The sequence below is a fragment of the Streptomyces sp. NPDC058665 genome (assembly GCF_042714995.1).
Lineage (GTDB): Bacteria > Actinomycetota > Actinomycetes > Streptomycetales > Streptomycetaceae > Streptomyces.
Genome location: NZ_JBHXRX010000047.1, coordinates 1 through 56,768, shown reverse-complemented (window position 1 = coordinate 56,768; position 56,768 = coordinate 1). Strand labels below are relative to the sequence as shown.

Here is a 56,768-nt window from a genome sequence, read left to right as displayed (position 1 = left end):
CGCGCCGGGGCGTCACCGAGAAGTCGGTGTGGCCGAGCAGCCTGTCGAACTCGTCGGCGTACAGCCCCGCCGCGTTGACCAGCCACTTGGTGCGCAACGGCCCCCGCCCGGTGGTGAGGAGACGCGGTGAGCGGGCGGCGGACTCGCCCACATCGGTCACCCGGCAGTTGAGATGCAGGTCGACCCCGCTCCGTACCGCCTGGGTCGCGTACGCGAGCGTCGTCGTCCACGGGCAGATGATGCTCTCGCCGGGAACTTCGAGCGCGCCCGACGCGCCGCCGCCCAGATGAGGCTCGCGGCTGCGGAGTTCGTCGGCGGCGACCGTGCGGGTACGCCGGTATCCGTTGCGCGCTGCCTTGCGGGCGAGCGCCGGCAGGGCCGCGAGCTGTTCCTCGTCCCAGGCCACGAGCAGCGCGCCGATCGGCTCGACGGGGATTCCGCACTCCTCGGCGTACGAGGCGAGCCGGTCCCTGCCCTCACGCACGAGCCGGGCTTCGAGCGACCCCGGCACCGCGTCGAAACCGGTGTGCAGGATGGCCGTGTTGGCCTTCGACGTACCGTCGCCGACATCCCCGGACGCCTCGACCAGGGCCGTACGCGGCCGGTACCGGGCCAGCTCGCGGGCGATAGCCGCGCCGACGACCCCCGCGCCCACGACCACCACGTCGTACACCTCGTCCGGCAGCGGCCCGGACACGGTGACGGTCATGACGTGACCGTACCGGCGCCGGTGTTCGCCAGTGAGGCGGCCGTCTGTCCGGCGGATGGCGTACGGGCGACGATCGCCGCCACCTCCGTACGGAAGACGCCCAGCCGCTCGGCGGCCTCGGCGGCGCCGATGCTCGGCTCGAAGACCTCCTTGGGCCGCCACCGGGGCGCGGCCCGCTCCACGCTCATGCCGGGGTCGAGCCCGATGCGGGCGACGGCACCCACCCCCAGCGCGGTCGCGTCGGGCAACGGGGAGACCTCGACGGGCAGTTGAAGCAGATCCGCCTGTGTCTGCATCAGCAGCTTCGACCCGGTCAGCCCGCCGTCGACCCGCAGCGAAGTGAGCGGGGTGCCCGTGTCCTCGGCCACCGCGTCCGCCAGGCCCACGACCTGCGCCGCGATGCCCTCGCACAGCGCACGTACCAGATGCCCGGGGCCGGTCTCCAGACTGAGCCCGGTCATCGAGCCCTTCGCGTCGCCGCGCCACCACGGCGCGGCGAGTCCGGCGAGTGACGGTACGAAGGTCACGCCCCCGCTGTCCGCGACGGACGAGCCCACCCGGTCGAGGTCTTCGGCGCCGGAGATCACGCCGAGATCGCTCAGCCACCGCACGGCAGATGCCGCCGTGTAGACCTGACCGTCGAGGCAGTAGCTCGTCCGGCCGCCGAGCCGCCAGGCCACACAGCCGACCAGACCGGTGCGGCTGCGCAGCGGGCGGGCGCCGGTCTGCGCGAGGAGGAACGCCCCTGTGCCGTAGGTGCACTTGGCCGTTCCCGGCTCGGTCACCGACTGGGCCAGCAGCGCGGCCTGCTGGTCGACCAGCAGGCCCGTCAGCGCAATCGGGTCCCCGAAGGCCGTCGTGACACCGAACTGACCGGCCGCGTCCACGACATGGGGCAGCCGCTCGTCGCTCATCCCGAAGACGCCGAGTGCGGCGGGGGACCACTCGGCGGTGTCGAGGTCGAGCAGCTGGGTACGTCCCGCGGTCGCCGCGTCGGTGACGAACTCCCCGGTCAGCCGGTGGACGAGCCAGGAGTCGGAGGTCGTGACGACACCGTCGCGGGTCAGGTTCCGGCGGATCCACGCCATCTTCGGCGCCGCGAAGTACGGCTCCAGCGGCAGCCCCGTCAGCCCTCTCAACAGGTCTGCGTGCGGGGCGAGTTCGGTACAGACGGAGGCGGCGCGCCGGTCCTGCCACACGATCGCGTCGGTGAGGGGCACGCCGGTGTCCGGGTCCCAGGCGAGTACGGTCTCCCCCTGGTTGGCCAGTCCGACGGCCGCGACGGGTTCGCCGGCCTCGGCGAGCGCCCGGCGCCCCGCTTCGACGACCGAGGAGAGCAGCAGCGCGGGATCGGCCTCGACCACTCCGCCGGAGGCGTAGCGCGGAGGCGCCGGCGCCGTACCGCTGCCGATCACCCCGCGCTCCGGGCAGATCACCAGGGCCTTGGTGGAGGAGGTGCCCTGGTCGACGGCGAGAACCGGCCGTGAGGCCGGGTCCACGGCAGTGCTGCCGGGGGAGTGCTGAGCAGGCGGCATGTCACGTTCTTCGGTCGGAGTACGGTGATCGTCCGATCACTGAGCGAAAGGGTGCTGCAGCCCGTCTTGCACGTCAAGGTCACGACATGCACTCAGGGTTGCTTAAGATCAGCAAAGTGTTCCTGGGGCCCTTGCGTTGGCCCCTACACTGATCGCCGAATAACAGCGGAGTAATTATCACTGAGTAGGGTGATTCTCAAGTGCCTTGATAGGTACGGGGATTCGAACTACTCCGGAAAGAGGCGGAGTTGCGGGAGTATCGGGCGGAGGGTACGTGAGCGATCGCTTTCGTCCGCTCTACCACCCGGCGGGCCACGACAGTGAACTCCGGGAGGCCGTACAGGAATTGCGAACCGGCCGCTGGCTGTCGATGCGTGAGCTGCTCGCCGGCACGCGTGGCTGGGCCTTGTGGACCCAGCGTACGCAGGTGCTCGCCACCGTCGCCGCGGGCTCGGACACCGTGCACACCTGGCTGGCCGAGGAGCCCGACAACACGGACGCCGTCATCATGCGGACGCGCGTGGCCGTGGAGCGCGCCCTGCGTGCGCACCGCGAGGGCCACGCGCGCACGACCGATCTGTGGCGCCAGGCGTGGGAGGCGTGCGACAGCGCCGCGCGGCTCGTACCCGCCGACCCCGTCCCATGGGTCTGTCTGCTCGCGCTCGCCCAACTCGACGGCAAGCAGCGGATGGAGGAGAACCGGCTGGCACCGCCGGGGCCGATGCTCTTCCCCGGCCCGTGGGCCCTGCTCGCCGAGGCGGACAAGCGCGACCCGTGCAACCGTGAGGCGTACCACCGGATGCTTCAGTTCGTGTACGCCCGCAGGGCCGACGGCTCGCTGTCCGAGGCGGTCAACTTCGTCCAGTGGGCGGCCTCGTCCGCACCCGAGGGCTCGGCACTCCAGGCCCTCCCGCTCTTCGTACGGGTCGAGCGGTACCGCAGGGAGCGCGGCAACGAGAAGGCGCTGGACCTGCACTGGGTCACCGAGGACGCCACCCGGGACGCGCTGCGGGCCCTGCACATCTGGTTCGACAGGTCGGTGCCCACCGAGAACTCGCTGCTGGACCTCAACCATCTGGCGCACGCCCTGTGGGGTTCGCTCCAACTGTCCGAGGCGGCCCGGGTGTTCAAGGCCCTGGGGCCGTACTACACCCCCGTGCCCTGGGCCTACCGGGCCCGGGGGCCCGACGACACCGCACAGGCCGAGGAGGTGTTCACCCGCGCCCGCGCCCGCTGCTTCGCCGCCGACCGTGAACGGAAATCGGATTCCTAGTTTCGCTCTTCGCATCGGTCCCCGCTCAGGCCCCGCCAGACCCCCACCGCACATCGCCCACTCACCTTGATTCTCCGTACCGGGAGGTACTGCCATGTCCGTCTCCCCACCGGCCTGGTCGAAGTCGGATCCGGTTCCGCGGCAAGACGAGGAAGAACGGCTGAGGGAACTCGGCTATCAGCCCGTACTCGCCCGCAGGATGGGCGGTTTCGGGAACTTCGCCATCAGCTTCTCGGTGATCTCGATCCTGTCGGGATGCATGACCCTGTACGGCTTCGGGCTCATCACGGGCGGCCCCGCCGTGATGCTGTGGGGCTGGATCGGTGTCGGTCTCTTCGTGCTCTGCATAGGCATGGCGCTGGCGGAGGTGACCAGCGCCTATCCCACATCGGGCGCGCTCTACTACATGGCCGACCGGCTCGGCGGACGTAAGTGGGGCTGGTACACAGGCTGGTTGAACCTGCTCGGACTCCTCGGCGCGATCGCCGGAATCGACTACGGCGCGGCCCTGTTCACCGGCGCCTTCCTCAACCTCCAGTGGGGATTCGAGGCGACGCCCGGCTGGACCATGATCATATTCATGTGCATCCTGCTGCTGCACGCGACACTGAATCTCTTCGGTGTCCGGCTGGTCAGCGTTCTCAACTCGATCAGCGTCTGGTGGCACCTCGGCGGTGTGGCGCTGATCGTCGGTATCCTCGCGATCGTCCCCAAGAACCACCAGTCGCCCGAATTCGTGTTCACGGAATTCGTCAACGAGACCGGCTGGCAGAACCCGATCTATGTCGCCGCGATCGGTCTGTTGCTCGCCCAGTACACCTTTTGCGGCTACGACGCGTCGGCCCATCTCTCCGAGGAGACGTCCAACGCCTCCGTCTCCGCCGCGCGCGGCATCGTGCGTGCCATCTGGGTCTCCTGGATCGCCGGCTTCGCCCTCCTCGCCGGTCTGACCTTCGCCATCCAGGACTACGCGGACACGAGCGGCGCCGCCGTGCCACCCGCGCAGATCTTCATCGACGTCCTCGGCACCAACGGCGCCAGTGCGCTCCTGCTGGTCGTGATCATGGCGCAGCTCTTCTGCGGCAACGCGGAAGTCGCCGCCGCCAGCCGTATGGTGTTCGCCTTCAGCCGTGACAACGCCCTGCCCGGATCGGCGCTCTGGCGGCGCGTCAGCAGCCGCACGCAGACCCCGGTGCCCGCGGTGTGGCTGTCGGTCGGCTTCGCCTGTGTGCTCGCCCTGCCCTCGCTGTACTCGCCGACCGCGTACGGCGCCGTGACCGCGATCAATGTCATCGGCATCACACCCGCCTACGCGATCCCGATCTATCTCAAGCTGCGCGCCGGCGACCGCTTCCAGCCGGGCCCCTGGACTCTCGGCCGCTGGAGCAAGCCGATCGGCTGGATCGCCGTCGCCTGGGTCGTGATCGTGACCGTGATCTTCTGTCTGCCCCAGAAGAACCCGGTGACCACCGACACCATGAACTACGCGGTGGTCGCGCTCGCGGTCGTGCTGGCGCTGGCCACTGCCTGGTGGTACGCGGCGCGGGGCTCGTACAGCACCCCGCAGTCGTACGGCAGCGCGCGCGAGCAGTCGGAGATCTCCGAGGGCATCGTCTAGGGCGGCCAGCGACCTGCGACTTGCGACCCGCGACACGTGAAGGATCACGTCCTCGGTACGGAGACGGCGCCGACTTCGCCTCCGTACCGAGGACGTTCGTGCCGGGGGACGTTCCGTCAGTTCTCCTGAAGGAACTTCCTGGCCAGTTCGCCGCCCAGCTCCACCGCCGACGACCGGCTCTCGATCGGCGTGACCTTGGAGTCCTTGAACAGGATGTACGTCACCCCCGACGCGACGCCGCCGCGCGAGGGATCGGGGTCGACCCCGAGCGAGTGCGCGGCGGCGTACGACGCCTCCCCGATGATCCCGGCAGGTCCGGTGTCGCCCACCACCGCGTACTCCACCCGGTCCTTGTGCACGAGCGCGGCGACACCGCCGCCCCGGATGCCGGACGCGGTGTAGTCCCAGATGCCGCTGGGCGCTGGCACCACGACATACGGCAGCTTCTCCGCGTTCAGCGGCTTGCCGTCGGACTGGTGGAAGGCGGTGTCCCCGTGGAACCAGGGGTCGGTCTTCCTGTTGCAGCGGGCCGTGACCTGGCCGTCGCAGTCGATGTCCAGATCGGCCTGCCAGAAGACGGCGCCCTTCTTGCCGCACACGGGGACACTGGCGGGCTTGTCCTGGTCGGTCCGGTACCGGCCCTTCGAGACGGGCGCGCAGTCCTGGAGCTTCGCCCGCAGAGCGTCGGCCGTGACCGGACTCTCCGGCCGGATGGAGCTCTTGGCGGCCGGCGGGCCGGGCGCCCCGGCCCGTGGTGCGGCAGGCGGCGGCAGATGCGAGGTGTCGAGCGCGGCGGCGGGGTGAGCGGTGGCGGGCAGGGCCGATGCCATGAGCAGTACCGCGCCGACGGCGGCGTACACGTGCGATCTGTGGTGCATGGGGGCGTATCCCTTTCCGGACGGATTTCTCTCGGCTGCCGGACGCCCGGTGCTCCGGACGCCCGGCTACTCGGACCGCCGGATCTTCGCGCGGCCGGGCCACTTCTCCCAAGCACCTGGGGCGTGTCCCGTGGATCGGGCGCGTCGTCCGGGACCGTGTCCCGCGGATCAGGCCTCGTCGTCCGCGCGGTCCGCTATGTGCACGGCCAGCCGGCCGAGGAAGATCCGCTGTCCCGACACCAGCAACTCCACGGCCTCGTCCAGCGGGAACCAGGCGAGCCGGTCCAGCTCCGGGAACTCCCGCTCCTCGCCCGAGCCCCGTGGCCACTCCATGGTGAACGTGCCGGACACGGCGACGGCGGGGTCGAAGTCCGCCTCGATCGCCCATACGGTGACCGTCTTGCCGCCCGACTGGCGGGTCTCGCCCAGCGGTACCCGGGGCCCGTCGGGCGCCGGATGCCCCACCTCTTCCTCGAACTCCCGGGCCGCCGCGTGCTCCGGTGTCTCGTCGGGGCCGTACTCGCCCTTGGGGATCGACCACGCGGCCCGCGTGCGGCCCGCCCAGAACGGGCCGCCCATGTGCCCGATGAGCACTTCGGTGCCGCCGGACTCCGTGATCCGGTAGAGCAGGAGTCCGGCGCTTCGCTTCCCTGACATCACGTCAGTCTGGGCGGGGTCGGGCCTGGGCGCCATCGGAGGGCGGCATATCGGGGAGCGGACGGCGGGCCGGGCGCGCCGCCCCAAAGGTAAAGAGAAGGTAATGGGAACGTAATGGGGGTCTCCGTGCGTTGCAGGGGGTAGACGTAGCCCGAGGCCCCGCGACGGGGCCGTCGGTGTCATCGAAAGCGCAGGAGACGGCATGCCCGGAATCATCGACCGCATCAAGGCCCTCACCCGTAGCCCGCAGGGGCGGCGCGTGATAGGTCAGGCGCGCGCGGCCTCGTCGGACCCGAGGAAGCGCGAGCAGGCCCGCCGCCTGTTCGGCAAGCTGCGTGGCGGCAGGCACTGACCCGGCACGGACCGCCGTGGTCCCGGCACATGACAGTGCCCGGCCTCTCAGGAGGCCGGGCACTGCCCGGGGACGCCGTCGGTCCGGCGCCTCAGGACGGCCGTCGGGTCAGGGGAACTGGACCACGACCGAGGGGACGGTCGACGTCCCCGACGTGGGTTCGCCGATGTCGTTGATCACCCGCTCGTACTGGCCCTGCCCGCCGAGCGAGACCACCAGCAGATGGTGGAACTTCACGCCCGGTTTGACCGGAGCCGCGAATCCGTTGTGCTGCTGGATCGTCGGATCGACGTTGTAGTAGCAGTAGCTGCCCATGCCCCAGCCCTCGTGCTGTTCGACCGAGTCGTCGACCCTGTAGGCGGCGTAGCCCTTGGTGTCGCCGTTCTGGATCGCCGCCTGGTTGGGCGCGTCGTACGCCTTCTCGTTCTGGAAGAAGATCGTCCGGCCGCGCTCGCCGTACCACTCGACGTCGTACTTGTTGAAGTGTTCGACGAACAGCCCGGTGGCCAGGACGTCGTCGCCGTTCACCCGTACGCCGAAGTCGGCCCTGTTGGTCTCCCAGCCGACCCCGTCACCATGGTCCGCCCGCCACACCCAGGTGTGGTCGATGATGGTGTCGTCGCTGTTGATCACCATGCTGGTGGTCGCCTTGCCGGGACCGGCTCCTCCGATGCGGATGAAGACGTCCTGGACCGTGGTCGGATTGGCGGCGTGGTCGGCCGACGATCCCTCGGGCCCGACCTCAAGCAGAGTCTCGGAGTTGACCGGTCCGGCGTCGATCAGGAAGCCGGCCAGCTTCACCCCGTCCACATCGGCGACCTTCATCGCCGTCACCCCGTTGTCGGGGATGATCGTGGCGAGTCCGAGCCCCAGGACGACCGTGTCCGCGCGGTTGACGTCGATCGTCTCGTCCACGTGGTAGACGCCGGGCGTGAACAGCAGATTGAGGCCCTGGTCGAGCGCCGCGTTGATGGTCTGCGCCGTCGCGCCCGGCTTGACCACGTAGAACTGGTCCAGACCGATCGATGAGCCCGCGGGCGCGCCGCTGTCCCAGGTCACCCCGCGCGCGTTGGTGCGCTTCTCGGGCACGAACACCTTGTAGTCGGCGCCGTCCAGATAGAGGAACGGCTTCTCGCGGGAGGTGGGGGTGGTCTCCAGCGTGGTGTACGGCGGGTCGGGGAAGCTCTGCGCGGGCGCGCCCTCCACGCCGGAGAACGTCATGTTCCACACGGCGTTCTGCCAGCCGCCGACCGAGCTGTCACGCGTGTACCACTGCTGCTGGGAGTACGGGCCCACGCTGCCGTCGATCTTGCTGTCGGCGATATAGCCGCCGCTGGCCCAGCCGTAGCCGTCGGGAGCCAGGTTGAGCCCGCCCTTGACGTGCATACGGCGGAACGGTGCGGCCTGCGAGACAGCCCAGCGGTTCGTCCCGTTCACCGGATTGAGCGACAGATTCTCGGCCGAACGCCAGAAGTTTTGCGTGGCGTTGCCGTCGAACCAGCCGGCGTCCACAGTCACGTCGCCATTGATGTTCACATCGTCCGGCGAGAGCCCGAGACCCGACACCGAGGTGTAGAAGCCGAGTTGGGCGTTGAGTCCGTTGTACGTCCCCGGCTTGAACAGGAACTGGTAGCGGCCGGCGCCGAACTGGGCCGACTCCTGCTGCTTGAAGACCTCGTCGAGCTTGCCCTGGATGTCGGGCGTCGAGGGGTCGAACACGATCACGTTGGGGCCGAGATCGCCGCCGCCCTCGATCGGGTCGGCATGCGCGGGACCGCTCGGGACGAAGGCCAGCAGGGTCGCGGCCAGGGTGGCGGCGAGCGTCGCCGCGAGGCCCCGGCGGGAGGGCGGTGAGGCGCCGTGGAGCGCCGGAGAGCCGATGGGGGGAGCGTGCACGGGCATCTCTCCTGAGTCGTGAACGGTGGGGGGAACAGCCGGAGAGCTCTCCGTGAATCATGAGAGAGCGCTCTCTGAATGCACGGTTGATGCTGCTCCGCTGTTTCGTACACGTCAAGAGTTGTGAACAGATGGGCCGTCACGGGTTCCGTTGCGAACAACAAGTGACCGCCGGCGCCGAGTTGTCGCGCCGGCGGTCGTCCCGACCGGAGGAGCGCCGTCTCAGATCAGCTGCCAGAGATGGTCGTCCGTACCGTTGTCCTCGAACTGCACCACCTGCGCGCTGTTGGCCGTCGACATCCCGTCGACACCCAGAACCTTCCCGCTGTGCCGGTTGAGGATCAATGACCAGCCCTCGCCCCGGTCGACCAGCTGCCAGAGATGGTCACCGCTCCCGTCGTCCGCGAACTGGACGACACGCGCGCTGTTCGCCGTCGATCCGCCCTCGGCCCCGATGATCTTCCCGCTGTTGCCGTTGCGGATCAGGAACCAGCCGCCGCCCGCCGGCGCCAACTGCCAGGCGTGGTCCGCCGTCCCCGTGTTGTCGAACTGCACGACGCGCCCGCCCGCGTCCAGGGACATCCCGTCCACGGCGAGCACCTTGCCGCTGTGCTTGTTCCGCACGCGCCGGAACGGCGGCTCCGGCGTCCAGGCCCGCCCGGCGGGTGACGCGGTCGGGAACGCGGTGATCCGCAGCCGGGCCGCGCCCATCGGGACGAGCGTCACCTGCTCGGGCGGCGCGGTGCTGCGGGCCGGGCTGTCCTGGAGGGGAGCGACGACACGCTGGTCGTCGGCCACCCACTCCTCGATGCGGCGCGCCGACGTGGTGATCCGTACGGGCGTGCCTTCATGGGTGAAGGGATTCGCGGCGAGCGGTCCGCTGTCGGCAGTGAACCGCAGCCCGCGGAGCGGGTCGGGCGCGAGGCCGACGTTCCACGGGGTGGTGGGGTGCACGGAGAGTTCGGGGAAGTCCTCGGTGCCGGCGAACCGTTCGTACCGCTCGCCGATCTTGAGGGAGTACGTGAGCGGCCCGTGGTCCACGCTGACGGAACCGTGGTTGTCGTCCCAGGTCCGTACGGTCGTGCGCTGCGGCAGCCGCAGGGTCACCCGCTCACCGCCGCGCCACTCACGCTCGACCCTGACGAACCGCGGCCCGTCGCCCGGCAGGGCCACGCGCCGTCCGGCGACGGTCAGTTGGGGGTCCTGGCACCAGCCGGGAATCCGCAGGTAGAGCGGGAAGGTGACGCGCCGGGGCGTGCCGACGGTGAGGGTGACGGTCTCCTTGAACGGATAGTCGGTGGACTCGGTGACGGTGACCTCCGTCCCGTCGGCGACCTTCGCGCGCACCTGGCTCGGCGCGTACATCGCCGCCGCGAGCCCTCGGTCGGGGGTGGCCAGCCACAGCTCCTCCGTGAAGTAGGGCCAGCCCATGCCGTAGTTGTGCGGACAGCAGCGATAGGTGTCGATGCCCGGCTTGTACGCCTGCATGGCGAAGCCGTTCTGGTACTGGCCCTGGTTCTTCGCGGTGTTGTCGAGTTCGACGCTGTTGGCGCTGGTGACGTAGTGGATGCCCCTGCCCAGCGGATCGGTCGCCGCGGGCAGCAGGTTGAAGGCCAGCTCCTCGCACCGGTCGGCCCAGACGGGGTCGCCGGTGATCCGGGTGAGCAGCTCGTGGCTGGCCATGAACTCGACGGTGCCGCAGGTCTCGAAGCCCTGGCGGGGATCGCCGAAGCCGGGGCGGGAGTTCTCGTCACCGGCGAAACCGCCGCCGGGGAACTGGCCGTAGGTACCCATGACGGAGGCGTAACTCCGGTACGTGGCACGGGTCAGCTCCGCCGAGCCGGAGCGCAGCGCGTACTGGGCGGGCTCGCGGAAGCCCTGCGCGATGTTGACGTTGTGCAGGTCCGGGAAGTTGTCGACCCAGTTGGCGCCGTGGGTGTGCATCTTGTCGGCGAGTTCGAGGAGGAAGGACTCGCCGGTGCGGTTGTAGAGCCAGAAGACGATGTCGAGACCGTCGCCCCAGCGCTTGGACACCCAGCTGGAGTTGAAGGCGCCGGGCCCCTGCGCGTTCATGTAGCGCAGGAAGGGGACGGCGAAGGGCACGATGCGCTCGTCCCCGGTGAACTCCTCGTGCGAGCGCAGCGCCTGAAGGAGCGGCAGATACGGCCAGAAGTCCGGTCCGCCGTTCAGGGCCGTACGCAGCCGGGTGGGCCCGAAGAAGCCGTCGGGCTGCCGGGTGGCGATGATCGCGTCGATCCAGCGGCGTGCGGTGGCGAGGGCCGCCGCGTCACCGGTGAGGGCGGCCAGGTCCACGTAACCGCGCAGCCAGTAGGTGACTTCCTCCCAGCCGTTCTTCTCGGGGTGCACCCAGCCGGAGTCGTCGAACCGCAGGAAGTGCGAGACCTCGGCGTACCGGCCGAACAGCCCGTCGAGCAGCAGGCGCAGCTGGCCGGTGAGCCAGCCGCGCGGGGTGACGCTGCCCAGCGGCAGCTTCTGGAAGGCGGTGGGGGCGAGCGGCGCGACGTTCGGGGTGTACCAGCCGCCGCGCGCCGCCGGCACGGCCGCGGCGGTCGGGGCCAGCGGACCCAGCAGGCCCGCACCACCGATCGCGAGGGCGCCGGTGCCGAGGAAATGTCGTCGGTCGAGCGTCATCGGGTCTCCCGTCCACGAGCATCGACGAAGTCTGTACAACGTTGGAAAGAACGGCAGTTGGCATCACAGCACGGCGCCCTCACCGTGTCCAGGTGCATGACACGACGAGGGCGAAGCCGCTGTCGGGGAGGGCCGGGCGGACCCGGATCCCGGACCCCGCCCCCGGGCCCCCGCGTCCTCCGCTCAGCTCCGCGGGCTGATTCCCGCCACGGTCAGCTTCAGCAGACGGTGCGCCTCGGCGATGGGGTCCGCGTGCCGCTCCGTGGCCAGGGCGATGCCGGTGACCAGGGTGACGAGGTCGGCGACGGTCACGTCCGGCGCCACCGCACCGGCCCGCGCGGCGTTCCGCAGCAGCGGTTCGGCCGCCCCTTCGAGCTTCACCGAGCAGGCGTTCACATGCTCCGGGTCGTCCGGGTCCGTTCCGTCCTGGACCAGCAGGCCGGCCATGCCCCGCGCGGAGGCGGCGTACGTGGTGAGCGCGCCCAGCCAGTCCAGCAGTGCGGCCCGCGCGTCGTTCTCCCCGGCCAGCGACTCGGCGCGGGCGCCCAGGGCCTCGATCCGCTCGTTGAACACCGCCCGCAGCATCGCGCGCCGGCCGGGGAAGTGCCTGCGCACGGTGGCCGATCCGACTCCCGCGGTGCGGGCGATCTGTTCCAGGGAGGCGTCGGCGCCGTGCTCGGCGACCTCCTGCTCGGCCACGGCGAGGATCCGCGCGTAGTTGCGCCGGGCGTCCGCGCGCTGGACGGTCATGCGGCATCTCCGAGCCTGCTGGGTGAGCTTGCTAAGTGGCGGGGTCCTCCGTATCGTACCCGAATATAAGTGGCGGGCCCCGCCACTTATCCGTACCACCACTCCGAGGACCACCATGACCACTGAATCCGCACCCGTCCTGGTCACCGGCGCCACCGGCCGGCAGGGCGGCGCCACCGCCCGTGCCCTGCTCGCGACGGGCGTTCCCGTCCGGGCGCTGGTCCGTGACCCCGCGACCGACCGGGCGAAGGGCGTCGAGGCGCTCGGCGCCGAACTCGTCACCGGCGACCTCTACGACCCCGACTCCCTGTTCCGGGCCGCTGAAGGGGCCCGTGCCGTCTTCTCGGTCCAGATGCCCGACATGGACGGACGCGCCTTCGAGGGCGAGGTCGTGCAGGCGGCCAATCTGATCGAGGCGGCGAGGGCCGCCGGAGTCCCGCAGTTCGTGCAGACCACCGTCTCCGGCGCCGGGCAGCACACCGCCTGGGTCAAGGGGGCCTGGGCCTGGATGGAGCCCTACTACACCGCGAAGGCCGGGATCCAGGACCGCGTGCGGGAGGCCGGTTTCACGCACTGGACGCTCGTCAAGCCGGCCTACTCCATGGAGAATCTGCTCCCTTCCCAGGAGATCGTGTTCCCGCGCGGGGTCGAGGGCGGCCTGGTGACCCTTCTGAAGCCCGGGACCGTGCTGTCTCTCATCGCGGTCGACGACATCGGCAGGGTGGCCGCCGCCGCCATGGCCGAGCCCGAGAGGTTCCACCGTGTCGAGCTGGAGCTGGCCGGTGAGTGCCTGACGATGACCGAGATCGCCCGGACCCTCTCCCGCCACCTGGGCACCGAGCTGGCGGCGCCCGACATGACCAAGGAGGAGGCGGTCGCCGGGGGAATGCCCGACATGGGTTTCGGGCAGTCGCACATCAACGAGCACCCGCAGCCCGCCCGCCCGGAATTCGCGCGGGACCTCGGGCTCTCCCTCACCACCTTCGAGGTGTGGGCACAGGAGCGTCTGGCGCCGGAGGCACGGGGCTGAAGCCTGCCGAGGAGCCCGCCAAGACCGTTATGCGATGAGATGCGATGAAAGCTACGCTTCTTGAATCATCTCTACTTCCGGAGCGGGCACATGGCAGGACGGAACCGCCCGGCCATCGGTGCGGACGAGCGGCTTGCCCTGAACCGTATGGGCAGCTTCGACTGGGACCTGACGCACAGGACCCTGGAACTCGATGCGGCGGGGCAGGCCGTCTTCGACCTGCGCGCGGGGGAGTACGACGGAGACCCCGAGTCCATCCGCCCCCGGCTCCCCGTCGAGGACGGCCTGCGCCTCGACTCCACGGTGGACCGGGCGATCCGCCTGGGCCGCTCGTCCTACGGCGCGTACTTCCAGGTCAACCGCCGCAACGGACTCCGCCAGTGGACCCATGTACGGGCCCGGATTCTGCGCGACGACCGGGGGACCCCGCACCGCATCGTCGGTATCGTCCGCAACGCGAGCACCGAGCTGACGGAGTTCGCCGAGGTCAGCCCCGAGGAGGCCGACCGGCGGCAGCTGACCACGATCCTCCAGGGCATCACCGAGGCCCTGTCCCGCGCGGTCACCGTCGAGGATGTCATCGACGTGCTGAGCGAGAGCGGCGGCCTGGAACGCTTCGTCGCCGACGGGCTGGCGATCGGCATCGTCGACGGCGGCTCGGTGAGACTCGTCGCCCTGGCCGGAGACTCCCTGGACGTGCCGGGGGAGATGCCCGCCGCCCCGCTGGCCGGTTCCACGCCGCTCGCCGAGGCGGCCCTCACCCGGCGGGCCCGCTTCTTCACCTCGCTCCCCGGGCTCGGCGAGGCCCTCGGATTCCCCGAGGCCGCCGACGACCCGACCCGGCTCGGCCCGTACGCCGGCGGCCAGGGGTTCGACGCGGCGGCCTTCCTCCCGCTCGTCGCCCAGGCGCGCTCCGTCGGCGGCCTCGCGCTCTTCTACCGCGGTCGCACCCGCTTCACGGCCGAGGACCGCAACATCTGTCTCGGTCTGGCCGGCGTCGTCGCCCAGTCGCTCCAGCGCGCGATCCTCTTCGACCAGGAGCGGGAGTTCGCCACCGGACTCCAGGCGTCCATGCTGCCCCGCGACATCCCGGCCTTCACCGGCGCCGAGATCGCGGTGCGCTACCACGCCGCCTGGAGCGGCAGGGAGGTCGGCGGCGACTGGTACGACGTGATCGCCCTGCCGGGCGGACGGGTCGGCGTCGTCGTGGGCGACGTCCAGGGACACGACACACACGCCGCCGCGATCATGGGCCAGCTGCGGATAGCCCTGCGCGCCTTCGCCGGCGAGGGCCATCCACCGGCGACCGTCCTCGCGCGGGCCTCCCGGTTTCTCGTGGAGCTGGACACCGAGCGCTTCGCCACCTGTACGTACGCCGAGCTCGACCTCTCCACCGGAGAGGTACGTGCCGTACGCGCCGGACACCTCGGCCCGCTCGTCCGGCACACCGACGGCAGAACCGGCTGGCCCCATCTGAGCGGCGGACTGCCCCTGGGCCTCGCCACCGAGTTCGGGCAGGAGGACTTCCCCGAGACCCGGCTCGACCTGGTGCCCGGTGAGACGTTCGTCCTGTGCACCGACGGTCTCGTGGAGGAGCCGGGACTCGACATCACGGACGGCATGGGGGAACTCGCCCACGCCGTGCGCACCGGGCCCGGCGGGGCGGGCCCCCTCGCCGACCATCTCGCCGACCGGCTGTGGCAGCGCTGGGCGACCGGCGACGACGTCGCGCTCCTCGTCGTGCACCGGGCGCCCGACCCCGGCACCCACCAGGCGCCGCGGATCCACCAGTACATCCACCAGGCCGACCCGGAGGGCCTGATCGAGACCCGCGCCGTGCTGCGCCAGGCGCTCGTGGACTGGCACATGCCCGCCCTGGTCGACGACGTGCAACTGGCCGCCGGGGAGATGCTGGTGAACGTACTGCTGCACACCGAGGGAGGCGCCGTCCTCACGCTGGAGGTCGTGCCCGGTCCTGTCCGCCGCGTACGGCTCTGGGTGAAGGACCGCTCCAGCGCCTGGCCACGGCGGCGGTGGCCGGGCGAGGCGGCGACGTCGGGGCGCGGGCTGCTGATGATCGACGCCGTGGCCGCGCGCTGGGGGGTCGAGCCACGCGGGGACGGCAAGGCCGTGTGGTGCGAGTTCACCCCGTCGGGCCGAGCCGCCTGACGAGGAGGGCGCCGCCCTCATCCGATCGGGTCACGCGACCGGCACGGCGCCCGCACGGCCCCCGCCCGTCTTTACAGCGCCGCCGCCACCGCGTCCACGAAGCGCGCGTGCTCCTGGTGGCTGCACGGCGCCTCCGGATTCCAGGCCACGGTGCGCGCCCGCTCCTGGAGCGCACGCCAGTGGCTGTCACCCCTGAGCGCTCCGGGCGTGGCCGCGTTCGCCCGGATGTCGCCGAGCACGACATCCGGATCGAGCGCCAGCGCCTGCTCCCAGTCGGTCGTACGCCAGTTGACGCCCGCCCCCTCCCCGGGATCGAGCAGATCGACGCCGAGCGCCGTCAGTGCCCGCAGGTCGGGCCAGGTGCCGGGCCGCGCGAGATGTACGGAGCCGGGCCCGGCGGCCGACAGGGCGAGCACCCGGGCCGCCGCGGGGCGTGCGGTGAGCGTACGGAGCCGGGCCTCCGCCCACTCCAGATCCTGTGTGTCGGGCTCGTGCGGCGCGCCGAGGGAGCGGGCGAGTGCCGTGAACCGGTCTCTTATTCCCTCCAGCGGCCGGTCCTTGCCGACCTCGATGACGATCACACCGACCTGCTCCTCCAGATGCTTGGCCGCCTCCGGATCGATGCCGTAGATCTGGCCGCCGCCGTAGCTGACGGCCACCAGCAGATCCGGTTCGGCGGCGAGGACGGCGTCCGGATCGACCGAGGAGCCACCGCCGAAGTCGAGGGTGCGGTCGAGCGGCAGTGCGCCCGCCTTCGCGTGGTCGGGGGTGTCTCCGTCGTGGTGGGATCCGAAGATCCCCAGGGGCCGCAGGCCGTGGTCCCACAGGGTCGCGCCCGCCTGGATGTAGGCGACCACCCGTTCCGGGCGGTGGGGTGCGACGGTGAGATGGCCGCGGTCGTCCGTGAACTCCCAGCTGCTGTGGGACATGGCTCGCCTCATTCCGCTCTCGTGGTGCGGTATCTGACTGTGACCCTGCCCGGTGGACGGCGCCGGGACTCCCCCCGTACGCCGGTCAGGGCTCGATGAGGCCGGCCCTGATGGCGTATCTGGTCAGTTCCACGCGGTCCTTGAGCCCCAACTTCTGGAGCAGATTGGCCCGATGGCGCTCGACCGTCTTGGCGCTGATGACGAGCAGATCGGCGATCTCCTTCGACGAGTGCCCCTCGGCGACGAGTTTGAGGATCTCCTCCTCCCGCGCGGTCACGGCGTTCTCCGGGATGTTCTCTCCCCGGCGTACCCGGTCCAGATAGTTGCGGATGAGCGCGGTGACAGCGCCGGGATAGAGGAACGGCTCGTCGCGCATCGCCGCCCGGCACGCCTCCAACAGGTCGCGATCCGCCACCGACTTGAGGACGTAGCCGCTCGCGCCGGACTTCAGCGCCTCGAAGAAGTACTGCTCGTTGTCGTACATCGTGAGGATCAGGATGCGCGTCCCCGGCAGCAGCCTGGAGAGCTCGCGGGCGGCCTGGAGCCCGGTCAGCCTCGGCATCGCGATATCGAGAATGGCCAGATCGGGGCGGTGTTCGCGGGCCATCTCGATGGCCTCCGCGCCGTCGCCCGCCTCCGCGACGACGGTCAGGTCCGGCTCCGCGTCGAGGATCAGCCGCACCCCGCGCCGTACGAGGGCGTGGTCGTCGGCGAGCAGGATGCGGGTCCGCACCGGCCCGGAGGCCGGGGCGGGGCTGGTTCCGCGGTCCGGATGGGCGGTCATCGTCAGTCGCTCCTGTTCGTGCGGCGGGTGGCCGGTTGGATCTGGGTGGCGGGGACATGCAGCCGTACCTCCGTACCTCCGCCCGGCGCGTCGCCCACCGACACCTCCGCGCCGATCAGCAGCGAGCGCTCGCGCATGCCCCGGATGCCCGCGCCCTCCGGGGCCGTACCGATACCGCGTCCGTCGTCCATGACCGACAGTTCGACTCCCAGCGGGCCGTGGTGCAGCGCCACGCCCACCTGCCGGGCGCCGGCGTGCCGGATGATGTTGGTGAGACCTTCCTGGGCGACCCGGTAGAGCACCAGCTCGACCTCGTGATCCAGCAGCGGAAGATCGCCGTCGAAGCTGTGCCTGACGGTGAGTCCGCTATGAGTCGTGCTCTCGTTCGCCAGCGCCTTCAGCGCACTGATCAGCCCCAGCTCCTCCAGCACCCCGGGGCGCAGCCGGCGGGCGATCCTGCGGATCTCGTCCAGGCTGTCCCTGGTGGTCTCCTGCACCTGGTGCAGTTCGTCCCGCAGCGGCTCGGGCGCACGGTCGGCGACGCGCCTGATCTCAAGCAGTACGGCGGTCAGGGTCTGGCCGATCTCGTCGTGCAACTCCTGGGCGATCCTGTGGCGTTCGGCCTCCTGCGCGGAGAGCGCGAGCGCGCTGCTGGCCGCGCGTTCGGCCTCCAGCCGGTCCAGCATCCTGTTGAAGGTCCTGATCAGTTCGGCGATCTCCCCATGTCCCGAGACGGCCGGCCGGGGGCCGGGGCGCAGCAGATCGGTGGTGGTCATCGCACGGGTGAGCCGTTGCAGCGGGCCGAGTCCGATCCGCAGCAGCGCGGCGTTCGCGATCAGCATGGCTACCAGACCCGCGGCCATGATCATCGCCTCGGTGAGCAGGACCGGTGTGGAGACCGTGACGGGACCGAGCAGCAGCAGCGCGGTCGCCGCGAACAGCACGGCGGCGTTGAGCAGGAAGATGCGCCAGAACAGGGACACGGAGTACGGCCTCCTCGGGGTGGACCTCCCACTATCGCCCCTGCCCGCGACGAGTCACCGCCACCCGGTACGACATGCATGTCCCCGGCCCCCGCGTACATGTCCCACACCCCCGGATATGGGTGTCGGCACCGATGGTGACGGTGCCCGGCGCCGGGTGATCGTGGACAGACACATCCGGCGGGTACAGGAGCGGTCGGGAAGCCGGCCGCCCGGTGACGGCGCGGCGCACCGAGGGGAAGCGGAGATGGGCATCACGGCCTGGCTGGCCGTCGGGGTGTTCGCGGGTGTCTACGTCCTGATCGCCACGGAGTGGGTCCACCGCGTGAAGGCCGCCCTCGGCGGTGCGGTGATCATGCTGGCGCTCGGGGTGACCGACGCCGAGCACGCCTTCTTCTCCGAAGAGGCGGGCATCGACTGGAACGTCATCTTCCTGCTCCTCGGCATGATGCTGATCGTCTCGGTGCTCAAGCGGACCGGAGTCTTCGAGTTCATCGCGATCTGGGCGGCCAAACGGGCCCGCGGCAAGCCCTACCGGCTGATGGTGCTGCTGATCCTGGCCACCGCGGTGCTCTCCCCGTGGCTCGACAACGTGACGACCGTCCTGCTGATCGCACCCGTGACGATCCTCGTCTGCAACAAGCTTGGCCTGCCGGTCGTCCCGTATCTGATCGCCGAGGTGATGGCGTGCAACATCAGCGGCGCCGCCACCCTGATCGGTGACCCGCCCAACATCATCATCGGCTCCCGCGCGGGCCTCTCCTTCAACGACTTCCTGCTGCACATGACGCCGATCGTGGTGGTGCTGATGGTGGTCTTCGTCCTGATGAGCCGGGTGATGTTCCGCAAGGCGTTCCGCTACGACCCCGAGCGGGCCAAGTCCGTGATGGAGATGGACGAACGGGCCGCCATCAAGAACCCCGGGCTGCTCAAGCTGAGCGGGATCGTCCTGCTGGCCGTGATGGCCGGGTTCGTCCTGCACACCACGTTCCATATCGAACCCTCGGTCGTCGCGATCACCGGCGGGCTCGTCCTTCTCGCCCTCTCGCGGCTCGACACCGAGGAGGTGGCGCGCGACGTGGAGTGGGAGACGCTGGCGTTCTTCACCGGACTGTTCGTGATGGTCGGCGCGATGGTGCAGATCGGGGTCATCGGAGACCTGGGGGAGCTGGCGGCGGAGGCCACCGAGGGTGAACTCCTCGGCACCTCCATGGCGTTGGTCTTACGGACTGGTCGTCACTGCGGTCACCACCGTGATCGCCGCGGCGTACGTGTGGCTGCGCTACTTCGTCCTGGTGTGACCCCGGCAGCCAGGACGCGGCGCCGGCACGGTGCCGCCGATCATTCGCACCGATCCGGGGGTGGAGGTTCCATGCACGCCCACGACGAAGACCGGCAGCTCGACGGCCTCGCCGACCGGCTGCGCCACGACGATCCGCGCTTCGCCGCCGACTTCGCACAGGGCCGCCCCCGCCGCCCCCGCGAATACCGGCGCGGCACCGCGTGGCTGACGCTCGCCGTCGGTCTCGTACTGCTCGGGGCGGGGATCGCGCTGGGACACGGGCTCCTTCTCGCGGGCGGGCTCGTCGTTTCCGGTGCGGCGGGGCACCTCTTCGACCCGAACCGGGAGCAGATCCGGCGCGGCACTCCGCCGCCGTCCTGACGGGGGCGGGAGCGCCTCGTACACGCTCCGGACACCCCTACGTATGCGTCGATACACCCTCCAACGCCAACAATCGACCCATTTTGTTTTACGTTAAAATGGCTGACGAGTTGCCGTCGCTCGGTTGAGTGCTGGGCTGCTCATTGCCGATCGGTGGTCGAGGCGGAGGGGCAGCTCATGGGCGAGCGCACCCTACCCCCCTTAACGACCCGGCCGGCCGCCCGGAGCTGACGGGCCCCCGCCGCGCCGAATGGCGGAGAATTGCCTCACCAGGGGCCCCGCGCCCGCACACCTCCGACGCATTCCGCATGGAGCGCCTTCCCATGGAGCACACCGCTCACGTCAGCAAGACCGCCCTGCCCGGGGTCGGTACCCGCTACGACCTCAACACCGACTCGGGCCGCCACATCTCGGTCGTGGTGCACCAGGACGGGCGCCGCATCGTGGCCTTCCACGACCCCGACGACGACGACAACTGCAAGGACTCCACCCCGCTCGCCCCGTACGAGGCGACGGCGCTGTCCAAACTCCTGATGCCCGACCCGGTCGGTCATCTGCACCAGCATCTGGAGATCGACCTCGTCACCGAACACATCCCGGTCACCAAACGCTCCCCCTTCGCAGGACGCACGCTCGGCTCCACCCAGGCCCGTACCCGCACCGGCGCGTCGATCGTCGCCGTGCTGCGCCGGACCGACGCCGTCCCCTCGCCCACCCCGGACTTCCGCTTCGCACTGGGGGACACGCTCGTCGTCGTCGGCACCAGGGAAGGCGTGGACGCCGTCGCCGAACTGATCACCGGAGGATAATCGCCCGTGCACGACACGACCGCGCTGCTCATCGAACTCGGGGCCGTCATCCTCGGCCTGGGCCTGCTCGGCCGGCTCGCCGGGAGGGTGGGCTTCTCGCCCATCCCGCTCTACCTGCTGGCGGGACTCGCCTTCGGCCACGGCGGCCTCATCCCCATGGCAGCCAGTGAGGAGTTCTTCGCCACGGGCGCCGAGATAGGAGTCATCCTGCTCCTGCTCCTGCTCGGGCTGGAGTACAGCGCCTCCGAACTCGTCACCAACCTCAAGACCCAGTACCCCTCCGGCGTCGTCGACTTCGTACTGAACGCGCTGCCCGGGGCGATCGCCGCGCTCCTGCTCGGCTGGGGCGCGGTCGCCGCCGTCGCGCTCGCGGGCGTCACCTGGATCTCGTCGTCCGGCGTCATCGCCAAGGTGCTCGGCGACCTCGGCAGGCTCGGCAATCGCGAAACCCCCGTCATCCTCGGCGTCCTGGTCATCGAAGACCTCGCCATGGCCGTCTATCTGCCGCTGCTCACCGCCCTGTTGGCCGGACTTAGCCTCGCGGGCGGCAGCCTCACGCTGCTCATCTCGCTCGGCAGTGTGGGCGTCGTGCTGTACGTCGCCCTGCGCCACGGCCGGCTGATCAGCCGCGCGGTCTCCTCCGACAACCCGGAGATGCTGCTGCTGGTCGTCCTCGGCCTCACGGTGCTGGTCGCGGGCGTCGCCCAGGAGCTTCAAGTCTCGGCCGCGGTCGGCGCGTTCCTCGTCGGCATCGCGCTGTCGGGGGAAGTGGCCGAGGGCGCCCACAACCTGCTCGCGCCGCTGCGCGACCTCTTCGCCGCCGTCTTCTTCGTGTTCTTCGGTCTGAACACCGATCCGGCCGACATCCCGCCCGTGCTCGTCCCCGCTCTGATCCTGGCCGTCGTCAGCGCGCTGACGAAGATCGCCACGGGCTGGTACGCGGCGGGCAGAGCGGGAGTCAAGACGGCGGGCCGCTGGCGGACGGGCGGCACCCTCGTGGCACGCGGGGAGTTCTCCATCGTCATCGCGGGGCTGGCCGTCGGTGTGGAACCCCGGATCGGGCCGCTGGCCACCGCGTACGTACTGATCCTGGTCATACTCGGCCCGCTGGCCGCCCGTTGGACCGAACCGCTGGCCCGGCGCCTCACCCGTAAGCCCCGGCCGCCGGCACCTGTCTCCGAGGAGATCGTCACGCAGGAGGAGATCGTCACGCAGGAGGCGCCGGCCGCCGCCGGACCGGCCGACACGGCTCATTCGCACGGCTGAGGAACCGCCACCCGAGGTCCGGACACGCCGAAGGGGCGTGGAATGCGCGTCACGCGCCCACGCCCCTTCGTGCGTGCCGCCGGGAGGGCGGGCACGATCACGAGCCGCCGGACTCAGTCACCGCCGGACCCGGCCACCGTCGGACCCGGCCACCGCCGGGCTCGGACACCGAAGGCTCAGACACCGACACCGAAGTCGGCGGCGATGCCGGACAGGCCACTCGCGTAACCCTGGCCGACGGCGCGGAACTTCCACTCGGCGCCGCTGCGGTACAACTCACCGAAGACCATCGCGGTCTCGGTGGACGCGTCCTCGCTGAGGTCGTAGCGCGCGATCTCGGTTCCGCCGGACTGGTTCACCACACGGATGAAGGCGTTGCGGACCTGGCCGAAGCTGTGGCCGCGGGCCTGGGCGTCATGGATCGACACCGGGAAGACGATCCTGGAGACATCGGCGGGGACGCCGGCCAGGTTCACCTTGACGACCTCGTCGTCCCCCTCGCCCTCACCGGTCAGGTTGTCGCCCGTGTGCTCGACCGAACCGTCCGGGCTCCTGAGGTTGTTGTAGAACACGAAGTTCTGGTCCGTGCCGACCTTCCCGGCCTCGTTGACCAGCAGGGCACTGGCGTCCAGGTCGTAGTCGGTGCCGGTCGTGGTGCGGACGTCCCACCCGAGACCCACCAGGACGGCTGTCAGCCCCGGCGCCTCCTTGGTGAGGGAGACATTGCCGCCTTTGGACAGGGAAACTCCCACGCTGCTCCTCCTGAGTTGAACTGGTGACCGCATTCAAAATCCACAACACTGTAGAAGCGTGTACGGGGCGGCGAAGCCGCCACGCCGGGGCCACGCCGGAGCTGCGCCGGATGGCCCCAGGCCACACGTCGGTGCTGGAGGGAGACGGTGTGAGGGCACAGGTCGGTGGGGACGGCGGCCGGGGCGGTGACCGGCGGGCCGGGGACGCGGCCGGGGACGTTCCCGGCCACGCGGACGCGGACGGGCGCCCGCGTCGGCGCGGCCAGGGCGAGCTGGAGGCCCAGGTGCTCGCCGTGCTGCGGCAGGCGCCGGGACCGGTCAACGCGGGCTGGGTGCTCGACCAGCTCGGCGGGGACCTGGCGTACACGACGGTCATGACGATCCTCACCAGACTCCAGGCCAAACGGGCCGTCACCCGTGAGCGCGTGGGCAGGTTCTTCGAATGGTGCGCGACCTCCGACGAGGCGGGGCTGGCCGCCCTGCGGATGCGCCGCGTACTTGACGCCGAGTCGGACCGTGAAGCCGTACTGGCCCGCTTCGTCACCGCGCTCTCGCCCGACGACGAGCGGCTGCTGCGCGACCTCCTCCATCTTCCCGAGGACGGGACGGAGGACTGACGGGATGGGCGTGTTCGTCCTGCTGCCGCTGTTGCTGCCCCTGAGCGCGCTGCCGATCGCGCGCCTGGCGGAGCGGCATCTCCATCCCCGGCTCGCCACCCGGCTGTTGTCGGCGCTGGCCGCCGTACTGGCGCTGTGCAGCACGGTGTGCCTGGGGCTGCTCGTGGTCGTCGGTACGGTGCAACTGCCCGGCCATCCGCTGCCCGACGGGTGGGGCGACGCCTGGGCCGAGGAGGAGGGTCCGCCGACGGCGCCGTACGAGGAAGCCGCCGGGAAGGGGGCCGTCGTCGCGCTGCTCGCGGTGGCCGCGTCGTGGTCGACCGCCGCCCGCAGGCACCGCCGTGTCCGCCGCCGGGCGGAGCACGCGCTGGCCGGGGTGCCGGACGGCGAACTCGCCGTGCTGACGGACGAGGCCGCCTACGCGTACGCGCTCCCGGGCGCGCGTACGTCCGCGCGCGACGGGGTCCCGGGCGGCCGGATCGTCGTCTCCACGGCCATGCTCGCGTGTCTGGACGCGAGCGAACGCGCGGCGCTCGTCGCCCATGAACGCGCGCATCTCGCCGGGCTCCACCACCGCTATCTGCTCGCCGTCCGCTTCGCCGCGCGGGCCAACCCGCTGCTGCTGCCGCTGCGTTCGGCCGTGACCTACACCACGGAACGGTGGGCGGACGAGGAGGCGGCCCGGGTGACGGGCGAGCGGCGGGTCGTGGCACGGGCCATCGGCAAGGCCGCCCTCGTCTCGCGCGGCGCCCCCACCCCCGTCCCTGCGAGCTTCGCCGCGCCGGGACCGGTGCCGCGCCGGGTGGCCGCGCTGCTCGAACCGGCGCCGTCGGCCGTCAGTTGGCCGTCGGTCTTCACCGCGGTGGGTCTGGCGGCCTGGGCGGCGGCGGCTGGGACGCTGGGATCGGCGCTCTCGTCGGCGAACGCGACGGTCACGCTCTTTCTCGTGCTGAAGACGGCCGGCCCGCTCTGAGAAACGGGTGACGCGAACGAAAACGCCGGACGGGCCGCGGGTGCGGACCGTCCGGCGACGGATGACGGTACGTGGCCCGTCTCCCGGTTGCCCAGGACTTTCTAGACGTCGAACTCCTGCGGCTGGAGGTCGAGCGCCAGGCACGCCTCGCGTACGACCGCCCGCTCCTGCGCGTCGAAGTTGCCGTCGGCGCCGCCGATGATGATGCCGATCTGGACGACGGCACGTGCCTCGGCCGGCTTCTTCTTCGCCTTGGCGACTTCCTGGAGCACATCGATCTTGCCGATCGCCGGGTCGGCGAGGAGCTTGTTCAGGTACTCGTCGAAACGCCTCTGCAGATCGGCGGGCGGGAAGTTCCGCAGCACGTCGTTCCCGGTGATCAGCTGCGTGACGCGCTGACGCTCGGCCGGGTCGATGGAACCGTCGGCCGCCGCGACCAGGGCGCACATCGCCATGCTGGCGTCGCGGAAGGCGCCGCTCTTGAGGTCGTTCTTCTTCGCCTCCAGCTGGGTCTGCATCGTCTGGGCGGATTCCTTGATGCGATCCCACAGGGCCATGAGTGCTCCGTATGTCTCGGGCCGCCCGTGCCGGGGGGAAGGCCGGCGCGGACAGTAGCTGTTTCTACAGTGATGTAGAAGTTATCAGGTGTCCCAGGGCTCGCCTTCGGACTCCCGCCACATCGGCGGCCCGGCCGGTGTGCGTGGAGCGGGACCGAACAGCACGGCGCGGGCGACACGCGGCGCGAACAGCGCACTCAGCGGAGCCTTGAGGTTCAGCACCGCACGGAACGCCGTACCGACCACCGGATCACCGCCCGCCCGCCGTTGCACACGTGTCAGGTACCAGTTCGCCGGCCGGTCGGCCGCGCTCGTGCCGGTCGCGTTGCCGGCGACTCCCGGCATCTTCTTGTCCGCCCCGGCCGAGATGTCCCAGGCCTGCCGCGAGGAGGCGAGGATCGCCCGCTGTACGCGCAGGGTCGTGGGCGTACGGCGCCGGTCGCCCAGCGCCTCGCCCAGCGCGACGGCGTTGAGCGCGGCCACGGTCATGCCCTGTCCGTAGACGGGGTTGAAGGCGCACAGCGCGTCGCCCGTCGAGAGGAAGCCCGCCGGACGGCGGCCCGGACGGTCGTACCGGCGGCGGACGTTCGCCATGTTGCGGAAGGAGCGCACGGGCGAGTCCGGCTCGGCCCGCATCAGCCAGTCGTGCAGGAACGGGTGCGGGAGCGACGCGGCGAAGTCGGCGAACTCCTCCTCGTTCGAAGGGGGTTCACTCCCGCGCAGCCCGGAGAACGTGACGAGATAGCGGCCGTCCTCGATCGGCAGCGCGACTCCGCCGGACAGCTGGGCGGGGTTGGGGACCACGTAGTACCCGACGGTGTCGGTGGTGCCGTCGTCCTTGCCGGGGCGGTAGGCGCGGGTGGCGTAGACGAGTCCGCTGTCGAGCGTCTCCTCCGGGGGCGGCTCGGCGCCGACGGCCGAGAGCCAGGCGGGCGCCCGCGAACCGCGGCCGGACGCGTCCACGACCAGATCGGCGGCCAGCGCGCGGGTGACGACGCCGCCACGGGACGGGGTTCCGTTCTTCGCCGCGTTCCCGGTTCTCTCCTTCGCGCCGGCTCCACGCGTGCCGGCTCCCCGCTCCCGGAGCAGTACGCCGGTCGTCCGGTACGCGGTGCCGAGCAGACCCACGACCTCCGTACGCTCCACGGTCCTGATCCGTGGATCCGCCAGGACCCTGCGCCGTACGACCCATTCGAGCAGCGGCCGGGTGGGGGTGAGGAGATGGTCGGTGGAGGGCGTACGGCGGTACCACGCGCCCGCCTGCCACTGGACCATGTCCCTCGGCATCCCCACCCTGGGCGCGCCGAGTTCCCGCAACTCGGCCACGACGCCCGGCAGAAGGGTGTCCAGCGCCAACTGGCCGCCGCCGAGCAGTACATGGGTGTGGCTGCCCTGGGGGACACCGGAGCGTGGCCGCGGCCCGTCGGGGAAACGGTCGCGTTCGACGATCGTCACGCGGTCGGCGTGCGCGGCGAGTACGTGCGCCGCGAGCAGCCCGGCGATGCTGCCGCCGATCACCACGGCGTGGCGCGCGGGCCCGCCGGTGCGCGGGTGGGGAGGTGTCCGGTCCTCGGGGCCGGATTCCCGGCCGTCGGGGTCGTCGTCCATGGCCATGTCTCCGGTTCCGTACGGCAGTTGATCGCGAGGGTCCAGTATGTCGGAGCGCGCGAACGGTGCCGGACGAACCGCGGGGGCCCGAGGAGCGTGGTGCCGGGCGCCGAACGCCGGTTACGCGCCGTCGGATCCGGCGGGTGTGGGGGACGTCGCCGGTGCCGCGCTCGCCTCGCGGAGCGCCTCGGTGAGCCACTCGACCCACATGCGCTCCAGGTCGATTCCGGCGCGCAGCACCAGATGCCGCAGCCGGTCCGCCTCCGTCGGCCTCGCCGGTTCCGTCATCTCCCCGGCCTGTCCGGTCACTTCACCGTTCAGCGCGAAGTCCCGCGCCTCGATGTCCGTGTACTCGGCCAACTGCCGCTCATGGAGCGCGAGATGGCGGCGCAGCTCGTCGGGCAGTCCATCGGTGCCGACCACCGCCGCCGCCCTCATCCTGAGCAGCAACGGGTCGCGGACGGGCTTCGGATCCTCTCTGCCCGACACCCACCCGGCCAGCTCGGCGCGGCCGGCCGGCAGCACCTCGTACTCCTTCTTCCGGCCCCGGGCGGGCTGCGCGGAGTCCAGGGCGCGGATGCAGCCCGACTGTTCGAGCCGCCCCAGCTCCCGGTAGATCTGCTGATGCGTCGCCGACCAGAAGTAGCCGATCGAGCGGTCGAAGCGCCGGGCGAGCTCCAGGCCCGACGAAGGTCTTTCGAGGAGGGCGGTGAGGATGGCGTGCGGGAGGGACATGAGCGCATCCTAAAAGTTCCGGCCAATGGTTCAGATCGTGGCGGCCAGCCGCGTCCCCTGGTCGATGGCGCGCTTGGCGTCCAGTTCGGCGGCGACGTCCGCCCCGCCGATGAGATGCGCGGAGGCGCCGGCCGCGCGGAGCGCGTCGTACAGCTCGCGCCGTGGTTCCTGCCCCGCGCACAGCACGACCGTGTCCACGCGCAGGAGAGAGGGGGTGCCGTCGACCGTCAGACGCAGCCCCTCGTCGTCGATCCGGTCGTAGACGGCGCCCGCGATCATGGTGACTCCCCGGTGGCGCAGTTCGGTGCGGTGGATCCACCCGGTGGTCCTGCCGAGCCCGGCGCCGACCTTCCCCGTTTTTCGCTGGATCAGGTGGACCGTCCGCGGCGGCTTCGTCCGTACGGGTTCTCCGAGTCCGCCGGGGGAGCGGTAGCCGGTGTCGACTCCCCACCGCCGGAAGTAGGCGTCCGGGTCCAGGCTCGCCCGCTCGCCGCTGTCGGTGAGGAACTCGGCCACGTCGAAGCCGATGCCGCCCGCCCCGATGATCGCGACGCGCTCGCCGACGGCGACGCCGTCGCGCAGTACGTCGAGGTAGCTGAGCACGTGCGGATGGTCGACGCCGGGGATCAGCGGGGTACGCGGTGTGACACCGGTCGCCACGACGATCTCGTCGTATCCGGCCGTACCGTTCACCAACTCACCAACCGTGGCGGGGGTGTTGAGCCGTACGTCGACCGAGAGTCGCGCGAGCCGGCCACGGAAGTAGCGCAGCGTCTCGTCGAACTCCTCCTTGCCGGGCACCCGTTTGGCGACGTTGAGCTGCCCGCCGATCTCGTCCGCCGCCTCGAACAGCGTGACGTGGTGCCCCCGTTCGGCCGCGGACACGGCGCACGCGAGCCCGGCGGGACCGGCCCCGACGACCGCGACCCGCTTGGCACGCCGGGTGGGGGAGAGGACCAGCTCGGTCTCGTGGCAGGCCCGCGGATTGACCAGACAGGAGGTGATCCTCCCGCTGAACGTGTGGTCGAGGCAGGCCTGGTTGCAGCCGATACAGGTGTTGATCGTGTCGGCCCGCCCGTCGCGCGCCTTGGCGACGAAGTCCGGATCGGCCAGGAAGGGGCGTGCCATCGAGACCAGGTCCGCGCGCCCGTCGGCGAGCAACTGCTCGGCCACCTCGGGGGTGTTGACGCGGTTGCTGGTGATCAGTGGTACGGAGACCGACCCCATCAGCGCCTTGGTCACCCAGGTGTACGCGCCGCGCGGGACGGACGCCGCGATCGTCGGGACGCGCGCCTCGTGCCAGCCGATCCCGGTGTTGATCAGCGTGGCGCCCGCCGCCTCGATCTCCTTGGCCAGCGTGACGACTTCGGCGAGCGAGGACCCGCCGGGCACCAGATCGAGCATCGACAGGCGGTAGATGAGGATGAAGTCGGGACCGACGCGCTCGCGGATACGGCGGACGATCTCCAGCGGGAAGCGGATGCGGTTCTCGTAGGTACCGCCCCACCGGTCCTCGCGCAGATTGGTCCGCGCGGCGATGAACTCGTTGATGAGATAGCCCTCGGAGCCCATGACCTCGACGCCGTCGTACCCGGCCAGCCGCGCCAGCTCCGCCGCCCGTACGAAGTCCTCGACCGTCTCCGTCACCTCGTCGTCGGTGAGGGCGTGCGGGACATGGGGGCTGATGGGGGCCTGGAGCGCGCTCGGCGCCACCAGGTCCGGGTGGTAGGCGTACCGCCCGAAGTGCAGGATCTGCATCGCGATCCGGCCGCCCGCCGCGTGCACCGCCGAGGTCACCTGCCGGTGCCGCTCGGCCTCCGCCTCGGTCGTGAGCCGGGCGCCGCCCTCGTACGGCCGTCCCCGGTCGTTGGGCGCGATGCCGCCGGTCACCATCAGACCGACGCCGCCGCGTGCGCGGGCGGCGTAGAAGGCGGCCATGCGCGCGAAGCCGTTCTCGGCCTCTTCCAGGCCGACATGCATCGACCCCATCAGCACCCGGTTGGGCAGGGTCACGAACCCCAGGTCGAGAGGGCTGAGCAGATGGGGGTACGGAGTCGGGTACGGGTTCATGCGGGGCTCCTCGCGCGACGGCTGCGCTCCAGTAGTAGCCCGGCCACCACACTTTGTGCAACCAGTTGCACAAAGTGTGGCCCGTCTCTCCCCGCGTACCGCTTGCGAGGCCCGGCGGCTTCAGACCTTGCGGTAGCTGTACGCCTCCACGGCCGCAGCCTCGACCGCGTCCAGGTCCGCGCCCGCCGACGCCGTCACCACGGCCGCGACCGCGCCTTCCAGGAAGGGCGCGTCCAGCAGCCGTGCGCCCTCCGGCAGTTCGTCGCCCTCGGCCACCAGCGACTTGACGGTCAGCACGGCACTGCCGAGATCGACCAGCAGGGCGACGCCCGCACCCCGGTCCACCCGGGCCGCGGCCCCCGCGATCAGCTCGGAACTCGTCCCGAGCCCGCCGTCCGGAGTGCCGCCGGCGGCGGCCACCGGAGCGGTCGTGCCACCGCCCGCGAGCCCGACGGCCAGTTCGGCGACGGACTCCGCGACCGCCCGGCTGTGCGACACGAGCACGACGCCGACCTGCTTCTCGGTACTCATTCGCCCGCCGTCGCCGCGAGAGCCGCGATCAGCAGCGCCGACGACGTGGCCCCCGGGTCCTGGTGCCCGATGCTGCGCTCACCGAGATAGCTGGCCCGGCCCTTGCGGGCCAGTATCGGCACCGTGGCCACGGCGCCGTCCTCGGCGGCTGCCGCCGCGGCAGCGAAGGAGGTGCTGAGCGCCGCCACCGCGGGCTCCAGCGCGTCGATCATCGTCTTGTCCCCGGCCTTCGCGCCGCCCAGCTGCGCCACGGCGGCTACCCCGGCGCCCAGCGCCTCGGCCAGCTGGGCGGGCGTGACCTCGGCCGAGTCGTCGAGCGCCTTGCCCGTACGCCGCAGCAGCGTCCCGTACAGCGGTCCCGAGGCCCCGCCCACCGTGGAGATCAACTGTCGACCCGCGAGGATCAGTACGGCCCCAGGCGTGGCCGGCGACGCCTTCTCCAGCTCCGCGGTCACGGCCCGGAAGCCGCGCTGCAGATTGCTGCCGTGGTCGGCGTCGCCGATCGCCGAGTCGAGCTGGGTGAGATGGTCCGCCTCCCGTTCCACGGAAGCGGCCGCCGTCGTGAGCCAGCGGCGGAAGAAGTCGACGTCGAGCACCGGCTCGGAATCCTGGTCGGACACAAGGTCTCCTCGAAGAGCGTCGGGCGTACGTGTCGGATGTACCCGCCCGCCGGGTGAGGTCCGGGCCGGCGAAGATCCACCGGAGACGGACCTAACGGCCCCAGCGCAGTGCGGGCGTCCGCACAGGCGCGTCCCAGAGCCGCAGCAGATCCTCGTCGACCTGGCAGAGCGTCACCGAGCACCCGGCCATGTCGAGCGAGGTCACGTAGTTGCCGACGAGCGTACGGGCCACCGCGACGCCCCGCTCGGCCAGCACCCGCTGCACCTCGGCGTTGAAGCCGTACAGCTCCAGCAGCGGCGTCGCACCCATGCCGTTGATCAGCGCGATCACCGGACCGGACGGGCGCAGATCCTCCAGGACCGCGTCGACGGAGAAGTCCGCGATCTCACGCGACGTCATCATCGCGCGCCGCTCACGCCCCGGCTCGCCGTGGATACCGATGCCCAGCTCCAGCTCGCCTTCCGGCAGGTCGAAGGTTGGGCTGCCCTTGGACGGGGTGGTCACGGCACTGAGGGCGACACCGAAGCTGCGCGAGCTCTCGTTCACCTGCCGCCCGATCGCCTCGACCCGCTCCAGCGTCGCGCCCTCCTCGGCGGCGGCGCCGGCGATCTTCTCGACGAAGAGGGTGGCACCCGTACCGCGCCGGCCCGCGGTGAAGAGGCTGTCCGTCACGGCGACGTCGTCGTTGACCAGCACCTTGCCGACCCGGATGCCCTCGTCCTCGGCCAGCTCGGCGGCCATGTCGAAGTTGAGGACGTCCCCGGTGTAGTTCTTGACGATGAACAGCACACCCGCGCCACCGTCGACAGCGGCGGCGGCCCGCACCATCTGATCGGGCACGGGACTGGTGAAGACCTCACCCGGGCAGGCGGCGGAGAGCATCCCGGGCCCCACGAACCCGCCGTGCAGCGGCTCGTGCCCGGAACCACCGCCCGAGACGAGCCCCACCTTTCCCTCGACGGGGGCGTCACGGCGTACGATCACACGGTTGTCCACATCGACGGACAGCTCGGGATGCGCGGCGGCCATCCCCCGCAGTCCATCGGCGACCACGGTCTCCGGGACATTGATGAGCATTCTCAACGGATCCTCCTCGAACGATTACCACTCAGGCTTCTGAGCTGGGTTCTACCTGGTCAACCGAATGGGGCGGCAGGCTGCCGTCGGTCCGAATCCTTCCCCGTGCCCGGCGCACTCAGTATCGAAGAGGCAGGCGTGGTCGTGAAGCCTGGCGCGCGGTGATCACGTGGTCTGTAGGTGGTGGTTTTGTTCCTTGCGATTCGACGCAGGTTGATTCGCGGAGAAGCGCACGACGGCCGCGTTCGACTTCGCGGGGTGTGTGCTATGTGCGCTGTGGGCGTTCCGGGCGATATCTTGACGCTGAAATGACGCTCCCCGAGGCATCGGAAGCCGGAGAACGTCCGCCCCTATTTCAAGCCCTCGCCGGATGCCGTCGCCGAGGTGACCAGTCTGCTCGCGCCCGGCGGGGCAGGCGGTGACCTGGGGCGGTCAGCGGGAGTCCGCGACCAGAAGGTCGGCAGAACCATCTGGGCGTGATCACCGACAGAGAAACGTGGGTCATCAGTTCGCGCGCCCTCGGAGGTCGGTGAGGTAGTCGGCGATCGCGTCACGGTTGCGGGCCAGGATGCCGATGCGTTCGGTCAGCCTGTCACGTTCGCGTTCGAGTGCCGCCACCGTCTCCGATGTGACGCCTTCAAAGACGATCGGATCGCGCGGAGATTCCAGACAGGGCAGGATCCCGCGGATCGCGTGCGTCGACAGGCCGGCGTTCAGCAGTTCGCGGATCTGCTGGACGCGGCCCAGGGTCGCTTCGCTGTAGTCGCGGTAGTTGTTGGGCCCACGCGTCGAGGTGATCAAGCCCTTTGCCTCGTAGAACCGCACCTGTCGCGGAGAGGCACCTGCTTGGGCAGCCAGCTCGCCAATACGCATGTCAGCACACTACCGCTTGACCTTGACACCAGCGTCAAGGTTTGACGATGTCGACATGACCGAACTGAACGGAACCGTCAGCCCAACGTTCGAATCCGTCCGCTACGCCGTGGAGGACCAGCTGCGCAGCGGCGCCGAGGTGGGCCTGTCGCTCGTCGTCGATGTCGACGGCCAACAGGTGGTGGACCTGTGGGGCGGCCATCGCGATGCAGCACGCACGCTGCCCTGGCGACGCGACACGATCACCAACGTGTGGTCGATCACAAAGACCGTGGCAAGCCTTGCCGCCCTGCTGCTCGTCGACGCCGGCGAACTGGACGTCTACGCGCCGGTTGCCCGCTACTGGCCCGAGTTCGCCGCGAACGGCAAGCAGGATGTTGAGGTGCGGCATCTGCTGTCACACACCTCGGGCGTGTCCGGCCTGGATCACCCCGCGCGGCTTGAGGACCTGTACGACGTGCGCACGGCGGCCGCCCGGATGGCTTCTCAAAAGCCGTGGTGGGAGCCCGGCACGGCTTCCGGCTACCACGTCCTCAACTACGGCCATCTGACAGGCGAGTTGATCCACCGCCTGACCGGCCAGTCGCTGCGCGAATTCGTGCACCAGCACATCGTCCAGCCGAGCGGCGCCGACTTCCAGATCGGGCTGCGCGGCGCCGACGTCGAACGAGTCGCCGACGTCATCGCACCGACACTCGACTTCGATCTCTCGACACTCGATCACGACACCGTCGCCTACAGGACCTTCACCGGTCCCTCATTCGAAGCCGGCGCGGCCAACACCCCAGCCTGGCGCGCAGCCGACCTCGGCGCGGCCAACGGACACGGGAACGCTCTGGCGATCGCCGAGATTCTCGCTCCCATCACCCGTGCAGGAGCCTCGGCGCACGGTCAGCTCCTCAAGCCCGACACCGTCGGACTCATCTTCAATGAGCAGTCCAACGGTGCGGACCTCGTCAACGGACTGCATCTGCGATGGGGCATCGGATACGCGTTGCCCGACCGGCGCACCCTGTCCTGGATCCCTGACGGCCGCATCGCCTTCTGGGGCGGCTGGGGCGGCTCGATGGCGATCATGGACCTCGACCGGCGCATGACGATCAGCTATGTCATGAACAATATGGGCGCCGACATCCTCGGCTCACAGCGGGCCGCGGCCTACACCACCGCCATCTACCAGGCCCTCTGTGACGCCAACCTCTCCTGACCAGCCCACCGTCAGCGTTGCGAGCACGAACCACGGAGGAGAGGAAACACCCATGACCACATCAGAGCCTCCGGCACTACTCAGTGTCGAACAGCTTTCCGAGGCCCTGCACGACCCGCAGTTGCGGATCGTGGACGCCTCGACGTCGTTGGTACTCGACGAATCGACCCGCAGATACATGGCCACTCCCATGCGCGAGGCCTACGAGGAAGCCCATATCCCCGGCGCCGTCTTCGCTGACGTTCCGGGCGCGCTGTCGGCTCCGGACGCGACATTCGACTACACGCTTCCCACCGGTGAGTATTTCGCCGAGCAGGCCGGCCGCCTCGGCATCGACAACTCCTCGCGTGTGGTGGTCTACGACTCGGGCGGTGCCTGGGCAACACGCGTGTGGTGGCTGTTTCGCGTATTCGGCCACGACAACGTCTCCGTACTCGACGGGGGAAAGCGCGCTTGGACAACAGCAGGGCTGACCGTCGAGTCAGGGCCACTATTCCCCGACCCCGGCCGCTTCATCGCTCATTTCCGCCCCGCGCCGGCTGCGGGCACGGAGGAGGTCGCCACCCGCGATCAGGAAGCCATGTGTCTGGTCAACGCACTGGACCCTGCGACCTTCCGCGCAGAAACGCGGCCTGAACCGGGCGATCCTCGACAAGGGACGGCACCGTCTCGAACTCGCCCTCGCCAACGCCGCCCGGTACACGGGCACGGCGCTGGTGAAGGTCAACCCGGCGTACACGTCGCAGCGGTGCTGCGCCTGCGGCTTTGCCACCGAAGGAAACCGAGAGAGCCAATCGGTCTTCGTGTGCAAAGCCGCAGACTGCGGACACCGCGCCCATGCGGACGTGAACGCCGCCATCGACATCCGAAACGCGGCAGGACATGCCGTGTCAGCCTGTCGAGACCTAGGCAACAGCCGGTCCTTGAAGCAGGAACCCGTAAGCCGGGCGACCGGCCGAACTCCTGAGAAGGGAATCCTCGCCCTTTAGGGCGGGGAGGAAGTCAAAGGGAGAATCGCGGACCGCGTGTTGGCGCACGCGCACGCACAGAGGCCGGTCCGGTGACACACCGACGCTGTTGGTCAATTCCGGTCCGGTTGCCTCGCCCCGTCGTCATGCGACGGGGCGAAGTGCGGCCAGGGGGCTGGTCCGGGTGCGGGCTCGGGGTCTGTCGGTGAGCCAGGCGCCGATGCGGATGAGGTTGACTGCTGCGCCGGTGAGCTGATGCTGGAGCCCGGATCACGGGAAGCTGTTCTTCCGAACGGCTCTGGGCCCATTGGGTGCTGGTGGCCCCGTTCGGGCAGGTCACATGCTGGTTGTCCGAGTCGATGGCGAAGGCACCCTGTCTGTATATGTGCCCTCGCCACGGGCCTGGGAGACGGTCACAGGCCTCAGCGGACCGTGCAGGGCCATGCCGTGGTCGCTGCGAGCGGCGGCCAGGGCGCTGGAGCTGGCATAGCCGGTATCGACCCAGTGCTCGTCGGGCAACAGGCCGCATTCGGCGAGGCCGGTGTGGACGACGGCGGCCATACGGTCGTCGGAGACGGTGGTGGTCACGTTGGTGACCAGGTGCACGGCATCGGGCTCGCACGTCTCGGTGAGATGAACCTTGTAGCCGTGCCACATCGTGTCGCGTTTGACACTGCCACGAGCCTCGATGTCGTCGGGGGTGACCAGGCGCTTCGCGCCCGGCGGGCGGTCTTTTGGGTCCCGCCGTTCCACCTCGTCCTCCACCAGGTGGAAGTGCTGGACCCACACCTGCCGCAGAATGTCGATTTCCGGCAGGTCCCGAAGTGCTGGTGGCGCGTCGTCCGCCCGCCGGGCGGGCCGGGCGGGACTTTGCGGGCACGACCTAGCGGGTCCGGCGGCTACCGATTGTCGCCGAACCCGCCGAACCCGCCGAGCCCGTACAGCCACGCCCCGACCCGCCGCCGGGCCAGGGGGGCCGGGGCGCCATCGTGGGTGAGGGATCCGCCACGGGGCCAGGCCGTTTCGTTTCGATCATCGGGCGGACCATATAAAGGTGCCTGAGAGGTGGAGTCCGGTGATCTACGGCATCGTCCGCGAGGGAGCACGGCGGATGCCGGCCGCCGCGCTGGAGGCGGATCTGAGGCTCCTCCTCCAGCAGGGCATCGATGTTCGCGAACAGCGGGGAGATGCGTTCAGGCGGTTTCTGGCAACACGTAGCAGTGGGCGACATCGTGACGCTCGGAGGTACGGGCCTGGCGTCGGGTCATGAGCGTGATTGCGGCCCGGGGGACAACAGGCCGGCGAGCAGTTGCAGTCGTTCGGCGTCGGGGCTGTTTTCGGCGGCGGTGCAGACGATGAGTACGGGGCCGGGGTTGCCCGGTATCGGGTAGGCGTCCCAGTCCAGTCGGAGTTCGCCGACCAGGGGATGGTTGATGCGCATCTGGCCGCGGACGGGTTCTTCTACATCGTGGCGGGCCCACAGCGCCGCGAACTCGTCGCTTTGAACAGCGAGTTCACCCACGAGCTCCACGGCGCGCGGGTTCCCGGGATCGGCGGCGACCTGTGTCCGCAGCATCCCGATCAGCTCGGCGACGGTGGCTGCCCGTTCCGGGCATACCTGGTCGGCCTCGGGGTGCAGGAACAGCGACAGCAGATTGCGCTGCGACTGCGCCTGGTCGGTGAACTCGCCCAGCAGGGCGCCGGCGAGCGGGCTCCAGGCCAGCACGTCCAGGAAACGGCCGACGACCAAAGCGGGCGATGTCATGGTGCGCAGCAGTCGAAGCGTCGTGTCCGGCACCTCCTCCGGCACGTACGCACGCGGGCTGCGGACCGGGGTACGCGCGGTCGCAGCGAGGCTGTGCAGGTGCCGGGACTCCTCGGCGGAGAAGTTCAGGGCGCGCGCGAGGGCGTCCAGGACCTGTTCGGAGGGCCTGACGTCGCGTCCTTGCTCCATGCGCTGGTAGTAGTCCGAACTCACCCCGGCCAGCAGGGCCAACTCCTCCCGGCGCAGCCCGGCGACGCGACGCCTGGGACCCGGTTCCAGGCCGACGTCCTGTGGGCGCAGGCGGGTTCGGCGAGCGCGCAGGAACTCAGCGAGTTCCCGTCGGGGATCGCCGCTCATGGGGAAGGGGGTGTCGGTCACGGTGTCAGTATGCCGTGGGTACGGATGGCGAGGGTGGGTCTGGCGGACCCGGGACAAGCGGAACGAGCGTCATGTCGCCTGGAGGATCCAGTATCGGATCAACCACACAGCAGGTCACGGAAGGACAGCGACATGAAGGCCGTTCAGATCACGAGCTATGGTGCGGCAGACGTACTGCGGGTCAATGACGTCGAGCGTCCCGCTCCCGGTGCGGGTGAAGTCCTGGTGTCGGTCGAGGCATCCAGTGTCAACGGGCACGATGTGATCGTCCGTGCCGGGGAGTTGAAAATGGTGTCGGGACGTAGGTTCCCGATCGGCACGGGGCTGGACTTCGCGGGCACCGTCGCTGCGACGGGCGTCGGTGTCGAGGGCTACCAGGTCGGGGAACGGGTGTGGGGCATGGTGCATCCCCGTCAGCGGCACATCGCGGCGGGGGCGGCCGAATTCGTGGCGGTGCCCGCGGACCGCATCGCTCACGCCCCTGAAGGCATTTCGCCGGTCGAAGCGGCATCCCTGGTCGTCGCGGGTGCCACAGCGCTGATCGCGTTGCGCGACAGCGTGAGCCTCGCGGGCGGAGAACGGGTCCTGGTCCGGGGCGCGGCCGGCGGGGTCGGCACCGCCGCCGTGCAACTGGCCCACACCCTGGGCGGTCACGTGACCGCGCTGGCCCGCGACCGCCACGCTGAACTGCTCACCGGCCTCGGCGCTGACGAGGTCTTCGATTACGGCTCCACCACCTCGGACCAGATCGGCTCCTTCGACGTCATCGTCGACACCGTCGGTACGGAACTCAACTGCTACCGAAGCCGGTTGGCCAAGGGCGGCCGGATGGTCACCGTCGGACTCTCCGCGTCGGCCCTGACCGCGATCGCCGTGTCGAGCGTGCACGGCTCCCGCCGTATCCGGACCTTCAGCGCCAACCCTGACACGGCCCTGCTGCGTGGCGTAGCCGGCCATGTCACGTCGGGTGCGCTGCGCCCGGTGGTTGACCGTGTGTACCCGCTCGCGGACATCGCCGCGGCGCACCAGGCGTTCGAACGCGGCGGAGTTGTGGGCAAGCAGGTGGTGGCGGTGTCCGCCTAGCGCTCCTGAGGAGCGCTCATTTCCGTGCGGCCAACAGAATCCTGGCAACGCGAGGCGGCTGGGACCGGCCGGGCCCGGTTTTCGCACGTGCGCCGGCTACTCACCGCCCTGGATGACCTTCACGCCGCGGTCCGGCCACTTCTGGAAGCAGAAATTCGCGAGGTTCGCCCCGACTGCACCGCCGCTGTTCTGCGGTCCTTCCGCGAGAAGCCGGAACCGCACGGGCCGGGCGCCTCGTCCCGCTCGCGGCGAGGCGGCGGATCTCAGCACGTAGTTCGGCGGGGTCACTGGCGGCCACCTGGTCGGTGAGCGCGTTGATGGTGAGCTCCAGCTCGCCCTCGCCCTCATGGCGAGTGGAGCTGAGCAGCAGGACGCACAAGTCCCTTACCGGTTGGGGAAGTTCGTCCCGTAACACAGTGAGCGGCTGGTCGCGGGCGCTGGTGACGAGTACCCGCTGGCCCTGTGCGAGCAGTGCCGAGACAAGGTTGGCGATTGTGTGGGTTTTGCCAGTCCCCGGCGGGCCCTGGACCACCACACCGGTGTCGTCCTTCAGGCGCCCCAGCACGCTGCGCGCCGAGCGTTCGTCTTGCCCGGGAAGAGGGGATCGTCACCGAAGAGCGGTGCCTTCTGGGCCCCGTGCCAGGCGGACGGTCCACGCGCGCTGCGCTGAGGCCCATGGGCCGAGTGGTCGCCCGCTCCTGCCACTGCGCGAGCTGCTCCAGCGCCTCGGGCCCCAGCGGGATCCGTCCCTCGCGCCGTGATCTCCTCCGAGAGAGCGGCCCCGCGCCCGCGTACCCATCCATCATCGCTGTCCAGGAAGTCCTGGTCTTCGAGACGCAGGGCGCTCTCCGGCGACAGCCACACAGTAAGCCGCGCCGTGCGGCGATCCACCGATGTCTCTACCCGATGGGTGAACAGATGGCGGTGCACTACGTCACCGTCCGGGGCGGCCCAGGTCGAAAGCCCTGTGCCCAGGACGAGTTCCGTCTGGTCGTCCTCCCGGGGCAGCTTCTGGTGCCACGCGTACAACCGGTCGTAGAGCTCGCGGAGGGAGCGTTCCCCCGCCGGCCTGTGCACGGGCTCCGGCAGCCTGGCCGGCCACAGGCGTTCACGGCTGCGGTCGTCACGCTGTCGCTGGTGGCTGCTGTGGACCATGTCGCGCAGGAAGTTGACCAGCCCTGCTGTTTGCCCGATCCGGATCAGGGCTTGGGTGGAGGCGGTTCTCCTGCCTGGGGTGGGGGTGCGGGGGTGTGGCTCGTGCGATTTCAGCAGGGTGAAGTGGGAGCAGGCGCACGATGCCTGGAGGAGGGGCGGCCAGCCAGTCTGGGGTTCTACCCAAGAAGAGATGTGGAGATCCCGAACTCGTGGCTACTTTCCTCTACCGCCTGGGCCGTACGGCCTTCCGGCGTCGCTGGTCCGTCCTCCTCGTGTGGGTGGCCCTCCTCCTCGCCGTCGGTGCCGGTGCCGCCACGGCGCCCGCCGCCGAGGAGGACGGCTCCTTCATGTCGGGGATCGAGGCGCAGAGTGCCTTCGATCTGATGGAGCAGCGCTTCCCCGGATCGAACTCCGAGGGGGTCGACGCCCGGATCGTGTTCGTGGCTCCCGACGGACAGAAGATCACAGCGGCCGACCACCGAGTGGTCATCGACGAACTCGTGGCCGAGGTCGGCGGGGGTGCGCAGGTCGACCGGGTGGTGAGTCCCTTCCGGGCGAACGCGGTGAGCGAGGACGCCTCGACCGCGTACGCGACCGTCAGCTACAAGGTGAAGGCGGCCGACCTCACCGACACCACCAAGAACACGCTGGAGAACGCGATCGACGTCGCGCAGAAGCGGGGCATGACGGTCGAGGTGGGCGGACCCGCTCTCGCGACCGAGCCGGCCGTGGGTGTCATGGCGGAAGCCGTGGGTGTCGCTCTCGCGGCCGTCGTCCTGCTGGTCACGTTCGGATCGCTGGCAGCGGCCGGTCTGCCGTTGCTCACCGCGGTGATCGGTGTCGGCATCAGTATGGCCTCGATCCTCGCTCTGGCCAGCACCTTCGGGCTGTCCCTCACGACCGGCACGCTGGCCTCCATGCTGGGGCTCGCGGTCGGTATCGACTACGCGCTGTTCGTCGTCTCGCGCTACCGCGAGGAACGGGCCAAGGGGCGCACGCCACAGGAGGCGGCCGGGCTCGCGGCGGGAACCGCCGGTTCGGCGGTCCTCTTCGCCGGGCTCACGGTCGTCATCGCGCTCGCCGGACTCACGGTGGTCGGAGTGCCCATGCTGACCAAGATGGGCCTCGCCGCAGCCGGAGCCGTCGTGATCGCCGTACTCGTCGCGCTGACGCTGGTCCCGGCGCTGCTCGGCTTCTGGCCGGACGCGGTCCTCTCACGCAAGACCCGTAAGGCACGTGCGAGAAGCGGCATTCCGACAGAGAACGGCGGTACCCGCTGGGCCCGCTTCGTACTGCGCCGCCCGGTCGCGGTCCTGCTGATCGGCGTCGCCGCCCTCGGGGCTTTCGCCCTGCCGGCGACGGATCTGCGGATGGGCATGCCCGGCGAGGAGTCCAAGTCGGTCTCCACCACCGAACGCCGTGCCTACGACGCGCTCGCCGACGGCTTCGGCGCCGGCTTCAACGGTCCGCTGACCGTCGTGGTGGACGCCGAGGGCGCCCACGACCCGAAGACCGCGGTCGCCACGATCACCAAGGAGGTCGGCGCAATCGAAGGAGTCGTCTCCGTCTCGCCCGCCCGGTTCAACCCCACGGGCGACACCGCGATCTTCTCGGCCGTGCCGGCCGGCGGCCCGAACGAGGAGACGACGACGGATCTCGTCCACACCATCCGGGGCGAACGCTCCGGGGTCGAGGCGGCCAGCGGCGCGACGTTCGAGGTGACCGGCAGTACGGCGATGAGCATCGATATCGCCCAGGCGCTTCAGGACGCGTTGATTCCGTACCTCTCCGTCATCGTCGGGCTGGCCTTCGTCCTGCTGCTCGTCGTCTTCCGCTCCGTACTCGTCCCCGTGAAGGCGGCCGTCGGGTTCCTGCTCTCCGTCCTGGCCGCTCTCGGCTCCGTCGTGGCGGTCTTCCAGTGGGGCTGGGGCGCCGAACTGCTCGGTGTCGAGCAGGCCGGACCGATCATGAGCCTCATGCCGATCTTTCTGGTGGGCATCGTCTTCGGTCTCGCCATGGACTACGAGGTCTTCCTCGTGTCCCGCATGCGGGAGGCTTACGTGCACGGGGACCGGCCGGCCGAGGCGGTCGTCACCGGATTCCGCCACAGCGCGCGGGTCGTCGTCGCCGCCGCGCTCATCATGATCGCTGTGTTCTCCGCCTTCATCGCCTCCGCCGAGCCGATGATCAAGACCATCGGATTCGGTCTCGCCGTCGCCGTACTCTTCGACGCCTTCGTGGTCCGCATGGCACTCGTGCCGGCGGTGCTCGCGCTGCTCGGCCACCGGGCCTGGTGGCTGCCGCGTCGGCTTGACAAGGTGCTGCCCAACGTCGATGTGGAAGGCTCGGCACTCCAGTCGCCGCCACCCACGGTGCGGCGACTGGACGAGACCATGGAGCCAGTACGTATGTGACCGACCCCGACCCCGACCCCGACCCGGCATCCGGCGGACAGGCCCCAGGCCTGTCCGCCGGATCGCACCGCAGGACAGACCGGAAGTGAGACCGATGAACCCTGAATCATGGGGCCGCGGGGGCCCGCCTTCCCGTCGGGTGGACATCATGGTGGTCCTGGGGCTGTTGGTGGTCTCCATCGGCGCAAGCGTGTACAAAGGGCTTGTCCTCGACAAGCAGATCGGGATCTGGCCGGCGGTGCTGCTGTCGGTGGTCGGCTGTGCCGCCCTCTTCTGGCGCCGGAGCCTGCCCCGTACCGTCGTGGCCGTCACCGCGCTGTGTGCTGTGGTCGCGAGCTCGCTGGGATATCTGCTCACGCCCCTGCTGCAGGGCTCGCTCATCGCGGCCCTGTACTCGCTGGGCCTGCTCACCGACCGCAGGAACACCCGCGACTGCACCCTCCTTACCGTGGCGCTTCTGGTCGCCACCGGTCTCTTCGCCGACCCGGGCCAGCACGATCTGCTGCTCATGACGGTCAATCCCATCGCCTGGCTGCTCCTGCCCGCCGTCCTGGGCAATGCCGTACAGGTGCGCCGCGCCTACTTCGCCGCCGTGCACGCGCGCGCGGACCACGCCGAACACACCCGCGAAGAAGAGGCCCGCCACCGGGTCGCCCAAGAACGCATGCGTATCGCCCGCGAGCTGCATGACGTGGTCGCGCATCATCTGGCCCTGGCCAACGCCCAGGCCGGTACCGCCGCGCACTTGGTGCGCGCGCATTCGGACCAGGCGGGCTCGATGCTCGACAGTCTGCGGGAGACCACCGCGTCGGCACTGCGCGAGATGAAAGCGACCGTGGGGCTCCTTCGCCAGGACAACGAGTCCGAGTCGCTGGGACCCGCCCCCGGACTCGCTCAACTCGGTGAATTGACGGCGGCGTTCGCCACCGCGGGTCTCGTTGTCCGGACCGATGTCGAGGGCGAGCCCCGGCACCTGCCGGCCGGGGTGGACCTGAGCGCGTACCGGATCGTGCAGGAGGCCCTGACCAACGTCACCAAACACGCCACCACCGCGACGGCGCACGTCCGCCTCGCCTACTCCCCGGACCATGTGACGCTGACGATCAGCAACGACGGAGCCATCGGCGCGGACGCACCCGCCTCCGGACATGGCTTCGGACTCGTCGGCATGCGGGAACGTGCCCACTCCGCCGGCGGGACCCTGCACGCCGGCCCCCGCCCGGCAGGCGGCTTCGAAGTCACCTGCGCCCTGCCCCTGCCGCTGCCCCTGCCCTCGCCGCCCCCGTTCCCGTCCCCCCAGCAGCCGTCAGAAGGAAGCCGACCCACATGACCACCGTCCTGCTCGCCGACGACCAGGCGCTCCTGCGAGCCACGTTCCGCATCCTCATCGACACCACCGAGGACATGACCGTCGTCGGTGAGGCCGCCGACGGAAGCGAGGCGGTGGACCTCACCCGCGCCCACCATCCCGACGTGGTCCTGATGGACATCCGGATGCCCGGGACCGACGGCCTGGCCGCGACCGCGGCCATCTGCGCCGACCCCGAACTGACGGACACCCGCGTCCTCATCCTCACCACCTTCGAGAACGACCAGTACGTCGCCGAGGCCATCCGCGCGGGCGCGAGCGGCTTTCTGGGCAAGGACGTCAGCACCGACGTGCTCCTCACCGGCATACGTACAGTGGCCGGGGGCGAATCCCTGCTCTCACCCCTCGCGACCCGCGCACTCATCACGCGCTTCCTGGCCGCGCCCGACCCCGAGAAGCGGCTCGCGTCCCCCGAGCGTCTCAGCGATCTCACCCCCCGCGAACGCGAGGTGATGGCCCTGGCCGCGCACGGTATGTCCAACACCGACATCGCCGAGGAACTCTTCATCAGCCCCCTGACCATCCGCAGCCACATCCAGCGCGCCATGACGAAGCTCGACGCCCGCGACCGCGCACAACTCGTCGTGATCGCCTACCAGAGCGGCCTCGTACAAGCCTGACCGCCGCTGTGCGAGCACGACGGCGCCCGGTCGGTATCCGGCGGGCGCGGGCCAGCGGCGTTCGACGCGGTTCGAGTCCGGTCCGGCGGTGAACTCGTCGGGGAGCGTCTCGTCGTCTTAGACCTTGGCGCGGTTCGATGCCCCGGCGCAGGCGGTGGGCGGCCGGGAACCACCCTGTCCACCGGTCGCGCGGTGAAGCCGAGCGCGCTGAGCCGGACCGCGAGGTGATCCGCTGTGGTCACGGCTCGTCCGTGGTGTCGGACCTGACAGCGGCGTACAGGACCGGGCGCTCGCTGGTCTGTGCAACTGTCCCGTTCCCGGTCAGCTTGGTCAGCGCGTTGGCGACGGCGCCGCTGAACCGGCCGAGGCCCTTGCCGATGGCGACCGGGCCGAATTCGGTTCCCGAGTGAGCGAGTAGGTGCTCGGAGGCCATCTCACGCGAGGGGCCTCGGCCGGTGAACACCCGGTTGAGGCCCAGGTACCCGACCTGCGTCGATGATCCCCGTCGAGAACGTCAGCGCGAGCATGAACCCGACGAGGCGTTCGTCCGGCGTCGGCGCCACCCGGCTCAACCGGTGGCGCGGTCGGCGGCGCCCGCGACCTCCGGCAGGGTGATCGCGTTGGAGGCCTCGCGAGTCGCCGCCCCCAGGTCGCCGCCGCCGGGCCTGCGGCTGGACAGCCCCCGCAACACCTCGTTGCGCCGGAGCAGGGCCTCCTCGGTGGCCGGCAGCACCGTCAGCGATCCGCTCAGCGCCAGGTCCTGGGACTTCACCATGAAGGCCCGGCAGGAGCGGTCGTACTCGGCGAAGGCCGCGGTGTGGTCGGCGTTGTTCGCCAGGGCCGTGGCCAGGCAGTACGAGCCGATCAGCGCCATGCTCGTGCCCTGGCCGGACAGGAACGCCGGTGCGAAACACGAGTCGCCGACAAGCGCCACCCGGTCCTTGCTCCACTCGTCCATCCGGATCTGCCCGACGCTGTCGAAGTAGAGGTCGTCGGTGGACCGCATGGCCGCCACGATCTCGGGGATCCGCCAGCCCTCGTTCCGGTACGCGCGGGCCACGAGGTCGCATTGCCCGTCGAAGTCGGTCTCCCGCAGGGCGTCGGGGTCGTCCTGCCGGAAGGCGAGGAACGCCTGCCCGGGCCCGCCGGGCGTCGTCCGGCCGAACGCCGCTGTCAGCCCGGGGACGTTGTACATCGTGGACCGCTGGGGCTCCGCCCCGAACTCGTCGACGGTGAAGATCGCCACGGTGTAGCCGAGGTAGCGGCTGAACCGGCTCTCCTCGCCGAACACCAGCCGGCGGGTGTTCGAGTGGATGCCATCGGCCCCGACGACGATGTCGAAGGTGCGCGGAGCTCCTCGCGTGAACGTCACGTCGACCCCGCTGTCGTGCGTGTCGAGGGTGGCGATCGAGTCGTTGAAGACGTACTCCACGTCGTCGCGGGTGTGGGCGTACAGGACGGTGGTGACCTCGCCCCGGGCGATCTCGAGGTCCTCGGGGTTGACCTGGCTCACGTAGTCCACGGTGTTGATCGACGCGATCTCGCGACCGTCCTTGTCGACGAAGGTGATGTTCTGCGGCGGGGTTCGCACGGCCTGGAGCTCGTCGTAGATCCCCATGCGCTTGACGACGTCGACTGCGGCTCCGCGGATGTCGATGTTGTACCCGCCGCCCCGCACGGCCGGCGAGCGCTCCACCACCGTGACGTCGAAGCCGTAGCGGTGCAGCCAGAACGCCAGCGCCGGGCCGGCGATGCTGGCGCCCGAGATCAGGGCTGTTCGAGGTGCTGTGTGGTTCATCGTCTGCTCCGTGAGATGGTCGAGGTGGCGATCGGCGGTCGGTGGTCGGTGGGTCATCGGCCGGCGGGCCGTCCGTGCACGAACTCTCGAACGACCCCCGCCACCAGCTGCGGGAATTCGGTGGCTATCCCATGGCGTCCGCCGTCGATCAGCTCCAGGCGCGAGTCCGGGATCCGCCGGGCCATCTCCTGGGCCGCCTCGACGCGGATCAGGGGATCGTCGGTGCCGTGGATCAGCAGGGTCGGCACGCTGAGGCCGGCCAGCGCGTCGAGGACGTCGTGCGTGGAGACGGCCGCCGTGCGCCGGGCGTTCTGCTCGGGCGTCCGGGGAGTCAGGACGCTTCGGGCGCGGTCGAGCAGGCCCGGGTCGTCGGCCTGGCCGCGGGGCGTGATGAGCATGTCGACCATGAACCCGCGCCGTTCCTCCGGATCGAGCTGGAGCAGGGTCGCCATCCCCGGCCCGCCGAAGTCGGCGTTCGGCGGGCAGGCGGCCAGCGAGAGGCTGGTGAACCGCTCCGGATGACCCAGTGCCGCGTGCATGGCGACGATGCCGCCGTACGACGTGCCGAAGAGGTGCGCACGCTCGTATCCGAGGGCGCCGACCAGGTCGGCCAGGTCCGTGCCCAGGTCGTCGATCGTGTACGGGTCGCCGGGGTTGACCGTGTCGCCGGTGTCGCGCTGGTCGTAGGAGATGGCGCGGATGCCGGCTCCCAGGAACGGTCGCAGGGCGGTGAACTGGGTGCGGTCGCTCTCGCCGCCGTGCACCAGTATCAGCGGCTCGCCTGTGCCCGACTCGGTGTACGCGACCTGCATCGCGCCGACGACCACTCTCTGGGGTGTCTGAACTGTCATGGCTGACCTCTCTGTCGCTCTGCTGGTGTGTGTCATCGGCGGGTCATCGACTCGACGTGCGGGATCGAGGCGATGAGCCGCTGTGTGTAGGGGTGCTGGGGGTCGTCGAGGAGCTTCTCGGTGGCGGCGTGCTCGACGATCGCGCCGTCCTTGAGCACGTAGACGCGGTCGGTGACCTGCCGCACGACCGCGAGGTCGTGGGTGATGAACACGTACGCGAGGCCGAGGTCGGCCTGCAATTCCCTCAGCAGGTTGAGGATGTGCGCCTGGACGGACACGTCGAGCGCGGACACCACCTCGTCGCACACGACCACCTGGGGGTCGCGCGCCAGCGCTCGGGCGATCGCGACGCGTTGCCGTTCGCCGCCTGACAGCTGCGCCGGCATGCGGCCGGCGTAGTCGGCTGCCAGGCCCACGCGTTCGAGCAGCTCGTCGATACGGCGCGGGACGTCCGCCTTGTCGGTCAGCCGGAGACCGTCGCGCAGGGCCGAGCCGACCGAGCGCTGGGGGTTCAGCGTCGAGTAGGGGTCCTGGAACGCCATCTGGACCGTGGACCGGACCGTGTTCCAGCCGGCCTTGGAGACCCGCGCGGCGGCGAGGTCGACACCGGCCACGCGGATCGCGCCGGACGTGGGCCGGGTGAGCCCCACCATCATGCGCGCCAGCGTGGTCTTCCCGGAGCCGGATTCACCGACCAGCCCGACGCTCTCGCCCCGGAAGACGTCCACGTCCGCGCCCACGACGGCGACCTTGTCGCCGTAGCTGCGCCGGGCGCCCCGGGTGCTGATGATCGGCGCCGATCCGTCGTCGGTACGCGCAGGCGTGACGACCGCCCGCCGGTCCCGGCGCAGGGCCGCGACCAGGTCCGGTGCGATCTCGCCGGCGCGGATGCACCGCACGGCATGACCGGAGCCGGCGGCCTCCAGGGGCGGGTGCGCGGCCGCGCACTCCGGCGCGGCCCACTGACATCGCGGGGCGAACCGGCAGCCCGGCGGCCACGAGCCCGGCGCTGGGACGGAGCCCGGGATGTTCGCCAGGCTCGCCAGGCGGCGGTCGATCGGGGGGTCGGCCTGGATCAGGTTGGCGGTGTAGGGATGTCGCGGAGCCGCGACCAGGTCGTCGGGCCGGCCGGTCTCGATGATCTCGCCGGCGTACATGACGTACACGCGGTCGCAGACCGAGAATGCGACGCGCAGGTCATGGGTGATCAGGATGAGGCCCAGCCCGTGCGTGTCGCGGAGTCTGCTGAGCAGCTCCAGGATCTCCTTCTGCGTGGTGACATCGAGCGCGGTCGTGGGCTCGTCGGCGATGAGGACCCGAGGGTTCTCGGCGATGGCCGCAGCGATCGCGACGCGCTGGCGCATGCCGCCCGACAGCTCGAACGGATACCGGTCGGCGACGGCCGGGTCGGCGATGCCCACCTCGGCCAGGCGGGCCCGCGCCTGCTCCTTCCTCGCCTGTGACGAGAGGCGCCTCCCGTTCTCGCCGCGCAGCTTGGCCGTGATCTGCTCGCCACAACGGCTGATGGGGTTCAGCATCGTGAAGGGGTCCTGCATCACGAACGCCAGCTCGCCGCCGCGCATCCGCTGCGCCTCCCGGCGGCTCAGGCCGACCAGGAGCTCGCCGTTGAGCTCGACCGCGCCTTTCGCGTCCAGCCCCTGCGGCAGCAGGTCGAGTATGGCCCGTGCCGTGATGGACTTGCCGCTGCCGGACTCTCCGACGATTGCGATGGACTCGCCGGCACCGACCTGGACGCTCACGTCGTCGGTGATCGACACCGGCCGGCCGGCTCGATGGCCGACGACGCTCAGGCCCGTGGACCGGATGGCCGGGACCGCCGGAGTCGTGCTCCGCACTCTGTTCATCGTGACCGACCCGCCTTCTCGTACTTCGTGTAGAGCCAGTCCCCGATCAGGTTGGCGGAGACCGCGAGGGCGACAAGGGACAGTCCTGGTCCGGCCGCCGCCCAGACGTTCGACGAGAGCGCGGACCGGTTCTCGGCCAGCATCAGACCCCAGTCGGGAGAGCCGGGCGCGACTCCGAGTCCGAGGAACGACAGCGACGACAGCTCGACGATCGCGAAGGTGACCTGGAGGAAGAACGAGGTCACGATGAGCGGGCTGATGGCCGGCACCAGCTGCGTCAGGAGGATCCTGGGGGTCGAGATCCCGGACATCTTGGCGGCTTCGATGTACGGGAGGTTCACCCGTTCGAGGACCGCGGCGCGCAGGAGGCGGATGTTGCTCGGCAGGCCGAATACCGTCAGCACCGCGATCGACAGGGCGAAGCCTCCGCCGACGACACCTACGATGACGATCGCGACGGTCAGCGACGGGATCGAGTAGAGGACGTCGTTGACGCGTCCGATGACCGCGTCGACCCGTCCGCCGGCGTATCCGGCCAGCACCGCGAGGGCGGTGCTGATCAGCACGGCTCCCGCCGCGATGGCAAGCGGCGCGAGGACCGCGGTCCGGGCGCCCGCGATGATCCTTGAGGCGATGTCGCGGCCGAGCTGGTCGGTGCCGAGGAGGTGGTCGAGGCTCGGTCCCTGGAACGACTTCGCCGGATCGATGAACGCTGGATCGTGCGGCGCGACGAACGGGGCGATTACGCAGATCACCGCGAGGGCCATGAACACGATCGAGATGCCCACCGTGACCGGGAGCTTGAGTCGTCCAGCCGAACGGCGCCACGGGGAGACCCGTCCGCCGGTCAACACATTGGCGTTGGTCATGAGGGAGTCTCCAGACCTTTGCGCAGCCGGGGATCGATGACGAAGCACAGGATGTCGACGACGAGGTTGATGACCACGACCATCACGGCGACCACGAGCGTCACGCCCTGCACGATCGGGATGTCGCGCATCGTGATGCCGGTGATCAGCAGGGTGCCGATGCCCTGCAGGCCGTACACCTGCTCCACGACGACCAGTCCGCCCGTCATGGCGACGAGGACCGCACCGGCCAGGGTGATCATCTGGACGCCGGAGTTCTTCAGCACGATCGTCCGGATGATGTAGCGCGACGAGAGCCCTCTGGACCGGGCGAACGTCACCTGGTCCTCTTCGAGGACCTGCCCGAACCGGATCCGGGCGAAGCGGGTGGTGGAGGCCATCAGCACGATGGTCGTCGTGAGCACGGGCAGGATCAGGTGGGTGACGGTGTCCAGTCCGCCTTCTCCGGCGCCCAGGGTGGGCAGCCAGCCGAGCTCCACACCGAAGACGTACGACAGCAGGACGCCGGTCGCGAAGACCGGTGAGCTCGCGCCGACGACGGTGAATCCGATGACGGCCCGGTCGGCACGGCTGCCCTGGCGGCGCGCCGTGTAGAGACCGAGCATCCCGCCGATGACGGTCGACAGCACCCACGTGGCGAGGAGCAGCGGGAGCGTCACCCCCGCCGCCGTCGCGATCGAGGTCGAGACGGGCTCGCGGCGCGTGTACGACGTGCCGAGGTCGCCCTGCAGCAGGGACGTCAGGAAGCTGACGTACTGCTGCCACAGAGGGTCGTTGAGGTTGTTGGCCTCGCGGATCGCCTCCAGGAGCTCGGGAGTGGCCTCCCGCCCTCCGATCGCCTGCTCCGGCCCGCCCGGAGCCGCGTGGATGAAGGCGAAGATCAGGATCGTGACGACGAACAGCACGGCCACGGCCGCAGCCAGCCGTTGCAGGATCATCCGCGCCAGCGGTGGGATCACCCACCGCCGGGGCGCGAGCGCCGGGCTCATGAGGTCTTGGCTCATGACGTGAGGTTCTCGGTCCAGCGGGTCATGTACCAGAAGGTGTCGAAGTCCTCCAGCGCCATGCCGTCCCGGAAGAAGGCGTAGACCTTCGGGGTGAGCAGCGGCACCATCGGCAGGTCGGTGGCGGCGGTGGACAGCGCCTCCATCAGCACCGGGACCCGGGTCGGGTCCTCGATGTCGAGCTTCTGGTAGTCGCTGAGCAGCGCCGCGACCTCGGAGTTGTCGTATCGTGCCGCGTTGCCGAACAGGCCGGGGGTGAGGACGTTCTTCGGGATGTTGAGCGGATCGGGCGTGCCGCCGTTCCACGAGTCGACCGACAGTCCGTCCGCGGTGTGCTTGAAGTAGACGGCGTCACCGTGACCCTGCTGGTCGAGCGCCTTGACCTTCACCTTCACGCCGATCTCAGCGAGGTCCTGTCCCATGGTCTGGGCGATGAGCGACTGGCTCGGATCGCCCTGGTCGACCGGGATCTGGACGGCGAAACCGTCCGGCCGGCTCGACTGCGCCAGCTCGGCGCGAGCGGCGTCGAGGTCGAACGCCAGGTCGGACTCCAGCGCCGCGTAGGCCTGCTTTACCTCGGCGGGATCACCGGCTGCGGCCATGATCGGCTCGGGGACCAGCGTCGAGGCGAGCATGGCCCGGCCGCCGAAGACGCCGTCGACCAGTGCCGGCCGGTTGATCGCGTGCATGATGGCCCGGCGCACGTGGACGTCGTCGAACGGGGGCTTCTCGGTGTCGAAGTTCACCCGGTAGATGGCCAGGTCCGGGGCTTCCTGCCCGGTGAACCCGTCGAGGTCCTCGAACGACCCGATCTGGCTCAGCGGCGGGTTCACGACCCCGTCGAACTCCCCGGTCTGGAGCGCGACCACGCGCGCCGCGTCGTCCTTGGCCACCTCCATCGTGATGCTGCTGAAGCGCGGCGGGTCGCCTCGGTAGTCCTCGTTGGCGACGAGGGTGGTCTTGGACTGGGGGGCGAACCGGTCGAACACATACGGGCCGGTGCCGATCTGCGGCACGTCGGGGGTGCCGACGGTGTCTCCGTGCTTCTCGTAATACGCCTTGCTGACGATGCCGACCTTGGCGATCGTGTAGCGGAACTGCGGGTCCGGTGCCGCCAGGGTGATCACGATCTTGTCGGTGCCGCGGGTCTCGATGCTGTCGACCTGCGACCACGCGGCCGCGGTGTACGACGTGGAGTCGTCGGCGCTGTGCAGCTCGTACGAGAACTTGACGTCGTCGACGGTGAGCGGGCTGCCGTCGGAGAACGTCACGCCCTTCCGGAGCGTGTACTCGTAGACCGTGCGCGACGGGTTGGTCGCCGAGCTGGCGAGGTTGGGAACCACTGAGCCATCACTCTGGTAGGTCATCAGCGGCTCGTTGACCAGTAGCTGGGCGGCCAGCATCTGCGAGGCTGTTTGACGGGTGTCCCACGACGCGGGCGCCGACGGGACGATGATCTTCAGCTCGTCGTCGGCCGCGCCACTCGTGCCCGAGGACGAGCACGCTGCGGCAAGCACAGAGACGAGCGTGACCACGAGGACGACACCTGGTCGCCAGGTGGTCCTGCTCCTTGACGTAATCATCATTCGGTTCCTTCGGGGACTGACCAGCTACGCCGGTTTCGGGCCTGGGTCAAAAGCAATGCGGGGAGTATTGCATCCAATTTCAAGGAACGGAACAGACGAAACAAACTGTTTCCATGGGGTGCCGCGCGACCCCGGGCGACCGGTCCGCTCACCGGCCGACGCTGTACCCCTGGGCGCCACGAGGGTTCGCCGCAGCGGTCAGCAGCCCGGTCGACGGTTCCCGGCTGACCGAAGAAAGGCGCCCGAGGGACCACTCGCCGGCGCGCGTCACGACATGCCCGCGACGGACCAGGGCTTCGATCAGGTCGTCGCCAAGCCGGTCCTCGACCACGGCGCCCGCGGGCGTCCAGGTGCGTGGCCAGAAGCTGCTGGGGAAGCTCGTCGTATGGAACGCCGGAGCCTCGATCGCCTGCTGTGGACTCAGGCCGCCCACCAGCGTGTTGACCAGGTAGACGGCCTGCCACTGGTCCTGCTGGTCACCGCCCGGCGTGCCCAGGGCGCTCACGACGGCGCCGTCGCGCACCAGCATCGTGGGGGTCAGCGTCGTCCGCGGCCGGTGTCCGGCGCGCAGCGCTGACGGACTGCCCTCGTCCAGCCAGCACATCTGCAGCCGGGTGCCGAGCGCGAACCCCAGGCCGGGGACGGCCGGCGAGGACTGCAGCCAGCCGCCCGAAGCGGTCGCGGACACCGCGTTGCCCCACCGGTCGATGATGTCCAGATGGCAGGTGTCGCCCGGCAGTGAACCCGAGACGGAGACAGTCGGCTCGCCCACGCCGGCCGGCCCTGCCGCCGTCTCGTCCGCCGTCGCGAACGAAACGAGCACCGGCTCGTCCTGGCCTGCCAGACGGCCCGGCCGGACTCGGTCCGACGCCGTCGGCCCGATCAGCGACCGGCGCTCCTTCGCGTACTCGGCCGAGAGCAGATCGTCCAGGTCGTGCACCGACAGCCCCTCGCCGTAATAGGCCTCGCGGTCGGCCATCGCCAGCTTGAGGGCTTCGATCACGTGGTGGACCCCGGTATCGGTCGTGAGATCCAGCTCGGCATCGTCGTATCCGTCGAGAATGGCCAGCGTCTGGAGCAGCACCGGCCCCTGCGACCACGGACCCGCCTTGAGCACCTGCGTGCCCCGGAACGAACCGACGACCGGGTCCTCGTAAGTGGCCCGGAAGCCGGCCATGTCATCCAGGGTGAGGACTCCACGGTGCACTGTTCCCGACGAGTGCAGGTGCGGCGTCGACCGGACGAAGCCGGCGATCGTCTCGGCCACGAACCCCGATCGCCAGATCGCGCGGGCGGCATCGATGCGGTCGGCGCGGCTCGCCCTCTCGCCGGCCCGGCTCGACGACTCCGCCACGAGCCGGGCGAGTGTGGCCGCGTAATCCGCGTTGCGGACGACGGCACCGGCCTCCGGAGCGGCCCCGTCCGTCAGCCAGAGCGCTGCCGACGAGGGCCAGCTCTCCCGGAACAACGGTGCCACGGCCGCGATCGTCTCTGCCGCACGTTCGATGATCTGGTGCCCGGAACCGGCGTAGTGAACGGCGTACTCGAGGAGATCGGCCAGGTCCCACGTGCCGTGGTCTCGCAGCATCAGCAGCCACGCGTCGACGGCGCCGGGGACCGCTGCCGCGAGTGCGCCCGCCCCCGGCACCCCGTCCAGGCCCTCGGCGGCGAAGTGATCGATCGAGGCTCCCTTCGGCGCCGGCCCCTGACCCACCAGGACCCGCGGCGGCGAGCCGACGGGAGCGATCAGCGCGACGAGGTCGCCACCCGGCCCGTTGAGGTGGGGCTCGACCACGTGGAGCACGAACGCCGCGGCGAACGCCGCGTCGAAGGCGTTGCCGCCGCGTTCGAGAACCGCCTGCGCGGACGACGAGGCGAGCCAGTGGGTGGAGGCGCACATGCCGAAGGAACCCGTCAGGTCCGGACGGGCTTGGAAGGCCTGGCTGGCACTACTGGTCACGTCTTGTCCCCTCATCAAGTCTGCATCTATACTGATGCAGATTGGATGCAATAATAGGCGCGTCCGATACTCATCGCGCAAGCCCGGCACCGGCCGGCCTCACACCTCCAGAGAGGGACACATGACCGCGACCCCAGACCGGCACTCGGTCTCCGGATTTCCCACCACACCTGGCGACGAGCTGGTCTTCGAGAACGACCGCGTGCGGGTCTGGGCCATGAACCTCGAGGCCGGTGGCATGTTCGACTTCCACGAGCACCAGCACGACCACCTGATCCTGTGGCCGAACGCGGGCCGTGCGGAGGCCCAGGAGCACGGCCAGGACGACTGGCCCATCTCCCAGCACGCGGAGCGGGGGTTCGTGTTCTTCAAGACTGTTGGACGCGGCGGGCCCCTTCCCCCGCACCGCATCCGGAACCTTGAGGACCACCCGGTGACGCACTACATCATCGAGCTGATCGGCGAGGAGTCCCCGTCAGAGGGACGCAAGTCGGAGACCAATGGACGGGGTACGACGACCCGGCCGCACACGGTGTCCGCCTCCGGCACCGACGACTGAGCATGCGGGCCCTCGCCGAGCGCCGTCACGTGCCGACACGGACCGGACCCGCGAGTCGGCGCCCGTGAGGAGAGCACGGAGCACCCGTCATCGCACCACCCTCGCGGTTCTCACGGTGTCCGTCACGAGCTTCGCGCTGCTCCAGTCGCTGGTGACGCCCGTCCTGTCAGAGCTGCGGACCGAGCTTGGCACCGACCAGCGGACCGTCACCTGGGTCATGACCGCCTACCTGCTGTCGGCTTCGATCTGCACTCCCCTCATCGGCCGCATCGGCGACCGGGTCGGCAAGCGGCGCATGCTGGTCGGCGCGCTCGCCGGACTCTCCGTCGGGTCGCTCGTGGCGGGCCTGGCCGGCAGCATCGAGGTCATGATCGCCGGCCGGGTGATCCAGGGCGTCGGCGGCGGGGTGCTGCCGCTGGCGTTCGGGATCGTCCGCGACGAGCTGCCGGCGAGACGGGCTCCGGGTGCCATTGGCCTGCTGGCCTCACTCGGCGCCGTCGGTGGCGGCATCGGCATCGTCCTGGCCGGCCCGATCGTGAACGTCCTGGGCCACCACTGGCTCTTCTGGCTCCCTGCGGCTGTCACGGGCGTCACCGCGGCGCTCGCCCACATGATCGTCCCCGACTCGCCCGGCCGGCGAGCCGGCACGATCAGCCTGGCACCCGCGCTCCTGCTGTCGGGCTGGCTGGCCAGCCTGCTGATCGCCGTGAGCCAGGGGAACACCTGGGGCTGGGCGTCCGCACCGACTCTGGGGCTGCTGCTCGGCGCCGTCGTGCTCGGTGCGGCATGGATCACCGTCGAACGGCGCTCGTCGTCGGCGCTCATCGACCCGGCCATGATGCGGCTGACCGCGGTGTGGACGACCAACGCGGTCAGCCTCCTCGTCGGGTTCGGGATGTATGCGGCGTACGCCTTCCTTCCCCAGTTCGCCCAGACCCCCCATGCCACCGGATACGGGCTCGGAGCCTCGATCACCGAGTCCGGGATCATGCTGCTGCCGATGGCCGTCACGATGTTTTCCGCCGGGCTGCTCTCGGGCACGCTCGTCAGGTCGACCGAGCCCAGGACCGTCGTGGTGGTGGGCTGCCTCATCTCCGCGACGGCCACCGCGGCGCTCGCCCTCGCCCACGACGAGAAGTGGATGCACTACGTCGCGAACGCGGTCATGGGGGTGGGCACGGGTCTCGTGCTGGCCTGCCTGTCCAACCTCGTCGTCGCGGCGGTGCCCCAGGAGCAGACCGGCGCGGCCAGCGGCGTCAACGCCAATGTCCGCACGATCGGCGGATCCCTCGGCACCGCCGTGATGGCCGGTATCGTGACCGCCAGCCCGCGCGCGGACGGACTGCCGCGGGAGGCCGGCTACGCGAACGGGCTCCTCGCGCTCGCGGCCTCGCTCGTCGCCGCGGCGTTCCTGGCGCTGCTGATCCCGCGCGCGGCCCGAGGCGGGCGTGGTCGCGACCGGCATCACGACAAGGCCGAGCATGCCTTGGAGGGCGCGCCCTGACGGCGACCTCCCGTGACCAGCAGGTCGCATCTCATTTGGCCAGAACCAGATGCAATAGGGGGCACCGTTCGCGGTGCCGTATTGGTATCGTTGTGTGCTGGAAGCCGCCGTCCCTCCGAGGAAACGTCATGACTGTTTTGCCCACGAACCTCGCTGCGAACCAGGGGGCCGAACCGATCAGTGACCACATCGTCGCGGTGCTGCAGCGACGAATCCTCGCCGGCGAGATCCCGATCGGCGCCTGGCTGCGGCACGGCGCCCTGGCCGAGGAGTTCGGCGTCAGTCGCACCCCGGTGCGGGAGGCCCTGAGGATCCTCCACTCACAAGGCGTCGTCACCATCGACCCGCACCGCGGCGCTCGCGTCAACGGGCACTCGGGCAAGGACATCCGCGAGATCGGCGCCGTCCGTGCCGAGCTGGAAGGCTATGCGGCCGAGCTGGCGACCGAACGGATCAACGACGCGCAGCTCAAGCGCATGCTCGACGCCTGGAAGGGCTTCGGCGAAGCCATACAGCAACTGGGCGCGAGCGAAGGAGACCAACGTACCCAGGCGCAGCGCTGGGCCGATTCCAACCACGAGTTCCACTCGGTGATCGTCGAGGCGTCGTGCAACCGACAGCTCGCCCTCACCATCGCCGAGCTCAGGCGGCGCCTTCCGCACAACCTCTCCTACGGCGCCTACGCCAACAACTCCCGCCTCCTGCTCAGGAACCTCCAGCAGCACGAGGGCGTGGCCGCGGCCATCGTCGACCACAACCCGCGGCTGGCCCGCAAGCGGATGACCGCGCATCTGCGGGCCTCCAACGAGGCCACCGCGCGATGGGTCGAGAGCAACAAGACCCGGAACTGAGCGACGGACAGGGTGGGTTCCTGGTGACGCTTCCCCTTGTACACACGCGCCGAACTCGGCGTGGACGCCCACGGCAGGGTCGGTCTGCCGGGCTTCGGCGACCAGTGCGTCCTGTACGAGTTGGGCGGCCCGGCGGGCGGCGCGTTCGGGACGAGACAGCGCTTCCAGGCATCGGCCGGCCCGCAGCCCGGTCAACGGCACCAGGGCGAACCGGCCAGCCGCTCGTTCCCGCGAACTGTACCGGGGCAGTAGGGCGATTCCGCGCTCCTGCGCCACCAGTTTCTCGATCAGAGGCAGGTGCGTTGAACAGACAATGATCTTGGGAGGGCGCCCGGTTTGCGTGCCGACTGCAGTGAGGATGCGGCCCAGTGAAAACCGCTTCGGGTACCCGATCCATGGCTCATCGATCACCTCATCGGCGCGTACCGAGTCGCGGTCGGCGAGCCGGTGACCGAGCGGGAGGGCCACGTCGACTGGCTCGCGGAGCAGGTGTAGCACCTCTAGGTCCTGTCCGGTGGATCTTCGCGGGCCCGGAACGCCTGGCACGGCACCTCGCCGCGTTGCCGAAGTGCCCACAGGAAACCACCCTGCGGGC

General features: G+C 70.2%; 49 protein-coding genes and 3 pseudogenes (1 of these 52 running past the window's edge). 21 read left to right on the top strand and 31 right to left on the bottom strand.

From position 1 onward, the window contains the following. Together ACFWV8_RS27015 and ACFWV8_RS27010 are read right to left on the bottom strand one after the other, a co-directional pair. Positions 1–709: the beginning of an NAD(P)/FAD-dependent oxidoreductase gene (locus ACFWV8_RS27015; protein WP_384208817.1), read on the bottom strand. 737 nt of this gene lie to the left of the window's left edge; only the first 709 of its 1,446 coding nucleotides appear in the window; the start codon lies at positions 707–709; its stop codon lies off the left edge, out of view. Next, entirely contained in the window at positions 706–2,244 is a 1,539-nt protein-coding gene (locus tag ACFWV8_RS27010; RefSeq protein WP_384208814.1) for an FGGY family carbohydrate kinase, read from the bottom strand. Before ACFWV8_RS27010 ends, ACFWV8_RS27015 begins: the two co-directional genes overlap by 4 nt. A gap of 370 nt (positions 2,245–2,614) precedes the next feature. Here ACFWV8_RS27010 and ACFWV8_RS27005 point away from each other — a divergent pair, with 370 nt between their 5' ends. Both ACFWV8_RS27005 and ACFWV8_RS27000 read left to right on the top strand, forming a co-directional pair. Further along, entirely contained in the window at positions 2,615–3,517 is a 903-nt protein-coding gene (locus ACFWV8_RS27005) for a hypothetical protein (protein ID WP_384208854.1), read from the top strand. Positions 3,518–3,611: 94 nt separating this feature from the next. Further along, positions 3,612–5,135: an amino acid permease gene (locus tag ACFWV8_RS27000; protein ID WP_384208811.1), complete on the top strand. Its 1,524-nt coding sequence runs from the start codon at positions 3,612–3,614 to the stop codon at positions 5,133–5,135. 116 nt (positions 5,136–5,251) lie between these two features. Here the strand turns inward: ACFWV8_RS27000 and ACFWV8_RS26995 are convergent, their stop codons facing one another. Beyond that, positions 5,252–6,013, bottom strand: coding sequence for a glycoside hydrolase family 75 protein (locus tag ACFWV8_RS26995; protein ID WP_384208808.1), 762 nt, complete (start codon positions 6,011–6,013; stop codon positions 5,252–5,254). A gap of 168 nt (positions 6,014–6,181) precedes the next feature. Continuing rightward, on the bottom strand, positions 6,182–6,670 hold the full coding sequence (locus tag ACFWV8_RS26990; RefSeq protein WP_384208805.1) for an NUDIX domain-containing protein: 489 nt from the start codon (positions 6,668–6,670) through the stop codon (positions 6,182–6,184). 202 nt (positions 6,671–6,872) lie between these two features. Between ACFWV8_RS26990 and ACFWV8_RS26985 the strand changes: the two genes are divergently transcribed. Continuing rightward, positions 6,873–7,022, top strand: coding sequence for a hypothetical protein (locus ACFWV8_RS26985; protein WP_384208803.1), 150 nt, complete (start codon positions 6,873–6,875; stop codon positions 7,020–7,022). Between the two features lie 108 nt (positions 7,023–7,130). Here ACFWV8_RS26985 and ACFWV8_RS26980 read toward each other — a convergent pair whose 3' ends face one another. From ACFWV8_RS26980 to ACFWV8_RS26970, 3 genes are all read right to left on the bottom strand, one after another. Then, positions 7,131–8,924: a coagulation factor 5/8 type domain-containing protein gene (locus ACFWV8_RS26980; RefSeq protein ID WP_384208800.1), complete on the bottom strand. Its 1,794-nt coding sequence runs from the start codon at positions 8,922–8,924 to the stop codon at positions 7,131–7,133. 216 nt (positions 8,925–9,140) lie between these two features. Beyond that, a complete protein-coding gene (locus ACFWV8_RS26975) occupies positions 9,141–11,570 on the bottom strand; it encodes a beta-L-arabinofuranosidase domain-containing protein (protein ID WP_384208797.1) in 2,430 nt (809 codons plus the stop codon). Positions 11,571–11,753: 183 nt separating this feature from the next. Continuing rightward, positions 11,754–12,320: a TetR/AcrR family transcriptional regulator gene (locus tag ACFWV8_RS26970; protein ID WP_384208794.1), complete on the bottom strand. Its 567-nt coding sequence runs from the start codon at positions 12,318–12,320 to the stop codon at positions 11,754–11,756. A gap of 115 nt (positions 12,321–12,435) precedes the next feature. On the opposite strand from ACFWV8_RS26970, the gene ACFWV8_RS26965 reads away from it, so the two are divergent. Together ACFWV8_RS26965 and ACFWV8_RS26960 are read left to right on the top strand one after the other, a co-directional pair. After that, positions 12,436–13,350 carry an NmrA/HSCARG family protein gene (locus tag ACFWV8_RS26965; RefSeq protein ID WP_384208791.1) on the top strand — a complete coding sequence of 305 codons (915 nt, stop codon included), beginning with the start codon at positions 12,436–12,438 and terminating at the stop codon, positions 13,348–13,350. A 90-nt stretch (positions 13,351–13,440) separates the two neighbouring features. Continuing rightward, a complete protein-coding gene (locus ACFWV8_RS26960; RefSeq protein ID WP_384208785.1) occupies positions 13,441–15,519 on the top strand; it encodes a SpoIIE family protein phosphatase in 2,079 nt (692 codons plus the stop codon). A 71-nt stretch (positions 15,520–15,590) separates the two neighbouring features. Here ACFWV8_RS26960 and ACFWV8_RS26955 read toward each other — a convergent pair whose 3' ends face one another. From ACFWV8_RS26955 to ACFWV8_RS26945, 3 genes are all read right to left on the bottom strand, one after another. Beyond that, positions 15,591–16,448 carry an ABC transporter substrate-binding protein gene (locus ACFWV8_RS26955; protein WP_384208779.1) on the bottom strand — a complete coding sequence of 286 codons (858 nt, stop codon included), beginning with the start codon at positions 16,446–16,448 and terminating at the stop codon, positions 15,591–15,593. A gap of 85 nt (positions 16,449–16,533) precedes the next feature. After that, positions 16,534–17,232 (bottom strand): response regulator, encoded by a 699-nt coding sequence (locus tag ACFWV8_RS26950; protein WP_384208776.1) that lies wholly within the window; start codon positions 17,230–17,232, stop codon positions 16,534–16,536. A gap of 2 nt (positions 17,233–17,234) precedes the next feature. Then, positions 17,235–18,215: a HAMP domain-containing sensor histidine kinase gene (locus tag ACFWV8_RS26945; protein ID WP_384208773.1), complete on the bottom strand. Its 981-nt coding sequence runs from the start codon at positions 18,213–18,215 to the stop codon at positions 17,235–17,237. 247 nt (positions 18,216–18,462) lie between these two features. On the opposite strand from ACFWV8_RS26945, the gene ACFWV8_RS26940 reads away from it, so the two are divergent. From ACFWV8_RS26940 to ACFWV8_RS26930, 3 genes are all read left to right on the top strand, one after another. After that, on the top strand, positions 18,463–19,878 hold the full coding sequence (locus tag ACFWV8_RS26940; RefSeq protein ID WP_384208770.1) for an SLC13 family permease: 1,416 nt from the start codon (positions 18,463–18,465) through the stop codon (positions 19,876–19,878). A 323-nt stretch (positions 19,879–20,201) separates the two neighbouring features. Then, complete coding sequence (locus ACFWV8_RS26935) at positions 20,202–20,687, top strand: TrkA C-terminal domain-containing protein (RefSeq protein ID WP_329391396.1); 486 nt, start codon at positions 20,202–20,204, stop codon at positions 20,685–20,687. 6 nt (positions 20,688–20,693) lie between these two features. Beyond that, positions 20,694–21,953 carry a cation:proton antiporter gene (locus ACFWV8_RS26930; RefSeq protein ID WP_384208767.1) on the top strand — a complete coding sequence of 420 codons (1,260 nt, stop codon included), beginning with the start codon at positions 20,694–20,696 and terminating at the stop codon, positions 21,951–21,953. Positions 21,954–22,129: 176 nt separating this feature from the next. Here ACFWV8_RS26930 and ACFWV8_RS26925 read toward each other — a convergent pair whose 3' ends face one another. After that, entirely contained in the window at positions 22,130–22,705 is a 576-nt protein-coding gene (locus ACFWV8_RS26925) for a TerD family protein (protein WP_329391400.1), read from the bottom strand. A 149-nt stretch (positions 22,706–22,854) separates the two neighbouring features. Here ACFWV8_RS26925 and ACFWV8_RS26920 point away from each other — a divergent pair, with 149 nt between their 5' ends. Next, positions 22,855–23,322, top strand: coding sequence for a BlaI/MecI/CopY family transcriptional regulator (locus ACFWV8_RS26920; protein WP_384208764.1), 468 nt, complete (start codon positions 22,855–22,857; stop codon positions 23,320–23,322). Between the two features lie 4 nt (positions 23,323–23,326). Further along, the gene (locus tag ACFWV8_RS26915) at positions 23,327–24,295 is read left to right on the top strand and encodes a M56 family metallopeptidase (protein WP_384208761.1); all 969 of its coding nucleotides are present in this window, start codon (positions 23,327–23,329) and stop codon (positions 24,293–24,295) included. A 101-nt stretch (positions 24,296–24,396) separates the two neighbouring features. On the opposite strand, the gene ACFWV8_RS26910 is transcribed toward ACFWV8_RS26915, so the two are convergent. From ACFWV8_RS26910 to ACFWV8_RS26875, 8 genes are all read right to left on the bottom strand, one after another. Next, positions 24,397–24,852, bottom strand: coding sequence for a TerB family tellurite resistance protein (locus ACFWV8_RS26910; RefSeq protein ID WP_329391403.1), 456 nt, complete (start codon positions 24,850–24,852; stop codon positions 24,397–24,399). Positions 24,853–24,936: 84 nt separating this feature from the next. After that, positions 24,937–26,460, bottom strand: coding sequence for an NAD(P)/FAD-dependent oxidoreductase (locus ACFWV8_RS26905; RefSeq protein WP_384208848.1), 1,524 nt, complete (start codon positions 26,458–26,460; stop codon positions 24,937–24,939). 120 nt (positions 26,461–26,580) lie between these two features. After that, positions 26,581–27,195, bottom strand: a complete 615-nt coding sequence (locus tag ACFWV8_RS26900; protein ID WP_384208757.1) for a PadR family transcriptional regulator — start codon at positions 27,193–27,195, stop codon at positions 26,581–26,583. 30 nt (positions 27,196–27,225) lie between these two features. Next, positions 27,226–29,265 (bottom strand): FAD-dependent oxidoreductase, encoded by a 2,040-nt coding sequence (locus tag ACFWV8_RS26895; protein ID WP_384208754.1) that lies wholly within the window; start codon positions 29,263–29,265, stop codon positions 27,226–27,228. Positions 29,266–29,385: 120 nt separating this feature from the next. Continuing rightward, entirely contained in the window at positions 29,386–29,796 is a 411-nt protein-coding gene (locus ACFWV8_RS26890; protein WP_384208751.1) for a PTS-dependent dihydroxyacetone kinase phosphotransferase subunit DhaM, read from the bottom strand. After that, positions 29,793–30,392, bottom strand: coding sequence for a dihydroxyacetone kinase subunit DhaL (gene dhaL / locus ACFWV8_RS26885; protein ID WP_384208845.1), 600 nt, complete (start codon positions 30,390–30,392; stop codon positions 29,793–29,795). Before dhaL ends, ACFWV8_RS26890 begins: the two co-directional genes overlap by 4 nt. Before the next feature lie 115 nt (positions 30,393–30,507). After that, complete coding sequence (gene dhaK / locus ACFWV8_RS26880) at positions 30,508–31,500, bottom strand: dihydroxyacetone kinase subunit DhaK (protein WP_384208749.1); 993 nt, start codon at positions 31,498–31,500, stop codon at positions 30,508–30,510. Between the two features lie 498 nt (positions 31,501–31,998). Continuing rightward, positions 31,999–32,367 carry a MerR family transcriptional regulator gene (locus ACFWV8_RS26875; protein ID WP_384208746.1) on the bottom strand — a complete coding sequence of 123 codons (369 nt, stop codon included), beginning with the start codon at positions 32,365–32,367 and terminating at the stop codon, positions 31,999–32,001. 55 nt (positions 32,368–32,422) lie between these two features. Between ACFWV8_RS26875 and ACFWV8_RS26870 the strand changes: the two genes are divergently transcribed. The 3 genes and pseudogenes from ACFWV8_RS26870 to ACFWV8_RS26860 all read left to right on the top strand — a co-directional run bounded on the left by ACFWV8_RS26870 (position 32,423) and on the right by ACFWV8_RS26860 (position 34,563). Further along, a complete protein-coding gene (locus ACFWV8_RS26870; RefSeq protein ID WP_384208743.1) occupies positions 32,423–33,574 on the top strand; it encodes a serine hydrolase domain-containing protein in 1,152 nt (383 codons plus the stop codon). A 52-nt stretch (positions 33,575–33,626) separates the two neighbouring features. After that, positions 33,627–34,025: pseudogene (locus tag ACFWV8_RS26865) on the top strand (sulfurtransferase); the annotation flags it as partial. 265 nt (positions 34,026–34,290) lie between these two features. Next, on the top strand, positions 34,291–34,563 hold the full coding sequence (locus tag ACFWV8_RS26860; protein ID WP_384208841.1) for a zinc ribbon domain-containing protein: 273 nt from the start codon (positions 34,291–34,293) through the stop codon (positions 34,561–34,563). Between the two features lie 123 nt (positions 34,564–34,686). Here the strand turns inward: ACFWV8_RS26860 and ACFWV8_RS26855 are convergent. After that, a pseudogene (locus ACFWV8_RS26855) lies at positions 34,687–35,379 on the bottom strand (IS5/IS1182 family transposase); the annotation flags it as partial. 427 nt (positions 35,380–35,806) lie between these two features. After that, complete coding sequence (locus tag ACFWV8_RS26850; RefSeq protein ID WP_384208838.1) at positions 35,807–36,664, bottom strand: helix-turn-helix transcriptional regulator; 858 nt, start codon at positions 36,662–36,664, stop codon at positions 35,807–35,809. Between the two features lie 153 nt (positions 36,665–36,817). Between ACFWV8_RS26850 and ACFWV8_RS26845 the strand changes: the two genes are divergently transcribed. Next, positions 36,818–37,768 (top strand): NAD(P)-dependent alcohol dehydrogenase, encoded by a 951-nt coding sequence (locus ACFWV8_RS26845; protein WP_384208740.1) that lies wholly within the window; start codon positions 36,818–36,820, stop codon positions 37,766–37,768. Between the two features lie 100 nt (positions 37,769–37,868). On the opposite strand, the gene ACFWV8_RS26840 is transcribed toward ACFWV8_RS26845, so the two are convergent. Beyond that, on the bottom strand, positions 37,869–38,300 hold the full coding sequence (locus tag ACFWV8_RS26840) for an AAA domain-containing protein (protein WP_384208835.1): 432 nt from the start codon (positions 38,298–38,300) through the stop codon (positions 37,869–37,871). Positions 38,301–39,132: 832 nt separating this feature from the next. On the opposite strand from ACFWV8_RS26840, the gene ACFWV8_RS26835 reads away from it, so the two are divergent. The 3 genes from ACFWV8_RS26835 (at position 39,133) to ACFWV8_RS26825 (ending at position 43,326) form a co-directional block, all read left to right on the top strand. Beyond that, positions 39,133–41,337, top strand: a complete 2,205-nt coding sequence (locus ACFWV8_RS26835) for an MMPL family transporter (protein ID WP_384208737.1) — start codon at positions 39,133–39,135, stop codon at positions 41,335–41,337. 94 nt (positions 41,338–41,431) lie between these two features. Beyond that, entirely contained in the window at positions 41,432–42,667 is a 1,236-nt protein-coding gene (locus ACFWV8_RS26830) for a sensor histidine kinase (RefSeq protein WP_384208734.1), read from the top strand. After that, on the top strand, positions 42,664–43,326 hold the full coding sequence (locus tag ACFWV8_RS26825) for a response regulator (RefSeq protein ID WP_384208732.1): 663 nt from the start codon (positions 42,664–42,666) through the stop codon (positions 43,324–43,326). Before ACFWV8_RS26830 ends, ACFWV8_RS26825 begins: the two co-directional genes overlap by 4 nt. A gap of 238 nt (positions 43,327–43,564) precedes the next feature. On the opposite strand, the gene ACFWV8_RS26820 is transcribed toward ACFWV8_RS26825, so the two are convergent. From ACFWV8_RS26820 to ACFWV8_RS26785, 8 genes are all read right to left on the bottom strand, one after another. Then, positions 43,565–43,759 carry a hypothetical protein gene (locus ACFWV8_RS26820; RefSeq protein ID WP_384208729.1) on the bottom strand — a complete coding sequence of 65 codons (195 nt, stop codon included), beginning with the start codon at positions 43,757–43,759 and terminating at the stop codon, positions 43,565–43,567. 135 nt (positions 43,760–43,894) lie between these two features. Continuing rightward, positions 43,895–45,124, bottom strand: coding sequence for an FAD-dependent monooxygenase (locus ACFWV8_RS26815; protein ID WP_384208726.1), 1,230 nt, complete (start codon positions 45,122–45,124; stop codon positions 43,895–43,897). 53 nt (positions 45,125–45,177) lie between these two features. Next, positions 45,178–45,975 carry an alpha/beta fold hydrolase gene (locus ACFWV8_RS26810; protein WP_384208723.1) on the bottom strand — a complete coding sequence of 266 codons (798 nt, stop codon included), beginning with the start codon at positions 45,973–45,975 and terminating at the stop codon, positions 45,178–45,180. 32 nt (positions 45,976–46,007) lie between these two features. Beyond that, positions 46,008–47,831 carry a dipeptide ABC transporter ATP-binding protein gene (locus ACFWV8_RS26805; RefSeq protein ID WP_384208721.1) on the bottom strand — a complete coding sequence of 608 codons (1,824 nt, stop codon included), beginning with the start codon at positions 47,829–47,831 and terminating at the stop codon, positions 46,008–46,010. A gap of 5 nt (positions 47,832–47,836) precedes the next feature. After that, the gene (locus tag ACFWV8_RS26800; RefSeq protein WP_384208718.1) at positions 47,837–48,709 is read right to left on the bottom strand and encodes an ABC transporter permease; all 873 of its coding nucleotides are present in this window, start codon (positions 48,707–48,709) and stop codon (positions 47,837–47,839) included. Then, positions 48,706–49,713, bottom strand: a complete 1,008-nt coding sequence (locus ACFWV8_RS26795) for an ABC transporter permease (RefSeq protein ID WP_384208715.1) — start codon at positions 49,711–49,713, stop codon at positions 48,706–48,708. The genes ACFWV8_RS26800 and ACFWV8_RS26795 overlap by 4 nt, the downstream gene beginning before the upstream one ends. Next, positions 49,710–51,230, bottom strand: a complete 1,521-nt coding sequence (locus ACFWV8_RS26790) for an ABC transporter substrate-binding protein (protein ID WP_384208711.1) — start codon at positions 51,228–51,230, stop codon at positions 49,710–49,712. The genes ACFWV8_RS26795 and ACFWV8_RS26790 overlap by 4 nt, the downstream gene beginning before the upstream one ends. Positions 51,231–51,447: 217 nt before the next feature. Beyond that, on the bottom strand, positions 51,448–53,274 hold the full coding sequence (locus ACFWV8_RS26785; RefSeq protein WP_384208708.1) for a gamma-glutamyltransferase family protein: 1,827 nt from the start codon (positions 53,272–53,274) through the stop codon (positions 51,448–51,450). 106 nt (positions 53,275–53,380) lie between these two features. On the opposite strand from ACFWV8_RS26785, the gene ACFWV8_RS26780 reads away from it, so the two are divergent. The 4 genes from ACFWV8_RS26780 to ACFWV8_RS26765 all read left to right on the top strand — a co-directional run bounded on the left by ACFWV8_RS26780 (position 53,381) and on the right by ACFWV8_RS26765 (position 56,425). Continuing rightward, positions 53,381–53,818, top strand: coding sequence for a hypothetical protein (locus tag ACFWV8_RS26780; protein WP_384208705.1), 438 nt, complete (start codon positions 53,381–53,383; stop codon positions 53,816–53,818). A 115-nt stretch (positions 53,819–53,933) separates the two neighbouring features. Next, positions 53,934–55,322: an MFS transporter gene (locus tag ACFWV8_RS26775; RefSeq protein ID WP_384208702.1), complete on the top strand. Its 1,389-nt coding sequence runs from the start codon at positions 53,934–53,936 to the stop codon at positions 55,320–55,322. A 128-nt stretch (positions 55,323–55,450) separates the two neighbouring features. Then, the gene (locus ACFWV8_RS26770) at positions 55,451–56,173 is read left to right on the top strand and encodes a GntR family transcriptional regulator (RefSeq protein ID WP_384208696.1); all 723 of its coding nucleotides are present in this window, start codon (positions 55,451–55,453) and stop codon (positions 56,171–56,173) included. Positions 56,174–56,209: 36 nt separating this feature from the next. Beyond that, complete coding sequence (locus ACFWV8_RS26765) at positions 56,210–56,425, top strand: hypothetical protein (protein WP_384208693.1); 216 nt, start codon at positions 56,210–56,212, stop codon at positions 56,423–56,425. On the opposite strand, the pseudogene ACFWV8_RS26760 reads toward ACFWV8_RS26765, so the two are convergent. After that, positions 56,327–56,641 (bottom strand): annotated as a pseudogene (locus ACFWV8_RS26760) (LysR substrate-binding domain-containing protein); the annotation flags it as partial. The gene ACFWV8_RS26765 and the pseudogene ACFWV8_RS26760 sit on opposite strands and share 99 nt — an antisense overlap. Positions 56,642–56,768 lie beyond the last annotated feature (127 nt).

Excerpts from the sequence above, each read along its gene's own strand:
- ACFWV8_RS26935 (WP_329391396.1), top strand. The coding sequence starts at position 20,202 with ATGGAGCACACCGCTCACGTCAGCAAGACCGCCCTGCCCGGGGTCGGT.
- ACFWV8_RS26950 (WP_384208776.1), bottom strand. The coding sequence starts at position 17,232 with ATGACCGCCCATCCGGACCGCGGAACCAGCCCCGCCCCGGCCTCCGGG.
- ACFWV8_RS26975 (WP_384208797.1), bottom strand. The coding sequence starts at position 11,570 with ATGACGCTCGACCGACGACATTTCCTCGGCACCGGCGCCCTCGCGATC.
- ACFWV8_RS26820 (WP_384208729.1), bottom strand. The coding sequence starts at position 43,759 with ATGGCCTCCGAGCACCTACTCGCTCACTCGGGAACCGAATTCGGCCCG.
- ACFWV8_RS26995 (WP_384208808.1), bottom strand. The coding sequence starts at position 6,013 with ATGCACCACAGATCGCACGTGTACGCCGCCGTCGGCGCGGTACTGCTC.
- ACFWV8_RS27010 (WP_384208814.1), bottom strand. The coding sequence starts at position 2,244 with ATGCCGCCTGCTCAGCACTCCCCCGGCAGCACTGCCGTGGACCCGGCC.
- ACFWV8_RS26970 (WP_384208794.1), bottom strand. The coding sequence starts at position 12,320 with ATGACCGTCCAGCGCGCGGACGCCCGGCGCAACTACGCGCGGATCCTC.
- ACFWV8_RS26800 (WP_384208718.1), bottom strand. The coding sequence starts at position 48,709 with ATGACCAACGCCAATGTGTTGACCGGCGGACGGGTCTCCCCGTGGCGC.
- ACFWV8_RS26910 (WP_329391403.1), bottom strand. The coding sequence starts at position 24,852 with ATGGCCCTGTGGGATCGCATCAAGGAATCCGCCCAGACGATGCAGACC.
- ACFWV8_RS26845 (WP_384208740.1), top strand. The coding sequence starts at position 36,818 with ATGAAGGCCGTTCAGATCACGAGCTATGGTGCGGCAGACGTACTGCGG.
- ACFWV8_RS26940 (WP_384208770.1), top strand. The coding sequence starts at position 18,463 with ATGGGCATCACGGCCTGGCTGGCCGTCGGGGTGTTCGCGGGTGTCTAC.
- ACFWV8_RS26870 (WP_384208743.1), top strand. The coding sequence starts at position 32,423 with ATGACCGAACTGAACGGAACCGTCAGCCCAACGTTCGAATCCGTCCGC.
- ACFWV8_RS26810 (WP_384208723.1), bottom strand. The coding sequence starts at position 45,975 with ATGACAGTTCAGACACCCCAGAGAGTGGTCGTCGGCGCGATGCAGGTC.
- ACFWV8_RS26905 (WP_384208848.1), bottom strand. The coding sequence starts at position 26,460 with ATGGACGACGACCCCGACGGCCGGGAATCCGGCCCCGAGGACCGGACA.
- ACFWV8_RS26980 (WP_384208800.1), bottom strand. The coding sequence starts at position 8,924 with ATGCCCGTGCACGCTCCCCCCATCGGCTCTCCGGCGCTCCACGGCGCC.
- ACFWV8_RS26780 (WP_384208705.1), top strand. The coding sequence starts at position 53,381 with ATGACCGCGACCCCAGACCGGCACTCGGTCTCCGGATTTCCCACCACA.
- ACFWV8_RS26785 (WP_384208708.1), bottom strand. The coding sequence starts at position 53,274 with ATGAGGGGACAAGACGTGACCAGTAGTGCCAGCCAGGCCTTCCAAGCC.
- ACFWV8_RS26850 (WP_384208838.1), bottom strand. The coding sequence starts at position 36,664 with ATGAGCGGCGATCCCCGACGGGAACTCGCTGAGTTCCTGCGCGCTCGC.
- ACFWV8_RS26770 (WP_384208696.1), top strand. The coding sequence starts at position 55,451 with ATGACTGTTTTGCCCACGAACCTCGCTGCGAACCAGGGGGCCGAACCG.
- ACFWV8_RS26955 (WP_384208779.1), bottom strand. The coding sequence starts at position 16,448 with ATGTCCCACAGCAGCTGGGAGTTCACGGACGACCGCGGCCATCTCACC.
- ACFWV8_RS26830 (WP_384208734.1), top strand. The coding sequence starts at position 41,432 with ATGAACCCTGAATCATGGGGCCGCGGGGGCCCGCCTTCCCGTCGGGTG.
- ACFWV8_RS26815 (WP_384208726.1), bottom strand. The coding sequence starts at position 45,124 with ATGAACCACACAGCACCTCGAACAGCCCTGATCTCGGGCGCCAGCATC.
- ACFWV8_RS26890 (WP_384208751.1), bottom strand. The coding sequence starts at position 29,796 with ATGAGTACCGAGAAGCAGGTCGGCGTCGTGCTCGTGTCGCACAGCCGG.
- ACFWV8_RS26960 (WP_384208785.1), top strand. The coding sequence starts at position 13,441 with ATGGCAGGACGGAACCGCCCGGCCATCGGTGCGGACGAGCGGCTTGCC.
- ACFWV8_RS26895 (WP_384208754.1), bottom strand. The coding sequence starts at position 29,265 with ATGAACCCGTACCCGACTCCGTACCCCCATCTGCTCAGCCCTCTCGAC.
- ACFWV8_RS26900 (WP_384208757.1), bottom strand. The coding sequence starts at position 27,195 with ATGTCCCTCCCGCACGCCATCCTCACCGCCCTCCTCGAAAGACCTTCG.
- ACFWV8_RS26915 (WP_384208761.1), top strand. The coding sequence starts at position 23,327 with ATGGGCGTGTTCGTCCTGCTGCCGCTGTTGCTGCCCCTGAGCGCGCTG.
- ACFWV8_RS26825 (WP_384208732.1), top strand. The coding sequence starts at position 42,664 with ATGACCACCGTCCTGCTCGCCGACGACCAGGCGCTCCTGCGAGCCACG.
- ACFWV8_RS27005 (WP_384208854.1), top strand. The coding sequence starts at position 2,615 with ATGCGTGAGCTGCTCGCCGGCACGCGTGGCTGGGCCTTGTGGACCCAG.
- ACFWV8_RS26795 (WP_384208715.1), bottom strand. The coding sequence starts at position 49,713 with ATGAGCCAAGACCTCATGAGCCCGGCGCTCGCGCCCCGGCGGTGGGTG.
- ACFWV8_RS26875 (WP_384208746.1), bottom strand. The coding sequence starts at position 32,367 with ATGCGTATTGGCGAGCTGGCTGCCCAAGCAGGTGCCTCTCCGCGACAG.
- ACFWV8_RS26965 (WP_384208791.1), top strand. The coding sequence starts at position 12,436 with ATGACCACTGAATCCGCACCCGTCCTGGTCACCGGCGCCACCGGCCGG.
- ACFWV8_RS26990 (WP_384208805.1), bottom strand. The coding sequence starts at position 6,670 with ATGTCAGGGAAGCGAAGCGCCGGACTCCTGCTCTACCGGATCACGGAG.
- ACFWV8_RS26985 (WP_384208803.1), top strand. The coding sequence starts at position 6,873 with ATGCCCGGAATCATCGACCGCATCAAGGCCCTCACCCGTAGCCCGCAG.
- ACFWV8_RS27000 (WP_384208811.1), top strand. The coding sequence starts at position 3,612 with ATGTCCGTCTCCCCACCGGCCTGGTCGAAGTCGGATCCGGTTCCGCGG.